52 protein-coding genes (1 of these 52 only partly in view) are annotated in these 56,892 nt (G+C 69.3%); 36 read left to right on the top strand and 16 right to left on the bottom strand.

Features of this window, described 5'->3' with window-relative positions:
• The 8 genes from ABEA67_RS15650 to pta all read left to right on the top strand — a co-directional run.
• Positions 1-1,125, top strand: the 3' portion of a protein-coding gene (locus tag ABEA67_RS15650; protein WP_345466935.1) for a hypothetical protein. The gene continues 549 nt to the left of window position 1, outside the view; 1,125 of the gene's 1,674 nt are visible here — the last part of the coding sequence; its start codon lies beyond the left edge, outside the window; it ends in the stop codon at positions 1,123-1,125.
• A 49-nt stretch (positions 1,126-1,174) separates the two neighbouring features.
• Complete coding sequence (locus tag ABEA67_RS15645) at positions 1,175-3,136, top strand: hypothetical protein (RefSeq protein WP_345466933.1); 1,962 nt, start codon at positions 1,175-1,177, stop codon at positions 3,134-3,136.
• Between the two features lie 12 nt (positions 3,137-3,148).
• Positions 3,149-3,589, top strand: a complete 441-nt coding sequence (gene tsaE / locus ABEA67_RS15640) for a tRNA (adenosine(37)-N6)-threonylcarbamoyltransferase complex ATPase subunit type 1 TsaE (RefSeq protein WP_345466931.1) — start codon at positions 3,149-3,151, stop codon at positions 3,587-3,589.
• A 49-nt stretch (positions 3,590-3,638) separates the two neighbouring features.
• Positions 3,639-7,403, top strand: coding sequence for an eCIS core domain-containing protein (locus ABEA67_RS15635; RefSeq protein WP_345466929.1), 3,765 nt, complete (start codon positions 3,639-3,641; stop codon positions 7,401-7,403).
• Positions 7,400-8,404, top strand: a complete 1,005-nt coding sequence (locus ABEA67_RS15630; protein WP_345466927.1) for a hypothetical protein — start codon at positions 7,400-7,402, stop codon at positions 8,402-8,404. Before ABEA67_RS15635 ends, ABEA67_RS15630 begins: the two co-directional genes overlap by 4 nt.
• Positions 8,401-8,712 carry a hypothetical protein gene (locus ABEA67_RS15625; RefSeq protein WP_345466925.1) on the top strand — a complete coding sequence of 104 codons (312 nt, stop codon included), beginning with the start codon at positions 8,401-8,403 and terminating at the stop codon, positions 8,710-8,712. Before ABEA67_RS15630 ends, ABEA67_RS15625 begins: the two co-directional genes overlap by 4 nt.
• A gap of 44 nt (positions 8,713-8,756) precedes the next feature.
• Entirely contained in the window at positions 8,757-9,953 is a 1,197-nt protein-coding gene (locus ABEA67_RS15620) for an acetate kinase (protein ID WP_345466923.1), read from the top strand.
• A 93-nt stretch (positions 9,954-10,046) separates the two neighbouring features.
• Positions 10,047-12,140 (top strand): phosphate acetyltransferase, encoded by a 2,094-nt coding sequence (gene pta / locus ABEA67_RS15615; RefSeq protein ID WP_345466921.1) that lies wholly within the window; start codon positions 10,047-10,049, stop codon positions 12,138-12,140.
• 96 nt (positions 12,141-12,236) lie between these two features.
• On the opposite strand, the gene ABEA67_RS15610 is transcribed toward pta, so the two are convergent.
• The 4 genes from ABEA67_RS15610 to ddrC all read right to left on the bottom strand — a co-directional run bounded on the left by ABEA67_RS15610 (position 12,237) and on the right by ddrC (position 16,681).
• Positions 12,237-13,661, bottom strand: coding sequence for a class I SAM-dependent methyltransferase (locus ABEA67_RS15610; RefSeq protein ID WP_345466919.1), 1,425 nt, complete (start codon positions 13,659-13,661; stop codon positions 12,237-12,239).
• Between the two features lie 60 nt (positions 13,662-13,721).
• A complete protein-coding gene (locus ABEA67_RS15605; protein WP_345466917.1) occupies positions 13,722-14,825 on the bottom strand; it encodes an LptF/LptG family permease in 1,104 nt (367 codons plus the stop codon).
• The gene (locus ABEA67_RS15600) at positions 14,822-15,877 is read right to left on the bottom strand and encodes an LptF/LptG family permease (RefSeq protein WP_345466915.1); all 1,056 of its coding nucleotides are present in this window, start codon (positions 15,875-15,877) and stop codon (positions 14,822-14,824) included. Before ABEA67_RS15600 ends, ABEA67_RS15605 begins: the two co-directional genes overlap by 4 nt.
• 111 nt (positions 15,878-15,988) lie before the next feature.
• Entirely contained in the window at positions 15,989-16,681 is a 693-nt protein-coding gene (gene ddrC / locus ABEA67_RS15595; RefSeq protein ID WP_345466913.1) for a DNA damage response protein DdrC, read from the bottom strand.
• A 314-nt stretch (positions 16,682-16,995) separates the two neighbouring features.
• Between ddrC and ABEA67_RS15590 the strand changes: the two genes are divergently transcribed.
• Entirely contained in the window at positions 16,996-17,622 is a 627-nt protein-coding gene (locus ABEA67_RS15590) for a uracil-DNA glycosylase (RefSeq protein ID WP_345466909.1), read from the top strand.
• Positions 17,623-17,643: 21 nt separating this feature from the next.
• Here ABEA67_RS15590 and fumC read toward each other — a convergent pair whose 3' ends face one another.
• Together fumC and ABEA67_RS15580 are read right to left on the bottom strand one after the other, a co-directional pair.
• On the bottom strand, positions 17,644-19,053 hold the full coding sequence (gene fumC, locus ABEA67_RS15585) for a class II fumarate hydratase (protein WP_345466906.1): 1,410 nt from the start codon (positions 19,051-19,053) through the stop codon (positions 17,644-17,646).
• Between the two features lie 9 nt (positions 19,054-19,062).
• Positions 19,063-19,248 carry a hypothetical protein gene (locus tag ABEA67_RS15580; RefSeq protein ID WP_345466904.1) on the bottom strand — a complete coding sequence of 62 codons (186 nt, stop codon included), beginning with the start codon at positions 19,246-19,248 and terminating at the stop codon, positions 19,063-19,065.
• Positions 19,249-19,369: 121 nt separating this feature from the next.
• Between ABEA67_RS15580 and ABEA67_RS15575 the strand changes: the two genes are divergently transcribed.
• Positions 19,370-20,401: a YpdA family putative bacillithiol disulfide reductase gene (locus ABEA67_RS15575; protein ID WP_345466973.1), complete on the top strand. Its 1,032-nt coding sequence runs from the start codon at positions 19,370-19,372 to the stop codon at positions 20,399-20,401.
• A gap of 74 nt (positions 20,402-20,475) precedes the next feature.
• Positions 20,476-21,801: a VanW family protein gene (locus ABEA67_RS15570; RefSeq protein WP_345466902.1), complete on the top strand. Its 1,326-nt coding sequence runs from the start codon at positions 20,476-20,478 to the stop codon at positions 21,799-21,801.
• A 57-nt stretch (positions 21,802-21,858) separates the two neighbouring features.
• On the opposite strand, the gene ABEA67_RS15565 is transcribed toward ABEA67_RS15570, so the two are convergent.
• From ABEA67_RS15565 to mnmG, 5 genes are all read right to left on the bottom strand, one after another.
• A complete protein-coding gene (locus tag ABEA67_RS15565; RefSeq protein WP_345466900.1) occupies positions 21,859-22,710 on the bottom strand; it encodes a ParB/RepB/Spo0J family partition protein in 852 nt (283 codons plus the stop codon).
• The gene (locus ABEA67_RS15560) at positions 22,694-23,443 is read right to left on the bottom strand and encodes a ParA family protein (RefSeq protein ID WP_345466898.1); all 750 of its coding nucleotides are present in this window, start codon (positions 23,441-23,443) and stop codon (positions 22,694-22,696) included. The genes ABEA67_RS15565 and ABEA67_RS15560 overlap by 17 nt, the downstream gene beginning before the upstream one ends.
• Positions 23,440-24,192, bottom strand: coding sequence for a 16S rRNA (guanine(527)-N(7))-methyltransferase RsmG (gene rsmG / locus ABEA67_RS15555; RefSeq protein ID WP_345466897.1), 753 nt, complete (start codon positions 24,190-24,192; stop codon positions 23,440-23,442). Before rsmG ends, ABEA67_RS15560 begins: the two co-directional genes overlap by 4 nt.
• Positions 24,189-24,539, bottom strand: coding sequence for a hypothetical protein (locus ABEA67_RS15550; RefSeq protein ID WP_345466894.1), 351 nt, complete (start codon positions 24,537-24,539; stop codon positions 24,189-24,191). Before ABEA67_RS15550 ends, rsmG begins: the two co-directional genes overlap by 4 nt.
• 83 nt (positions 24,540-24,622) lie before the next feature.
• Positions 24,623-26,431 carry a tRNA uridine-5-carboxymethylaminomethyl(34) synthesis enzyme MnmG gene (gene mnmG, locus ABEA67_RS15545; RefSeq protein ID WP_345466892.1) on the bottom strand — a complete coding sequence of 603 codons (1,809 nt, stop codon included), beginning with the start codon at positions 26,429-26,431 and terminating at the stop codon, positions 24,623-24,625.
• Positions 26,432-26,529: 98 nt separating this feature from the next.
• On the opposite strand from mnmG, the gene ABEA67_RS15540 reads away from it, so the two are divergent.
• From ABEA67_RS15540 to ABEA67_RS15495, 10 genes are all read left to right on the top strand, one after another.
• Positions 26,530-28,146 (top strand): aminotransferase class V-fold PLP-dependent enzyme, encoded by a 1,617-nt coding sequence (locus ABEA67_RS15540; protein ID WP_345466890.1) that lies wholly within the window; start codon positions 26,530-26,532, stop codon positions 28,144-28,146.
• Positions 28,147-28,379: 233 nt separating this feature from the next.
• Complete coding sequence (locus ABEA67_RS15535; RefSeq protein ID WP_345466887.1) at positions 28,380-29,504, top strand: thiamine pyrophosphate-dependent dehydrogenase E1 component subunit alpha; 1,125 nt, start codon at positions 28,380-28,382, stop codon at positions 29,502-29,504.
• Entirely contained in the window at positions 29,501-30,520 is a 1,020-nt protein-coding gene (locus ABEA67_RS15530; protein WP_345466885.1) for an alpha-ketoacid dehydrogenase subunit beta, read from the top strand. The genes ABEA67_RS15535 and ABEA67_RS15530 overlap by 4 nt, the downstream gene beginning before the upstream one ends.
• Before the next feature lie 68 nt (positions 30,521-30,588).
• On the top strand, positions 30,589-30,822 hold the full coding sequence (locus ABEA67_RS15525) for a hypothetical protein (RefSeq protein WP_345466884.1): 234 nt from the start codon (positions 30,589-30,591) through the stop codon (positions 30,820-30,822).
• Between the two features lie 42 nt (positions 30,823-30,864).
• Positions 30,865-32,424, top strand: coding sequence for a dihydrolipoamide acetyltransferase family protein (locus tag ABEA67_RS15520; protein ID WP_345466881.1), 1,560 nt, complete (start codon positions 30,865-30,867; stop codon positions 32,422-32,424).
• Between the two features lie 186 nt (positions 32,425-32,610).
• Positions 32,611-33,042, top strand: coding sequence for a hypothetical protein (locus ABEA67_RS15515; RefSeq protein ID WP_345466878.1), 432 nt, complete (start codon positions 32,611-32,613; stop codon positions 33,040-33,042).
• A complete protein-coding gene (locus ABEA67_RS15510) occupies positions 33,043-33,702 on the top strand; it encodes a response regulator transcription factor (RefSeq protein WP_345466875.1) in 660 nt (219 codons plus the stop codon). It abuts the gene before it with no gap.
• A gap of 118 nt (positions 33,703-33,820) precedes the next feature.
• Positions 33,821-35,197, top strand: coding sequence for a sensor histidine kinase (locus ABEA67_RS15505; protein WP_345466873.1), 1,377 nt, complete (start codon positions 33,821-33,823; stop codon positions 35,195-35,197).
• Positions 35,198-35,287: 90 nt separating this feature from the next.
• On the top strand, positions 35,288-36,364 hold the full coding sequence (gene dprA, locus ABEA67_RS15500; RefSeq protein ID WP_345466870.1) for a DNA-processing protein DprA: 1,077 nt from the start codon (positions 35,288-35,290) through the stop codon (positions 36,362-36,364).
• 12 nt (positions 36,365-36,376) lie between these two features.
• On the top strand, positions 36,377-36,652 hold the full coding sequence (locus ABEA67_RS15495) for a hypothetical protein (protein ID WP_345466868.1): 276 nt from the start codon (positions 36,377-36,379) through the stop codon (positions 36,650-36,652).
• Between the two features lie 20 nt (positions 36,653-36,672).
• Here the strand turns inward: ABEA67_RS15495 and ABEA67_RS15490 are convergent, their stop codons facing one another.
• Complete coding sequence (locus ABEA67_RS15490) at positions 36,673-36,960, bottom strand: hypothetical protein (RefSeq protein ID WP_345466866.1); 288 nt, start codon at positions 36,958-36,960, stop codon at positions 36,673-36,675.
• Between the two features lie 33 nt (positions 36,961-36,993).
• Here ABEA67_RS15490 and ABEA67_RS15485 point away from each other — a divergent pair, with 33 nt between their 5' ends.
• The 6 genes from ABEA67_RS15485 to pyk all read left to right on the top strand — a co-directional run bounded on the left by ABEA67_RS15485 (position 36,994) and on the right by pyk (position 44,878).
• Entirely contained in the window at positions 36,994-38,019 is a 1,026-nt protein-coding gene (locus ABEA67_RS15485) for an SDR family oxidoreductase (protein ID WP_345466864.1), read from the top strand.
• A gap of 4 nt (positions 38,020-38,023) precedes the next feature.
• Positions 38,024-38,932, top strand: coding sequence for a mechanosensitive ion channel family protein (locus tag ABEA67_RS15480; protein ID WP_345466862.1), 909 nt, complete (start codon positions 38,024-38,026; stop codon positions 38,930-38,932).
• 81 nt (positions 38,933-39,013) lie between these two features.
• Positions 39,014-40,432, top strand: coding sequence for a chromosomal replication initiator protein DnaA (dnaA, locus tag ABEA67_RS15475; protein WP_345466860.1), 1,419 nt, complete (start codon positions 39,014-39,016; stop codon positions 40,430-40,432).
• 393 nt (positions 40,433-40,825) lie between these two features.
• The gene (dnaN, locus tag ABEA67_RS15470) at positions 40,826-41,908 is read left to right on the top strand and encodes a DNA polymerase III subunit beta (RefSeq protein ID WP_345466858.1); all 1,083 of its coding nucleotides are present in this window, start codon (positions 40,826-40,828) and stop codon (positions 41,906-41,908) included.
• Between the two features lie 161 nt (positions 41,909-42,069).
• Positions 42,070-43,338 carry a phosphopyruvate hydratase gene (eno, locus tag ABEA67_RS15465; protein WP_345466856.1) on the top strand — a complete coding sequence of 423 codons (1,269 nt, stop codon included), beginning with the start codon at positions 42,070-42,072 and terminating at the stop codon, positions 43,336-43,338.
• Between the two features lie 91 nt (positions 43,339-43,429).
• On the top strand, positions 43,430-44,878 hold the full coding sequence (gene pyk / locus ABEA67_RS15460; protein WP_345466854.1) for a pyruvate kinase: 1,449 nt from the start codon (positions 43,430-43,432) through the stop codon (positions 44,876-44,878).
• 256 nt (positions 44,879-45,134) lie between these two features.
• Here pyk and tyrS read toward each other — a convergent pair whose 3' ends face one another.
• Positions 45,135-46,367 carry a tyrosine--tRNA ligase gene (tyrS, locus tag ABEA67_RS15455; RefSeq protein ID WP_345466852.1) on the bottom strand — a complete coding sequence of 411 codons (1,233 nt, stop codon included), beginning with the start codon at positions 46,365-46,367 and terminating at the stop codon, positions 45,135-45,137.
• A gap of 192 nt (positions 46,368-46,559) precedes the next feature.
• Here tyrS and ABEA67_RS15450 point away from each other — a divergent pair, with 192 nt between their 5' ends.
• The 4 genes from ABEA67_RS15450 (at position 46,560) to tkt (ending at position 50,591) form a co-directional block, all read left to right on the top strand.
• Positions 46,560-47,132 (top strand): MOSC domain-containing protein, encoded by a 573-nt coding sequence (locus ABEA67_RS15450; RefSeq protein WP_345466850.1) that lies wholly within the window; start codon positions 46,560-46,562, stop codon positions 47,130-47,132.
• A gap of 15 nt (positions 47,133-47,147) precedes the next feature.
• Positions 47,148-47,720 (top strand): YqhA family protein, encoded by a 573-nt coding sequence (locus ABEA67_RS15445; RefSeq protein WP_345466848.1) that lies wholly within the window; start codon positions 47,148-47,150, stop codon positions 47,718-47,720.
• Positions 47,701-48,375, top strand: coding sequence for a tRNA (adenine(22)-N(1))-methyltransferase TrmK (locus tag ABEA67_RS15440; protein WP_345466845.1), 675 nt, complete (start codon positions 47,701-47,703; stop codon positions 48,373-48,375). Before ABEA67_RS15445 ends, ABEA67_RS15440 begins: the two co-directional genes overlap by 20 nt.
• Before the next feature lie 209 nt (positions 48,376-48,584).
• Positions 48,585-50,591 carry a transketolase gene (gene tkt, locus ABEA67_RS15435; RefSeq protein WP_345466843.1) on the top strand — a complete coding sequence of 669 codons (2,007 nt, stop codon included), beginning with the start codon at positions 48,585-48,587 and terminating at the stop codon, positions 50,589-50,591.
• 69 nt (positions 50,592-50,660) lie between these two features.
• Here tkt and ABEA67_RS15430 read toward each other — a convergent pair whose 3' ends face one another.
• Positions 50,661-51,149, bottom strand: coding sequence for a hypothetical protein (locus ABEA67_RS15430; RefSeq protein WP_345466840.1), 489 nt, complete (start codon positions 51,147-51,149; stop codon positions 50,661-50,663).
• Complete coding sequence (locus ABEA67_RS15425) at positions 51,146-51,415, bottom strand: helix-turn-helix transcriptional regulator (RefSeq protein WP_345466838.1); 270 nt, start codon at positions 51,413-51,415, stop codon at positions 51,146-51,148. Before ABEA67_RS15425 ends, ABEA67_RS15430 begins: the two co-directional genes overlap by 4 nt.
• A gap of 198 nt (positions 51,416-51,613) precedes the next feature.
• Here ABEA67_RS15425 and ABEA67_RS15420 point away from each other — a divergent pair, with 198 nt between their 5' ends.
• On the top strand, positions 51,614-52,486 hold the full coding sequence (locus ABEA67_RS15420; protein ID WP_345466971.1) for an SDR family oxidoreductase: 873 nt from the start codon (positions 51,614-51,616) through the stop codon (positions 52,484-52,486).
• 74 nt (positions 52,487-52,560) lie between these two features.
• Here ABEA67_RS15420 and ahbA read toward each other — a convergent pair whose 3' ends face one another.
• Entirely contained in the window at positions 52,561-53,616 is a 1,056-nt protein-coding gene (gene ahbA / locus ABEA67_RS15415) for a siroheme decarboxylase subunit alpha (protein WP_345466836.1), read from the bottom strand.
• A gap of 147 nt (positions 53,617-53,763) precedes the next feature.
• Between ahbA and ABEA67_RS15410 the strand changes: the two genes are divergently transcribed.
• The 4 genes from ABEA67_RS15410 to ABEA67_RS15395 all read left to right on the top strand — a co-directional run bounded on the left by ABEA67_RS15410 (position 53,764) and on the right by ABEA67_RS15395 (position 56,478).
• A complete protein-coding gene (locus ABEA67_RS15410) occupies positions 53,764-54,057 on the top strand; it encodes an Lrp/AsnC family transcriptional regulator (RefSeq protein ID WP_345466834.1) in 294 nt (97 codons plus the stop codon).
• A gap of 628 nt (positions 54,058-54,685) precedes the next feature.
• Positions 54,686-55,129, top strand: coding sequence for a hypothetical protein (locus ABEA67_RS15405; protein ID WP_345466833.1), 444 nt, complete (start codon positions 54,686-54,688; stop codon positions 55,127-55,129).
• A gap of 95 nt (positions 55,130-55,224) precedes the next feature.
• Positions 55,225-55,953, top strand: coding sequence for a guanylate kinase (gmk, locus tag ABEA67_RS15400; RefSeq protein ID WP_425557210.1), 729 nt, complete (start codon positions 55,225-55,227; stop codon positions 55,951-55,953).
• 3 nt (positions 55,954-55,956) lie between these two features.
• Entirely contained in the window at positions 55,957-56,478 is a 522-nt protein-coding gene (locus ABEA67_RS15395; RefSeq protein ID WP_345466832.1) for a macro domain-containing protein, read from the top strand.
• Positions 56,479-56,892 lie beyond the last annotated feature (414 nt).

Here is a 56,892-nt window from a genome sequence, read left to right as displayed (position 1 = left end):
GCCGCCACCCGGCCCGAGCGCAGCCCGCAGGCCTACGTCAACCTGGCCCGCGCCACCGGCTGGTTCACGGTCGTGCAGGACGCCGGCGCGCGGAACCTGAAGGTCGAGCAGTTCAGCACGGCGCTGGGGCAGCTCACGGCGGGCGACCTCCCGGCGCTGACCACCTCGCTGCGGACCCTGCGGCAGGGCACCGCCACGCTGGCCGGCGCGCTCGCCACGCCGCCTGCCGTTCGGGCCACAGCCCGGCCCAGCGAGCCTGCACCGACCACCTCCAGCACCCCGCCGTCCACCCAGCCTGCCGTCCCCGCCACGAACACGGGACCTGCCGCGGCGACACCAGCCAGCACCACACCAGCTACCACTGCCCCGGCCAGCCCCGCAGCCGCCGCCAGCACCCCCGTTCCTTCCGAACAGGGCCGCGTGGACGCGGTGTATGCGGCGCTGGGCCGGGCGCTCACCGCTACCGGGCACGGCGACCCCGAGACGGGCCGGGCAGAGCTGGGCCGCGCCGCTGGCCTGCTGGGCAGGCTGCCCGCCCCCATCAGCACGGCCGCGGGCTACGACACCTTCCGGCAGCACCTGGCCGCCGCGCAGGAACGGCGGGGGCTGCGGCCCGGCGACGTGCAGGCGCTGCTGGCGGAGTTCGGCGGTGTGGAAGCCAGCGTCACCGGCCAGGGGCACAGCACCGTGGACGCGCTGTCGGCGGGCGTGGCGCGCACCTTCAGCGGGAGCCTGCGCGCCGTGGTGTTCCTGCTGCTGGCGCTGCTGGGGCTGGTGCCGCTGTACCTGCTGAACCTGGCCTTCGGGGGCCGCAATCCCTACTGGCGCGCGATCACCGCCGCGCTGGCGCTGCTGCTGCTGCCGGTCTTTCTGGAAGGCGTCTTCGGCTTCCTGGGCTGGGTGGGCGACCTGAGCGGCGTGGCCTTCCTGCGCGCGGCCCCCAGCCTGACCCTGTGGCAGGGCGTGTACGGGTTGCCCCTGCGCGCGCTGTTCACGGCGCTCGCCATCGGCCTGGCCTCCTACGGCTTCTGGGGCCTGTGCGTGCAGTTCGGCCTGCTGGGCCGCCAGCGCGCCGCCAGCCCCGCCGCCCAGCCCAGCCTGGACTGGGACGAGGAACTGTCATGACTTCCCTTTGCCTCTGTGACCCCTCCGCTGCCGAACCCGGAGCCGGCCTGTGACGGGCGGGCCTCCTTCCGCTGGTGCCGCCCCCGAGGCCCTGTACCGCCTGCCGGTGCGAATGCTGGGCGATCTGGTCTCGCCCCGCGCGCTGGAGCGGATTTTGCAGGACGCGGCGCAGGCCCGCGGCCTCACGCCCGAAACGCTGACCCCCGCCATGCTGGAGGAGATTCTCAAGCGCGAGGTCTTCAAGCGGCTGCAACTCAGCGTGCCCGCCGCCCTCGCCAAGCGCCGGGTGTCGGACGTGATCGCGGCGCTGCTGGAGGCCGGGCCACCCCCCGCCCCCACCCCGGACGGCGGCGAGCAGCAGCAGCTCACCGGGCTGGAGGAGGGCGCGCGGCGCTTTACCCTGTACTTCGACTGGCCCGAGACGCAGCGGCTGCGCGGCGTGCTGGGAGTGGCCCGCCAGCAGCTTCAGGCCGGGCAGGACATCACGCCGCTGCTCCGCGAGGGCCAGGACCTGATCACCCTGATGGAGCGCCGGCTGCAAGAAGGGCTGGTCGCGCAGGCGCAGGACCTGGCCGAGCTTCAGGCCGCCTTCCGGCGCGTGCAGGGCATGGGCGGCAAGGACGTGCGCCGCCTGGAGAGCCTGATCGCGCAGATCGAGGAGGCGCAGGGCCAGGGCGTGCTGCTGCCCGCCGAGGTCGAGCGGGCGCGCAACATCACCTTCACGCTGCGCAAGCTGCTGGAGTCGTCGGTGGTGCAGCCCCTGAGCAGCGGTGAAGTGCCCGTTCCCCTCGACCCGGAGGCGCAGGCGCGGGTGCTGGCGCTGGAACAGGAATACGTGACCCGGCAACTGGCCGACCTGGCGCGCGAGTTCGGGCCGGTGGTGCGCGCCCGCCCCGATCTGGAAGCCCGCATCCGCGCCGTGCGGGGCGAGCATGCCAGCGGTACGGTCAAGGCCGAGACGGTCAACGCCTGGCGCATGGAGCTGGAAAACGCCCGCGACGCCGTGCTGGCGACCCAGCGCGAGGAACTCGCGGGCATCGAGGCCCGGCTGGCCGACCTGCCCGCCAGCCCCGAACTGGAAGAGGCGCGCGTGGCGCTGGACGTGGTCCGGCTGACCCTGGCTGGGGGCGGCCTCGCCACCGACGAGTTGCGCGACCTGCACGGCACCCTTGCCGCGCTGGAGGCGACGCCGGGGGCGGCGGCCCGCCTGCTGGCCGGGCAGCGCGAACTGGCCGAGGTCGAGCGCGCGGCGCGGGATGTGCCGGGGGCCGCAGGGGACCTGGCCCCGCAGCTCGCTGCCGCCCGCGAGGCCCTGGCCCGCGGCGAGAGCGTGGACACCGAGGCCCTGTGGACCGCCCTGGAACGCCGCATGGGCGAGGCGGCCCAGCAGCGTCAGGACTTCGACGCCCGCGCCGACTCCGTCATCCGCGAGTACGACACGGTGCGGCACCTGGCGGGCGAGACCACCCAGAAACTGGGCCGCATGGCCGAGACGCTGCGCGCCCAGCGCCGCCTGGGGCCGATGTCGGCCGACGCCCGCGAACGCTACGCCCAGACCCTCACGGACGCCGAGGCCCTGCTGGCCGAGGCCCACGCCGAGTACCAGGCCGCCCAGGAGGTCACGGCCAGCTTCGGCGCGGACGCCCTCAGCGGCCTGCTGAACGTGTTCGACTTCGGGGGCGGCGCGGGCGGGGACGCGGCTGGCGGGCTGTTCGGCGCGGCGGCCCCGGCCGCCCCCCCCGCAGCATCCGACCTTCCCGACGACACCTGGCGGGTGCAGGGCAGCGAGATCACGGCGGGCCGGGCCGATCCGGCGGTGCTGGGCGTGGCCGCCCTGCTGGCCCAGGCCACGCTGCTGGGCCTCCAGACCGTGCGGCTGGAGGATGGGCGCGTGGCCTGGGCAGCCCGGCAGGACGGCGCGGGGGGCTGGCGGCTGGCGCGCGGCGCGAATGCCGCCGCCCTGGAGGACCGGGTGGGCGGCTGGCTGGCAACGGGCGAGATCCGGCGCTAGCCTGCGGGCAAGATGACCCTGCCTCTCCTCCCCGGTGAGTCCCGCCTGCTGCGCGGCCAGGACGAGCAGCGCGCGCTCGGGGCGGCGCTGGCCCGGGCCTTGCCCGCGGGCGCGGCGCTGTTCCTCGAAGGTGAGCTGGGGGCGGGCAAGACCACGCTGACGCAGGGGCTGGCCCAGGCGCTGGGCTTCGCGGACGCCGTGACCAGCCCCACCTACGCCCTGATGCACGCCTACCCCACCCCGGCGGGCCGCCTCCTGCACGTGGACGCCTACCGGGTGCGCGACGTGGCCGAGCTGTACGAGATGGACCTGGAGGAACTGATGCTGGGCAGCCGCCTGAGCGTCATTGAGTGGGGCGAGGGTCTCTATGCCGACTACCCGCACGCGCCTGTCCTGCGGCTGGAGCATGTGGCGGGCGAGCCGGAGGTGCGGCGGGTGACCCGGTTGCGCTGAACAGCCGGTCTTCCCTGGCTTATGCTGAACGCAGCCCAGGGAGGAACAGATGTTCGAGCCGAAGAACAGGAAGACCACGCAGCCGTCTCCGACATTCGCCCGACCTGCCAGCGTGGTCCGCCTCCAATCGCCCCCCGCGGTCCGGTCCCTCGCCCACGAGGCGCTGGTGCTCGGGCAGCACACCCGCCGCCTGCCCGAGCGGCAACAGCAGGTGGTCCAGCCGGTCTTCCGGGCAACCGAACTGCGCGCGGCCGAGGAGGCGCGGCTGGGAGAGCAGCGCGCCTCGCTGGAGCACCAGGCGGCGGAGCTGGCCCAGGACCTTCCGGAACAGGCGCTGGCGATGGCCCAGCAGCGGCAGCAGGACCACGCCCTGCCCGCACGGCCCCCGCGGCGACCTGCCACGCCCGCCGAATGGGTCACGGTGATGCGCTTTCAGGCCGAGCAGATCGAGAACCGCCGCCTGACGATGGCGGAGTCGGCGCAGTTCAGCTCCCTGCAACGCCAGGTGGCGCAGACTCTGGCCCGGAATTTCCGGGAAGACCGGCAGGCTCCGCAGGAACGGTACGCCCAGTACGCCGGACACCTGGTCAACCTGCAACGGCACCCTATCAGTGGCCAGGTGGCCCAGGTCGCGCTGTCGCTGATGCCGGCGGGCGAGCGCCCCAGCCTGCAACGCGCGGTGGCCGAGGCCCAGCAGCGGGAAGAGGCTGAGCAGACCCAGGACGCGGCGGCCCTGCAACTGTATGCGGTGCAGCGGCAACTGGCGGGGCTGGAGCAGGAGGCGGCGCAGCCCGTCAGCGCGCGCATCCAGGCACGCCGGGGGTCAGGCACGCCCCTCCCGGCGGCGGTCCAGCGCCAGCTTGAGGCGGGGCTGAACCATGACCTCAGTCGCGTGCGCATCCACGACGACGCCGAGGCGGACGAACTGACAAAGGGCGTGAATGCCGTGGCGTTTACCACCGGAGCCGACATCTACTTCCGGCGGGGCACCTTCAACCCGAACACCCGCAGCGGCCTGGAACTGCTGGCGCACGAGGCCACGCACGTCAAGCAGCAGGCGTTGGGGCGGGTAGGGTCGGGGGTGGACCCGGACGCGGGTCTGGAGGCGGAAGCCAGGGAACTGGGCGCGCGGCTGGCGAACCGGCCTGCCGGCCCCCGCTTCGGCACCCATGCGGGGCGTCCTGGACGCCAGCCCGGGGCACGAACTGTCCCATCGGCGGCCCGGCTGGCGGCTCTGTCCCAGACCACCCAGCGGAGTGCCCCCGCCATTCAGCGCTGGCCCAATCCCCTCAAGGTCATTCAGACCGTCAAGGACCGGGCGGTGCAAGCAGTCAGCGGGTCAGCCCAGCGGGTGAAGGAAAACGCCCAGCGGGCCGTGCAGGCCGCCATTCACCAGGCCGAGGCCGCGGCCAGACCGGCCATCCAGGCCGCGCGGCAGATCGCGGCCCAGGTCAAGGCCGACGCCGGGAGGGTCACAGCCGCAGTGCAGCAGAGGGTCCAGGGCGCAGCTCGCGGGGCCGGGACGCTGGTGACACGGGCGGCAACGGGCGTACGGCAAAGGGTCCAGGCCACCACCCGGCAGGTCAAAGCGGGGCTGAAGAACCAAGCCTCTGCCCTGGCAGCCCTCACCGCCCAGACTATTCACCGGGCCGGGCACGCCGTCTCCCAGTCTGGGGTTGCCCGCCTGGCTCGGGCGGCCTCTCACCAGGCCGCGACCTTTGATGTGCGCGGGGCGGCTGCCCAGGCGGCCGAGAAGGTGAAGGCAGCTGCCGACCACCTCCGAACCAGGGCAAGCGCCCTGGGGCAGCGGGCCAGGGCTGACACGCAGGCCCTGTACGAGCAGGCCAAAACTGGCATCAAGAAGGCGGCCGCCGCAGCCCAGCAGCAGGCCACCAGGGGATGGGGTGAACTGGTCAAGAAGGGGCGGGCCACCATGAGCAGCGTCGCTCGCACTGTCCGAGCCATCAAGAATAGCCCCAGGGTGCAAAGGGCCGCCGCTTTCCTGAAGGAGGCCGGGATTCAGGTGGCCAAGGTGGGGACGGCCATCGTCGTGGGTGGTGCCGTGATTGCCGGGGCGGCGGCCCTGACAGCGGCCACCGGCGGTCTGGCCGGTCCCGCCCTGGTCGCGGCCCTCTTCGCCTCGGGAGCGCTGGGCGGAGCCGCTGGGCAGGTCGTGGAAAACGCGCTGCGCGGCAAGAAGTGGAACAAGGACATCTCGGCCAAGAGCCTGCTGACCGACGGCGCTCTGGGCGTGGCCCTTGGCCCAGCGGCCAAACTCGTGGGCGGGCTTGCCCGGGGAGTCGCCCGCCCTGTTCTAAATGTCGGCGGAAAGGCCCTGAAGGCCCTCAGTCCCGCTGCCACCCAGGCGGCGGCATCCCTGGCTCTGGTCGCCAGAGCCAGGGGGGCCGGCGTTGCCGCGACGGTGGCCCGGCCACTCACCCGGGGGCGCAGGCTCACCCAAGTCGCCGCGGGCAGATACGTCAGGCCCGTCCTGTCAGGTGCTGGCCGGAGGCTGAGTCAGAGCGCCCTGGGACGCGGCTTCCACGCCCTCGATGCGAACGTCTCTGCCCATCTCCGCCGGCTGTCGGCATGGCCCGCGCGGGCAGGCCGGGTGGCCGGGAAGGGCTGGAAGGCCATCAAGAACACCGTGGTGGGTGGCGTAAAAGGCTTCGTGAACCGCAGCCCCGCCCTGAAGGCTCTGGGCCAACGGGCAGGTCAGGCACGGAAGTGGACGCGAGGCCAGCTTGAGGAGATGAGGGACGCGCTGGCGGTGGGTGGATTGAGGGTAAAGGCCGGAATGAGCCGGGGGTGGCAGAATCTACGCCGTCAAACCGCAGCCAGCGAACTGGAAGTACGGCGTAGCCTACAGGCCCGCGGCCTTTATGTCTCCCAGGGTTCCCTCACGGGTCGCGTCTTCGATGCCGCCGAGCGCACTCTTGCCAGCATGAAGAATTACGTCTCTCATGTCGGCCATGAGGTCGCTGAGGAGGTTCGGGGGCAGTGGCTGGGGTCGGCCGGACCGATGGGGGCCATGCGGCTGGGGCGCGAAATCGAGAACACGATTGCGGTCAATCCGGCGCTGGCAGCGGGCTGGCGTAAGGAACTCCAGCGCGCCAACCATGGCCTGGTCAGCCATGCCGCGCGCGCCATGCGGAATGAAGCAGCGGCGGCAGGCCAGACCCTTTCCAGGACTGCCGCACGCCGGGCCGCCAGCGCCCGCGTGACCAGGGAGATGGCGGAAGAATACGCGCGGCGGACAGCCAGTGGCAGGTTCATGTCCCAGGTCGTGAAAACGCACCGGCAGCTGATCCAGCCGCGCGTAACGAGCTTCGAGCCGCAGCAGAACTGGCTGGGTCAGCTCCCCCGCGTCTACGGGACGGGCGCAAAACAGATGTGGGCCGACGTGCGGGGCAAGGGCAGCGCCCTGAACGCGGCCTACCGGGGCGGGGGAGCCGCCGGGGCCGCCAGCCTGGCGGGCGGCTGGCTCAGCGAGGAAGTCTTCAAAACTTTCGTGGTCGGGACAGCCTCGGCCTATAAACAGGGCGACACGTTGTTGCCGTCCTCCGGCCAGGCCCGCGCCGGACTGGACAAGGTGAGGGGCGACGTGGGCAAGAACGCCTTTACTGCGGCGACGGGACTGATCCCGGAGATGCTGGGGGGCCGCCTGATGCCCCTCGCCCCGTTCGACCGCGAAGTGAAGACCCTGGCAGCCATCGCGGGATACGGTTCCACGACCGTGACCAATGAATTGGGTTATGAGCCGCCCCAGGAAGAGGCCGCCCAGACGAACAGGCGGGAAGAGGAGAAGCGATGAGCTGGTTGAAGCGCCTATGGACCCGTGAGCCGCCGGAACCGGAAGAGGTGCCGGAGGTCTACGGGAGACCGTGGGAAGTGGTACAGGCCTTCCTGCACGACCCCAAATACGCCGTCACCATCCTGGAAGAACGCGCCGGTTGGGTAAAGTTCATCTATGACGGCCTGACCGCCGAAGCTCTCGATGATCCGGAAGACGACTGGCTCCAGATTCGTTTCCGCTTACCCTTCACGGATGAACAAAAAGCCCGCACCTGGGCTGCCTATCATGGCTGGACGGATTACTGTGCCCGGTTCACCCAGTTCCACTACGATATCGATTTCGAGGAACAGGAATATCTTGCTGATGGCCTTGCTTATATTCACGGGCAGTACAACCAGGTAGAGTGTATCCGTTTGATTTTTAACAGTGCCAAGCTGTTTTATGAAAACAGCAACTGGATAGCCCTTGATAGAAAAAGCGACGTTTACGTTGGTGGGAAACGTCTTCCATCTGTTGCACTGGCACTCTGGACCTGGCTGAGTGGACCTCTCGCTCCTCCTGGTACCAAGCTCGAACACGGGGGCTACAAGGAAGAGACCTACTGGATGGGTTCGGCCCTCTGCAGCGTGATGCAGGAGCAGTGGCTCTACTATGCTCTCCTGCGCTTTGGTGCAGGGGATTACGTCAAGTACATGCAGCAGGACGAAGAGATGCAGCTTCTGCTCTTCAAGCTGCATCTCGATATTCAAAGGAAATACCCGCGCGTGCGCAACTTTGTGGCCCTTACCCAGGACCCGAAGACGAATGGGACACACGAGATGAGCATGGTCATCACCCTGTCACACGGCACGAACGCCGTTCCCATTTTCGAATACTGCCTGAAAGAGGTCTACAACGCCCTGATCGACTACACAGAGTGGTTCCACTTTGACTTCAATCCCCAGACTGCGCCCTGGTTTGACCACAGCGTCAAGAAGCCGCAGCCCGGCATTCAGCCCACTCACAAGGAGACCCCATGACCCCCACCGTCAAGTTCGGCCAGCAGGTGAGCCAGCGCCCCGATTTCGAGATCAACGACCTGCGCTTCGCGTCCGTGCCCCTCTCGCTGGCCGAGGAGCGGCGGCTGGCCGAGGCGGGGAGTGCCCAGGATGAGGAAGACCTGATCGGCGGGCTGCTGGAGACGCTGGCCGCGATTCTGAACCCGCGGGCCAGGGGGGAGGAGGTGGACGCCGACTGGCTACTGCAAAACCTGACGCCCGGCGACCTGGAGGGCATTGTGGAGTATCTGCGGGGCGAGGCCGAACCGGAGACCGCCAGCCAGAGCTGAACCGGTCCGGTAACCCCCGCCCCCGCTTGCGCCAGAATGCCCTCATGTGGACGTTGGTGGTGAACTGCGGGAGCAGCAGTCTGAAATTCGCGCTGCTGAATCCCGACTCGGGCGAGATGCCCCTCGCGGGTCTGGCCGAGCGGCTGGGGTCCGACCTGGCCGCGGTGCGGGTGGACCGGGAGGGCGAACGGGTCTCGGTCCCACTGCCGCACGGCAGCTACCCGGAAGCCTTCGGCGTGCTGCTGGCCGAGCTGGACGCGCTGGGGCTGCGGCGGGAGGTGCGGGCGGTCGGCCACCGGGTCGTGCATGGCGGCGACCGCTTCAGCACACCCGTCCTGATCACGCCGGAGGTGCTGGAGGTCATCCGCGCCTGCGTGCCCCTCGCGCCGCTGCACAATCCGGCGAATCTGGCGGGCATCGAGGCGGCGCAGGCCGCGTTTCCGGACCTGCCGCAGATCGCGGTCTTCGACACGGCCTTTCACCAGACCATGCCCCCGGTCGCCTACCGCTACGCCGTGCCGACGGACTGGTACACCCAGCACGGCGTGCGGCGCTACGGCTTTCACGGCATCAGCCACGAGTACGTGGCGGGCGAGGCGGCGCGGTTGCTGGGGCGCGACCCTTCCGGGCTGAACCTCGTCACGGCGCACCTGGGCAACGGGTGCAGCGTCACCGCCGTGCGGGGCGGGCACAGCGTGGACACCAGCATGGGCCTCACGCCGCTGGAGGGGCTGGTCATGGGCACCCGCAGCGGCGACGTGGACCCCGGTCTGCCCGACTACCTCGCGCGGCAGGCGGGCCTGAGCCTCACCCAGATCACGGCGGCGCTGAACCGGGAAAGCGGGCTGCTGGGGCTGTCCGGCCTCACCAACGACATGCGCGAGCTGGAGGAGGCCGCCGGGCGCGGGAACGAGCAGGCCCGGCTGGCGGTGGAGATTTTCGTCTACCGCCTCGCTAAGACGGTCGCAGGCATGGCGACCGCGCTGGACACGCTGGACGGGCTGGTCTTCACCGGGGGCATCGGGGAAAACAGCTCCGGCGTGCGGGCCGCCACCCTCGCCCGGCTGGGGCTGCTGGGCTTCCGGCTGGACGAGGCGGCGAATGAGCGGGCCGTGCGGGGGCAGGGGGGCCTGATCACCCGGCCGGACAGCGTGCCCGCACTGGTCGTGAACACGAACGAGGAGCTGATGATCGCCCGCGAGACGGCGGAGGTTGTGAAGGTGGTGGGCCGTGGGTTGTAGGTTGGAGGAAAAGCGGCGCTGGAGCCTGAGCTGCCGCCCCTGCCCCCACAGCCCACGGCCTACAACCCACAGCCCCTCCGAAGGAGCCTCCCGATGAAAACCCTCTTCGTCGCGCCCACCCGCAACGGCGTGGGCCTCAGCAGCACCGCGCTGGGGCTGCTGCGCGCGCTGGAGCGCCAGGGCCTCAAGGTGGCCTTCCTGAAGCCCATCGCCCAGACGCACGAAACGGCCCCCGACGACTCGGTGCATTTCGCCCGCACGCTGGCCCACGTGGTCACGCCCGACCCGATTCCGCTCGCCTCCGCCGAGGAGCAGCTCAGCCTGGGGCAGGAGGAGGAGCTGATGGAGGGCGTGATCGCCCTGGCCCGGCAGGCCGCCGCCGGAGTGACGGGCGGCGCGGACGTGCTGATCGCGGAGGGCCTCGCGCTGAACGAGCGCAACGGGTACGCGGGGCCGCTGAACGCCAGCCTCGCGCGCAACCTGGAGGCGGACGTGGTGCTGGTGTCGAGCCTCGCCGGGGTCACACCCGCCACGCTGGCCGACGAGCTGGAAATCGCCGCGCAGGCCTACCGCCGCAGCGACGGCTCGGGGCTGGCCGGGTACGTGCTGAACTTCGCGCCGCTGGAGCTGGACTTCGGGGGCCTGCTGGCCGAGCTGCGCACCCGCAGCCGCGTCCTGGCGAGCGGCGAGCTGCCGCTGCTGGGCGTGATCGCGCAGTCCCCGGCCCTGGCCGCCCCCCGCACGCTGGACGTGGCCCGGCACCTGGGGGCCGAGGTCCTCAACGAGGGCGAGGCCGCGCTGCGCCGCGTGATCAGCACGGTGGTCACGGCGCGCAGCGTGCCCAAGATGGCCGACCTCTTCACCTCCGGCGCGCTGGTCGTGACGCCCGGCGACCGCGAGGACGTGGTGATGGCGGCGGCCCTCTCGCACCTCAGCGGGGTGCCGCTGGCGGGGCTGCTGTTCACGTCCGCGAGTGCCCCGGAGGCGTCGATCGAGCGGCTGTGCCGGGCGGCGCTGACCAGCACGCTGCCGGTGCTGCGGGTGGAGACGAACTCCTACAACACCGCCTCGCGCCTCTCGCGCCTGGATGCCCGCGTGCCGCACGACGACCTGGAACGCATGGAGCGCACCATCGACTTCATCGCGGACCGGCTGGACACCGTGCCGCTCACTCCCCGCCTGCGTGCCCCCACCGGGGACGAACGCCGCCTGCCCCCCAGCGCCTTCCGCTACGAGCTGATCCAGAAGGCCCGCGCCGCAAACAAGCGCATCGTGCTGCCCGAGGGCGACGAACCGCGCACCGTGCGCGCCGCGATTCGCTGCGTGGAAAAGGGCATCGCGCGCCCCGTGCTGCTGGCCCCGCCCGAGAAGGTCCGCCAGGTGGCCGAGGGGCAGGGCCTGACCCTCCCCGACGGGCTGGAAATCATCGACCCCGACAGCGTGCGCGCCAACTACGTCGCGCCGATGGTCGAACTCCGCAAGAGCAAGGGCCTGACCGCCCCGATGGCCGAGGCGCAACTGGAGGACACGGTCGTCCTGGGCACCATGATGCTCGCGCTGGGCGAGGTGGACGGGCTGGTGTCGGGCGCGGTCCACACCACCGCGAACACGGTGCGGCCCGCCCTGCAGCTGATCAAGACGGCCCCCGGCACCGCGCTGGTCTCCTCCATCTTCTTCATGCTGATGCCCGAGCAGGTGCTGGTGTACGGCGACGCCGCCATCAACCCCAACCCCAATGCCGAGGAACTGGCCGACATCGCCATCCAGTCGGCAGACAGCGCGAAGGCCTTCGGTATTCCGCCGAGGGTCGCCATGCTGAGTTACTCGACGGGCGAGAGCGGCGCGGGGGCCGACGTGGAAAAGGTCAAGGTCGCCACCGGGCTGGTGCGCGAGCGCCGCCCCGACCTCCCGGTGGACGGCCCCCTCCAGTACGACGCCGCCTCGGTCCTGAGCGTGGGCCGCCAGAAGGCCCCCAACAGCCCCGTCGCGGGCCGCGCCACCGTCTTCATCTTTCCCGACCTCAACACCGGGAATACCACCTACAAGGCCGTGCAGCGCGCGGCGGGCGTGGTCGCCGTCGGGCCGATGCTCCAGGGGCTGCGAAAGCCCGTGAACGACCTCTCGCGCGGGGCGCTGGTGGACGACATCGTGTATACGATTGCGCTGACGGCGATTCAGGCCACGTAGGGGAGTTAGTGGGAAGTGGTCAGTAGTGAGTGGAAAAAGCGCGGCGGAAGCTCTGGCTTTTGCCTCTGCCCCCACTCACCACTTCCTACTGACCACTCACCGATACACGTCCCCCCGGCTCAGCGGCACCCCCGCTCGCCCGACCCCATCCGGTTTGGCGAGCAGGCTCTGGAAGATGGCGAGGTGGCCGCCCGCGAAGTAGGTCACGCAGGCGGCCAGGTACAGCCGCCACAGGCGCAGGCGTTCCTCGCCGACCAGGGCGCGGGCCTCGTCAGCGTGGGCTTCGAGGTTGCGGGACCAGGCGGCCACCGTCCGGGCGTAGTGTTCGCGCAGGTTCTCCACGTCGCGGACCTCGAAGTGGGCCGCTGAAGCGTGCTGGAGGGTTTCCCAGAGGGGCAGCAGCTCGCCGTCGGGAAAGACGTACTTCTGGTTGAAGTTGCCGGAATACAGCGTGCCCAGCCAGGCCGGGAGGTTCGTCCTGCGGGTGCCCGCCGCGATGGCGTGGTTCATCATCAGGCCGCCGGGTTTGAGGGCCGCGTAGGCCGCGCGGAAGTAGCCCGGCATGTTGCGGCGGCCCACGTGTTCGGCCATGCCCACGCTGCTGATCTTGTCGAAGGTCCCCTCGCCGCTCGCCAGCACGTCGCGGTAGTCGCGCAGCTCCAGCCGGACGAGGTGCCCCAGGCCCGCCGCCTCCACCCGCGCGCGGCCCTCGCGAAGCTGGGCTTCCGAGAGGGTCACCCCCAGCACCTCCACGCCGTAGTGCCCCGCCGCATAGAGGGCGAGGCCGCCCCAGCCACAGCCGATGTCCAGCAGACGCTCGCCTTCCCTCAGACGCAGCTTGCGGCAGATGTGTTCCAGCTTGGCCTCCTGCGCCTGGTCCAGCGTCTCGGCCCCCGTGGGGAAATACCCGCAGGAGTACACCATGCGGCGATCCAGCCACAGCCGGTAGAAGTCGTTGGACACGTCGTAATGGTGGGTGACGGCCTCCCGGTCGCGCTCGCGGGTGTGGCGCTCGCCGTGGAGCTGCGCGGTGACGGGATGGGGCGCGGGACCGGCGCTACGGCGGAGAAGCTGCACGTCCCCCAGCAGCCGCGCCAGCCGTCCCGCCGTGAGGGGCGTGTCAAACGCCTCCGTGAGACCCGCGATCACGCTCACGTCCCCCGCGATCTCGAAGTCGCCGCGCAGGTACGCCTCGCCCAGCGCGAGGTCCAGCGGCAGGCCCAGCATCCGGCCCAGCGAATGCTCGCTGTTCAGGACGAGCCGCGCCCGGGTGGGGGGCGAGGTGGCGGGCAGCACCGTGCCGTCCCAGAGTTGCACGTCAAAGGCGCGTTTCTGCGGGAGCGCGGCCTCCAGCACCTCCAGCGCCGCCGCGCGGAGTTGCGCCGGGGTGGGGACCGCCTGCCGCTGCCGGCGGGCGACCAGGGCCGCCGCTGTGACCCCGGCCGCCGCCGTCCAGGCCATCCGCCGACCCGTTCCGGAAAGAAGGCCCTGGGCCTGACCACCGCGCGAGGAGGCTGACATGGTGCCCGGAGCTTAAGCCGCTCGCCCTAGCCGCCACTTGTGAAGTTGGTTACAGGTTCTTCATCTGCGGCCCGCCCACCACAGCAGCACCAGGCCCGCCAGCACGGCGATCAGGTCGGGCGCGTAGGCGGCCAGGGCGGGGGGCAGCGCGCCGTTCTCGCCCATCACCTTGAAGACGCTCCAGGTGGCGTAGTACGCGAAGCTCAGCAGCAGCGCCCACACCACCCCGAGGTTCTGCCCGCTGCGGAAGGCGAACACGGCCAGGCTGACCACAAAAAAGGCCAGGGCCAGCGCGGCGAGCGGCTCGGCGAACTTGCGGTGCAGCGCCGTGAAGTCGGCGGGGGCGGGAACATGCTGCTGGCGGTAGGCGTTGGTGCGGGCGAGCAGCTCGGGCAGCGGCAGGTAGATGGGCTTGAGGGTGCCCTGCCCGCCGTCGAAGCTGGCCTGCACGTCCTGCACCGGCAGCGTGCCGCGCGTGAAGGTCAGCACCGTGACGGGCCGGGCGTCCTGAAAGGTGACGCGCCGCCCGTCCTCCAGCTCTAGCACGTTGCTGCCGGGCCTGAGGCGGCCGCGCCGGGCGGTGATCACCTCGCGTGGGGGCTGGCCCGTCTGCATGGTCACGATACGCAGGTCGCGCAGCTCGCCGCCCGGCAGCGCCTCGCCCACGCTGATGGCGCGGTTCAGGGCGTCGCGCAGCACCAGGCTCTGCCCGCCCCGCGTCTCGCCCAGGCCAATCACGCGGGGGTTGTCCAGCACAATTTCACGCTGCACGCTCTGGGCCTGCACCTTGGCACGGGTGACGAGCAGCTCGTTCATGCCAAAAGCCAGCAGGGCGATCAGCCCCGCCAGCAGCAGCACGGGCCGGAACAGGCGCGAGGCGGGCACGCCGCTCGCCAGCGCCGCCTTGATCTCGGAGTCGGCGGCCAGCCGCGACAGCCCCAGCAGCGCCGCAAACATCAGCGCGATGGGCAGGCCCTGGGCCAGCGCCTCGGGGATATTCAGGGCGGCCAGCCGCGCGACCAGCAGGGGACTCGCCCCCTTGGCGAGCAGCGGCGCGAAGACCGCCTGAAGCAGGGCCAGCAGCAGCAGCACGATCACGACCGCCAGCGCCCCCGCCAGCGGCGGCAGCACCTCGGCCAGCACGTAACGCTCGAACCGCTTCACCGCAGTCTCCAGGCCAGCCCCGCGGCCAGCAGCAGAAACACGGCGTTCGGCAGCCACGCCGCCAGCGTGACCGGCAGCGCCCCCACCCGCGCGAGCTGCGGCACCGTGACCCACAGGCCGTAGAACAGCCCCACGAACGCCACCACCGCCGCGAACGCCGCCGCCCGGTTGCGCAGCAGCAGCCCCAGTGCCCCCGCCGCCAGCGCGAACACCAGCGGCGTGAGGGGGTCGGAAACGCGCCGGGCGAGTTCAAAGGCGTCGGCGCGCGTCTCCTCGGGCGTGCGGCGTCCGGCGGCCAGCCGCGCCCGGAGCTGCGGCGTGCTCACCTGCTCGCCGGGCGGCTGCGGCGGCTCCAGCGTGTCGGTCTGGGGAAACACCAGCGCGCCGCTCACCTGCTGCGGGTCCTCGCCGGGGCGGGTCACCCAGGCGTCCTGCACCGTCCAGATTCGCTGCCGGGTGTCCCAGGTGCCCGACTGGGCCGTGACCGTCTCGTTGCCGCGCTGAATCAGCACGCCGTCGAGCCGCGCCACATTTCCGCCCGCGTCATTGGTCACACGCCCCGCATAAAACAGCGCCCCGGACGGCGCGTAGGTGTAGTTCGTCTGGCTGGGGGGCGGCGGCACCTGGCCGTAGATGTTGAACCAGGCCCGGTCCCAGTGACTCAGCCCGGCGGGCACCACGTATCCGGTGTTGACAAACGCCAGCAGCCCCACCAGCACGAACGGCAGCGCCAGCGGCCACACCAGGCTCAGGGGCCGTACCCCCGCCGCGAACATCGCCTTGAGTTCGCTGTCTCCCTGAAGCCGCCCGAAGGCCAGCAGCACGGCAAACGGCACCGCCAGCACCAGCGAGCGGTTGAGCTGGTTGGGCGCGATGGCCCCAAAGGCCCCCAGCGCCTGCCCCAGCGACGCGTGGTACAGCAGCAGGTAGCTCACGGTGGTGCTCAGCGCGTCCGTGAGTTGCAGAATCAGAAACAGCACCAGGCCTGCCGCATACCAGCGCAGCACCTCGCGCAGCACGTAGCGGTTCAGCGTGAAGGGCACGCGCGGCATTCTAGCGGGACCGGATGAGGAGAGGCAGAAGGCCCATGGCGGATGGCCGATGGCAAAAAAAGGGCCGGAGCATTCGCCCCAGCCCCCGCGGCCTTGCGCCTTCCGCCTCTCTTACCCCGCCTGCGCCGGGCTGTCCCACAGCAGGCGTTCCCGCCGCGCGACTTCCTCGTGCAGGCGCAGGATGGCCGCGTTGCCCTGGGCACCCCGCTCGCTGATGGCGCGGGCGGTCGCGGTGTCGAGGTAGGCGAGGCGCAGCAGTTCGTCGGTGCGCAGGCCGTCGCGGGTCTGCTTCACCCCGCGCTCGCGGCGGATGGTGGCGGAGTCGGTGCCCAGCACGCTACGGTTGCTGATGCTGCCCAGTTGCCCGTACACCGGCCCCTCGCCGCCATGCCGGGCGACGGTGCCCATCAGTTCGCGGCGGGCATCGGTGCTTTCCAGCCGTGCCCCCAGCCAGCGCCGCGCCTCGGGGTCGGCACTCCGCTCGGCAATCTCGGCGGCCAGCCGCACGTCGCCGGTAAGCACGCGGGCCAGCAGCGTCTGCGCCCGCTTGCGCCAGCGCCGCGCCCCCGGTGTATCGAGCGTAAAGGCCAGCCGGGCAAACTCCGCCGGGTCGAGGGTGGCTTCCGGGCCGACGCCAAAGTCGCGTTCGGGGCTGTGCAGGTCGTGTTCGGCGGCAAAGCCCGACCAGTCGGAGGGCATGGACACACCGAGGGCCAGGAGGGCGGTGGAGGCGTGCAGCAACCCGTCCGCGCTGGCGGGCAGGCGCTGCGTCCCAAATTCCAGAGTGACAGGAGCGGTCTTCATGCGTATATCTTAGCATAGTTTACGCTAAAAACATAATAGACTGGAGACGCTGGCCTTGCTGTAGTTCCTGTGTCAGCCGGGCTTTTTACCTTTCTCAAAAGTCCAGCAGCCTCCAGGGTAGGGTCAAAAACGGGAGCTGCTGGGAACGCCTCGAAACAGCAATAAAAAAGCCGCCTTCTTCGGCGGTGATAAGAACAAGATAGCCTGGGATGCAGGCGAAGTCAAATTATGCAGGCGAGTCCATGTGGCTCCAGGCAGACAACGCTCCCCGAAAGCGGATGGGGCAGCGCCGGGAGACAGGCCACAATGCAGCGATGGAGACGCGCGCCCTGAAATCGGAGGAGGTCCAGAAGGCCCGGTTGGACCAGAGGTTTGCCCCCCACGTCGCCCCCCTCAACCGCTGGGCGGAGGAGCAATCTGTGGGCGGACGCTGGCTGCCCTACTTCGACCCGGCGGACGGCGGCAGGGAGGCGCGGGTGCTGCTGCTGCTCGAATCGCCCGGTCCGGTCGTGAGCCGCACGCGCTTCGTCTCGATGGACAATCCCGACGGCACGGCGGAAAACATGCGCTGCCTGATCCACCTCTCGGGCCTGCGCCGCTCTGACGTGGCCCTCTGGAACGCCGTGCCCTGGCAGATGAGCGAGGGCGGCGTGGTAACGCCCCGGCCAGCGCAGTACGCGGAGGCCGCGCCGCTGACCCGGCAGGTGCTTGAGCAGATGCCACGACTGGGAGTGGTCGTGCTGGTGGGGCGACATGCCCAGCAGGCCTGGTCCCTCGCCGGCTCTTCCCTGCCCACCCTCGCCTGCCCGCACCCCAGCCCGCAGAACTTCGTCTCGCGGCGAGGTTCGGCCGTGCTGGCCCTGGAAATGCTCGTTCAGGCGCGCCAGTTGAGCCGTGGACCAGTCCCAGCAGAAGGGGCCACTCCCTCTCCCAAGGAGTAGCCCCTTCCCTTCCCGCTTATCTCAGCTATGGGTCATGTCCAGCGGCACGACCCACTGGTTGAACTCGTCCTCGGTAACGTAGCCCAGCGCGAGGGCCGCTTCCTTGAGGCTGGTGCCTTCCTTGTGGGCCTTTTTGGCGATAGCGGCGGCCTTGTCGTAGCCGATGTGCTTGTTCAGGGCCGTTACCTGCATCAAGTTCTTGTCGAGGTTTTCCCTGATCTTGGCCTCGTTCGGCTCGATGCCTGCGGCGCAGTTGTCGTTGAAGGCGAGGCTGGCGTCGCTGATGAGGCGGATGCTTTCCAGCACGGCGTGGACCATCACCGGCTTGAACACGTTGAGCTGGAAGTTGCCCTGCGTCCCCGCGAAGGCGACGGTGGCGTCGTTGCCGAACACGCGGGTGGCGACCATCGTCATGGCCTCGCTCTGGGTGGGGTTCACCTTGCCGGGCATGATGCTGGAGCCGGGTTCGTTCTCGGGAATGGTGATTTCCCCGATGCCGTTGCGGGGGCCGGAGGCCAGCCAGCGCACGTCGTTCGCCATCTTCATCAGCGCGCCCGCGAGCGTCCGCAGGGCCGCCGAGGTCTGTACCAGCGCGTCGTGGGCGGAGAGGGCCGCGAACTTGTTCTCCGCACTGCGGAAGGGGAAGCCGGTCTCGGCCTCGTATTTCTTCGCGGCGAGGTCCCCGAACTGGGGGTGGGCGTTCAGGCCGGTACCGACCGCCGTGCCGCCGATGGCGAGGTCGTAGAGGCCCTGCTCGGCGTGCCTGACCTCGGCCAGCGCGTAGTCGAGCTGCGCCACCCAGCCGCCGATTTCCTGGCCCAGCGTGATGGGCGTGGCGTCTTGCAGGTGCGTGCGGCCGACCTTCACCAGGTCCCTGTACTGCTCGGCCTTCTGCGCCAGCGTGTCCCGCAACTTGCCGACGCTGCCGTACAGCCGCTCGTTCAGTTCCAGCACCACCGCGATGTGCATGGCCGTCGGGAAGGTGTCGTTGCTGCTCTGGCCGCGGTTCACGTGGTCGTTGGGATGCACCGGCGACTTGCTGCCCATCTCGCCGCCCGCGAGTTCAATCGCGCGGTTGGATATCACCTCGTTGGCGTTCATGTTGCTCTGGGTGCCCGAGCCGGTCTGGAACACCACCAGCGGGAAATGCTCGTCCAGTTTCCCGGCGATCACCTCGTCGGCGGCCCGCACGATCAGGTCCGCGATGTCCTGCGGGAGTTCGCCCAGTTCGGCGTTTGCCTGCGCCGCGCCCTTTTTCAGAATGCCGAGGGCGCGGATGACCGGTCGGCCCCACACGAAGGTGTCGCGGCCAATCGGGAAGTTGTGGATGGAGCGCTCGGTCTGCGCGCCCCAGTAGCGGCTGGCGTCCACATCCAGCGTGCCCATCGTGTCGGATTCCTTGCGGGTCTGCCCCTGAGCCGTCTGCGTCATACCCCGAGTTTAATCGGCGGCGGCGGTCACTTCCTGGGGAACGCCCGGATGGGCTGTCCCCCGTTCGGCGCGGACCACGCCCACCCAGGCCAGCGTCCCCAGCGCCATCATCCCCGCCGAGAGGGCAAACCACAGCGTCACGGGCAGCCGGTCCACCAGCGGCGACACGGCGGCCAGGGCCAGCGGTATTCCCAACCCGAATACACCATTGGCCTGATGCTGGTGCGCGGCGGCGTGGACTGATGGTGGTGCCTGAACAGCTCACCGTCTCGCCCGCGCGTCCGTGCCACACTTTTCCCCTATGAGTCCTGCCCCCATGAGTGAGATGTACGACGTGGCGATTGTCGGCGCTGGCCCGGTCGGGCTGGCCGCCGCCATCGCCTGCAAGCGCGCCGGGCTGAGTTACGTGGTGCTGGAGAAGGGCTGCGTGGTGAACGCTATCTTCGAGTACCCCACCTACATGAGCTTCTTCACCACTGCGCCCGAACTCGAAATCGGCAATCACCCGATGGTCACGGGCCACGACAAGCCCGACCGCCGCGACGCGCTGATGTACTACCGCCTGGTCACGCAGCGCGAGGACCTGAACGTGCGCCTGTACACCGAGGTCAAGCGTGTCCATGCTGCCCCGGCAGGCTTCACCCTGGAAGTGGAGGCGCAGGACGGCACGCCGGGCGTGGTGGAGGCCCGGCGGGTGGTGGTGGCCACCGGCTACTACGACAACCCCCTCCACTTGGGCATCCCCGGTGAGCACTCCGAGAACGTCAGCCACTACTACACCGAGGCGCATCCCTTCCTGGGCCTGAACGTGACGGTCATCGGCGCGGGCAACAGCGCCGCCGACGCCGCGCTGGACCTGTGGCGCGGCGGGGCGAACGTGACGATGGTGGTCCGCGCGCCGGAACTGAAGTCCACCATCAAGTACTGGGTGCGCCCCGACCTGGAAAACCGCATCAAGGAAGGCAGCATCCACGCGCACTTCAATTCGCAGGTGGTGGAGATTCACCCCGAACACGTGCTGGTGCAGCGGGCGGACGGCATGACCTCCCGGCTGCCGACGCATTTCACCTTTGCGTTGACGGGCTACCGCCCCGACCTCTCCTTCCTGGCGGGGCTGGACCTGGCGCAGCAGGCCGACGAATGCCTGGTGCTGGACGAGCATTACCAGAGCACGGTGCCGGGCCTCTTCGTGGTGGGGTCGGCGGGCTTCGCGGGCAAGACGAATCAGGTGTTTATCGAGAACGGGCGGCACCACGCGCTGCTGGCGGTGGCGGAAATCGAGCGGCAACTGGCGGGGCAGGCGGCAGAGGCGCGGGACCTGGCTCCCCTCCCCTCCCCTGCCGGATGAAGTACCGTCACGTCCCGGCTCGTGACCTTTCGGGCTGTCACCTTTCAGAAAGGGGCGCGTGGGATACTGCCCCCATGGCCCCGACCCGCCCCCGAACCGCCCGCGCCCGTCTCGCTCATGGGGGAGCTGCCCTGCTCGTGAGCGCGTTGCTGGGCAGTGCGTTCGCGCAGGTGGAGATTCCCGCCCTGCCCGTCACGCCCGCACCCACGCCGGAGCTGGTGCCCACCCCTGCGGCTCCGGTCAGCCCGGATACGGCAACACCAGCGCCCGTCACCCCGCCCCCTGCACCCGCCACACCGCGCCCCCCCGCCCGCACTGCGCCGCTCCTGATCGTGGTGCAGGCCACCTCTCCCGCGCTGGTGAACGGCAAGAAGACCACCGTGCCCTTCACGCGCGTGCTGACGCTGCCGGTGGACCGGGTGGCGCAGCTCCGGGCGCGCGGCGTGATCACCCAGAGCCTGGACGCCGACCTGAAGGCGTTTCTGGCGAGCCTGCCACGCCAGGGACAGGACGCCCGTTTCGAGAACCTGGACGGCGACTGGGCCGTCGTGCAGCGCAACGGCCTGAAGGTGGACGAGGCCCAGACCCGCGCCAACGTCCTGGCCGCGCTGCAAGACCCGCAGGGCGTGAAGGCGAACGTGGCCCTGACCGGGCAGGTGGCCCCGAAGCGTACGCTGGACTTCTTCGCCTCGCGGGGCATCACGGCGCACCTGGGCACCGGCGAGACGAACTATTACGGCAGCAGCGCCGCCCGCATGACCAACATCCATGTCGGGACACGCAATTTTCAGGACCGGCTGGTCGAGGGCGGAGTCGTGTCCTTTAACCAGATGATCGGCCCGGTCAGCACCCGCGCGGGGTACGTGACCGGCCTGGTCATCGCCGGGGAGCGCACCGCCGACGGTGTGGGCGGCGGCATCTGCCAGGTCAGCACCACGGTGTTCCGGGCGCTGTATGCCGCCGGGCTGCCGATCAGGGAGCGGCAGAACCATTCCTACCAGGTGCACTACTACGACCCGCAGGGGCTGGACGCCACCATCTACCAGCCCAAGCTGGACCTGAAATTCGCCAACGACACCGGCGGCGCGCTGTGGTTCCAGGCCGACTGGGACGACCGGGAATCCCGCCTCACGATCAACGTGTTCGGCAAGGCGCGCGACTTCACGGTGGAGGTCGGTTCGCCGCGCACCCTCAGCAGCACGCCTGCTCCCGCCGACCGCCTGATCCGCGACGCCAGCCTCCGCGCCGGGCAGCGCAAGCAGGTGGACTGGGCCGCGCCCGGAGCCGTGATCGAGGTCACGCGCAAGTTCATCCGCAGCGGCCAGACCTTCAAGCAGGACACCCTGAAAAGCACCTACCGGCCCTGGCCGAACATCTTCCTGGTCGGCACCCGGCGCTGACGCCGGAGCAGAAAGGGGGGGAGGGCGGCGCGGCTCTCCCCCCCTCTGCCCTGCCGGCTATTCCTCCCCGGCGTAGCCCAGCAGCTCCAGAATCCGGTCGAGTTCCTCGCGGGAGGCGTAGTTCAGTTCGACGCGCCCCTTGTCCTCGCCCGTGATGCGGACCTTGGTGCCGGTGCGGCGGCTGAGGTCGAGTTCGACCTGTCGGTAGGCACGGGGCGGGTTCACGGGGATGGGGCCAGCCGCAGTCGTGCGGGCCGCGCGGCTCAGGGCCTCGGCCTCGCGGACGCTCAGGCGGCGGGTGCGAATCTCGCCCAGTGCCCAGGCCCGGTCGCCCTCCGGCTGCGCGAGGATGGCGCGCGCGTGTCCGGCGCTGATCTCGCCCCCCTCCAGCGCCCGCAGCGCGGCCTCCGGCAGGGTCAGCAACCGCAGCGCGTTGGAGATGGTGGAGCGGCCCTTGCCGACCGCCTGCGCCACCCCCTCCTGGTTGAGGCCCTGCTCCAGCAGCGCCTGATACGCCCGCGCCTCTTCCAGCGGCCCCAAGTCCTCACGCTGGAGGTTCTCGATGATGGCGATTTCCAGCGCCTCGCGGTCGCCCAGGTCGCGGATCAGCGCCGGGACCTCGGTCAGCCCGGCCAGTTGCGAGGCCCGCCAGCGCCGCTCGCCCGCCACGATCTCGAAGTTCTCGCCGCGCGGGCGCACCAGCAGCGGTTGCAGCACGCCCTTCTCGCGGATGCTCTGGGCGAGTTCGGCCAGCGCCTCCGGCTCGAAGACCTGCCGGGGCTGGTAGGCCGCCTGCACGATGCGGTCTATCCGCACGGGCTGCACGGCCAGGGCCGCCGGAGCCTCGGCCGTCTGCGGCCGGCTGAGCAGGGCGTCCAGGCCGCGCCCGAGGCTAGATTTTTTCGACACGCTGCATCACCTCCTCGCTGAGGCGCTTGTAGGCCGCCGCGCCGCTCGACAGGGGCGCGAAGGCGTTGATGGGCTTGGCGAAGCTGGGGGCCTCCGAGAGCCGGACGTTGCGCGGCACCACCGACCAGAACACCAGTTCCCCGAAGTGCTGGCGCACCATCGTCTCGACCTCCTGCGCGAGGTTGGTCCGGCCGTCGAACATGGTGATGGCGACCCCCAGCACCTTGAGCCGGGGGTTCAGCCCGCCCTGCACCCGCTCCACGGTTTCCATCAGGCCGGCCAGGCCCTCCAGCGCGTAATACTCGGCCTGAAGGGGAATCAGCAGCGCGTCGGCGGCGGCCAGCACATTCACCGTCAGCGGTCCCAGGCTGGGCGGCGCGTCGATGATGGCGAGGTCGTAGCCCTGCACACTTGCCAGCAGTCGGGCCAGGGCGTCGGGGTCCTCGGCCAGCTCGACGCCCGCCCCGGCCAGATCGGGGGTGGCGGGCAGCACATCCAGGCCCGGCTGGGAGGTGGGCTGCACGAACTCGGCCACCCGGCCCGGCTCGCCCAGGGCCTCGTACAGCCCCTGCGTGGCCCCGCGCAGGCCCAGGCCGCTGGTCGCGTTGCCCTGGGGGTCCATATCTAGCAGCAGCACCCGCCGCCCCCCCGCCGCGAGGTAGGCGGACAGGTTGATGGCGGTGGTCGTCTTCCCCACCCCGCCCTTCTGATTCACGACTCCGAGGGTCTTCACGTCGCCTGCCAGAATAACGGCTTGCGGTTCGGCACACCCTCCCGGCGCGGATAACGCTCGGGCGTCGGCCCCGTCTTCTCGATCACCACCAGGGTCCGTGCGTCGCCCGTCAGGGGCAGCGTGAAGGGGTCCACCGCCCGCACCTCGCCGCCCACCTCGGCGGCGGCGCGGGTTCCGGCCTCCAGCTCCTCAGGCGTGATGGGGCCTTTCTGGGCCACCAGCAGGCCACCCTCCCGCAGGAACGGCAGGGCGAGTTCGGCCAGAATCGGCAGCGCCGCGACCGCCCGCGTCACCACCCGGCCATACCGCCCACGCTGCTCCGGGTCCCGGCCCAGCGTCTCGGCGCGGCCGACCAGCGGGTGAACCCGCGCCAGCCCCAGCGCCTGCGCCGTCCGTTCCACGAACTCCACCTTCTTGCGGGTGGCGTCCAGCGGCACGGTGGGAAGGTCGGGGCGCATGATCGCGAGCGGAAGTGCCGGGAAGCCCGCGCCAGTGCCCAGGTCCAGCACTGGACCCGCCGCCTCCGGCCCGGCCCCGTCCAGCCAGCCGCCGCGCAGGCAGGTCAGCGAGTCCACGAAGTGCTTCAGCACGATGTCGCGCTCCTCGCGCAGGGCGGTCAGGTTCATCTGGGCGGAGGCTTCCGTCAGCAGCAGCAGCAGATGGGCGAAACGCTCCACCTGCTCGGGCGTCAGCGCCAGTCCCAGTGCGGCGGCCCCGTCCAGCAGCAGCGTCTGTCCTTCCGGCGTCACAGGCCGTACTTCGCTTTCATCGCCTGGTACCGCTCATAAACGTGTTCATCGATGTCCTCCAGCGGCAGGGCGTCCAGCAGCGGCACCAGCCGCTCCCGCAACACGTCCCCCCGCACCATCCACTGAAAATAACTGCGGCCCCCGTGATGATAGGGACCGTAGAGCCGCGAACCGGGGCACCACTCCAAGAGCCGCCCGAACAGCCGCTCGTGCCGCAGGTGCATTCTGACCGTGACCTGGGGTTGTTTGCCGTCCCCCCCGAAATGGCCCTCCCCGATCAGGACGCCCAGAAAGACGCCGGTTTCAAATGTCGCTGCCGCCAACCCCGCCTCCTGTTTCACCGTCAAGTTTCCCGTGAAACCGGGGAGGCGTCAAGCGAGGATGGCGGGCAGAAGCTGACCCACTGCCCGCCGCTTCGCTTGTTTCACTGTCAGGTTTCCCGTGAAACGTCACCATTGCGGCGCAGATGCACCAACAGGGCGCTGATATCGGCATGACGCACGCCCGGCACACGCGCCGCCTGCTCCACCGTGCCCGGTTTCACGCGGTCGAGCTTCTCACGGGCCTCGTTGGACAGGGCGGCAATCTGCCGGAAGTCCACCCCGCTGAGGCTGAGGGCACGGGCGCGGCCCTCGGCGGCGAGCTGGCGTTCGGCGCGTTCGATGTACCCCGCGTACTTCACGCGGATGGCGACGGCCTCGCGCTCCCCTGCGGAAAGGTGGGGCAACTGAATACCCAGCGCCTCCACGTCCTCCAGCGTGAACTCGGGGCGGCGCAGCCAGGCGTCACCGGGCTGGCCCTGAATGCGCTGGGTTTCCAGAGCACGCACGCCCTCCGCGACCCGCGCATACTTCGCCTGGACGGCCTCACGGGTCGCCCCGTCTACCAGTCCCAGCTCAAGGCCAAGCCCAGTAAGGCGTTCGTCGGCGTTGTCCTGGCGCACGATCAGGCGATGTTCGACGCGGCTGGTCATCATGCGGTACGGCTCGTCGCTGCCCTTGAATACCAGGTCATCCAGCAGCACGCCCAGGTAGCCCGTTTCACGTGAAATCTGAAGCTCGGACAGGTCCAGGGCACGGCGGGCGGCAGCCGTTCCGGCCACCAGACCCTGAGCGGCCGCCTCCTCGTAGCCACTGGTGCCGTTGATCTGACCCGCTGTGAAGACGCCCGGCAGCAGGCGGGATTCCAGGTTCAGGGTGAGTTCGGTGGAATCCACCACGTCGTATTCGACGGCGTAGGCGTAGCGCTGGATGACGGCGGCCTCGAAGCCGGGCAGGGTCCGCACCAGCCGGTCTTGCAGGGCGGGCGGCAGGCTGGAGCTGAAGCCCTGGAGGTACACCTCGCTGGTCTGCACACCATCCGGCTCCACGAACAGCAGGTGCCGGTCATGGTGGGCAAAGCGCACCACCTTGTCCTCGATGCTGGGGCAGTAGCGCGGCCCCAGACCCTCAATGTCCCCGGCGTACATCGGGGACTCGTGGAGGTTCTCCTGAATCAGCCCGTGCGTCTCGGCGGTGGTGTGGGTCTGCCAGGTGGGCGACTCGGCCGCGCGGGGGCCGGGGCGGCCGGTAAAGCCGCGCGGCTGCGGGTCGGCGGGAATCTCCAATAGGTCGTCAAAGCGGACGGAATCGGCCCGGACACGCGGCGGGGTGCCGGTCTTGTAGCGTTTGAGGACGTGTCCGGCGCGGGCCAGGGGTTCGCTCAGGAAGCGGGAGGGCGGTTCGCCCTGGCGGCCCTCGGGGCGGGAATGGCGGCCGTACCAGGTCACGCCGCGCATGAAGGTGCCCGCCGCAATTACCACGCTGCGGGCATGCAGGCGGCGGCCGTCGGTCGTCACGACCCACCAGCCGCCGCGCCCATCGGCCTCCAGATCGGCCGCCTCGCCGCGCACGACATCTATCTCCGGGTGTCCCAGCAGCACGTCCTGGGCGCGTTCGGCGTAGGCGTCGCGTTCGTTCTGCACGCGCAGGGACTGCACGGCCGGTCCCTTGCTGGCGTTCAGCACGCGGGTATGAATCGCGGTGTCGTCGGCCAGACGGCCCATCAAGCCGCCCAGCGCCTGCACCTCGAACACGAGCTGGCTCTTGCCGGGGCCGCCCACCGCCGGGTTGCAGGGCATCCGGCCCACCGTGGCGGGATTGCCCACCAGCAGGGCCGTCCGGGCAAACTTCGCGGCGGCCCAGGCAGCCTCCAGGCCTGCGTGCCCCCCGCCGATCACGATTACATTCCAGCCGCTCATAGCAGGGGGAAGTGTACCAGTGGGGGAAAGGCCGCTTTCCGTCCCGAATTACGGTACCGCGCTGGGCAGAAAGGTCACGGGCCGGTTAAGCTCCCTTCATGGACACTGCCCCGATGGACTTTGAGACACTGCGGGCCGACCTGATAGGCACGGACGCGGTGATTCGCACTCCGTTCGGGCGCAGGCGCGTCACCTACGCGGATTACGTCGCCTCGGGGCGGGCACTGCGCAGCGTGGAGGAGCGCATCGGGCGGCTGGCCCTGCCGCTGTACGCCAACACCCACACTGAGGACAGCGCGACCGGGGCACACTCGACCCACCTCAGCCACCAGGCGGCGGAGTACGTGAAGGCCCAGCTCGGCGGGGACGCGAGCTGCAAGCTGGTGTTCTGCGGGTCGGGCAGCACCGCCGCCGTGCGCCGGATACAGGACATCCTGGGCCTGACCGTGCCGCACGCGCACCGGGAAACTGTGCTGGCGGCGCTGCCCGAACGCGACCGCCCGGTGGTCTTTGTCGGCCCCTACGAGCATCACAGCAACGAGGTGAGCTGGCGCGAAACCATCGCCGAGGTGGTGGAGGTGCCGCTGTGCCCGCGCGGCAACCTGGACCTGGACGCGCTGGTGCAGCTCCTGAAAGCCCCCGCCTACGCGGGCCGCCCCAAGATCGGCTCGTTCAGCGCCGCGAGCAACGTGACCGGGCTGCTGACCGACACCCGCAGCGTGGCCCGCGTGCTGCACGCGCACGGGGCCTTTGCCTTCTTCGACTTCGCGGCGAGTGGGCCTTATGTCCAGATCGACATGAAGCCGGGCAAGCCCGACGGCTACGACGCCGTGTTCCTGAGTCCGCACAAGTTTGTGGGCGGACCGGGGACGCCGGGCCTGCTGTGCTTCCAGGCGCACCTCTACCAGCTGGCGGTGCCCAGCGTGCCGGGAGGCGGCACCGTGCGCTATGTCAGCCGCACCGACCACAGCTACGTGGACGATATCGAGGCGCGGGAGGACGCCGGAACGCCCGCCATCCTGGGCAAGCTGCGAACGGCCCTCGCGTTTCACGTGAAAGAGGCGCTGGGGGTGGCCCGCCTCACCGCCCGCGAGCATGAGCTGTTCGCCCGTGCCCTGGCACGGCTACAGCCCAACCCGCGGGTGCACCTGCTCGGCAACCCGGACGCCCCCCGGCTGGCCTTCCTGTCCTTCCTGATTCGCGCGGGGGAGGAGGGCACGTACCTGCATCCCCGATTGGTCGTGCGCCTGCTCAACGACCTGTTCGGCATCCAGGCGCGGGGTGGCTGTGCCTGTGCCGGTCCCTACGGCCACGCGCTGCTGAACATCGACGACGCGCGCAGCGCCCGCTACCAGCAGTGCATCCTGGGGGACCTCGACGGCCTGAAGCCCGGCTGGACCCGCCTGAACCTGGCTCCCTGGGCCACCGATGAGGAGGTGGACTTTCTGCTGTCGGCCATCGAGTTCGTCGCGGCGTTCGGCGAGCGCTTTCTGCCGCTCTACACCCTGGACTGGCGCAGCGGCGCGTGGACGCATCCGCAGGACCAGGCCCCGCCCGACCTCTTCGGCAGCCACTTTCCCGAACGGGAGGCCGGGCCGATACCCTACGCGGCCTACCTGGCCGAGGCCCAGGACCTCGCCGCCTCGCTCCCGGCAGGGGAGGGGAGAGCGCTGCCCGAGAATGTGCCCCCCGACCTGGTGTTTTTCGCCTATTAGGACAGCGCTCCGTTCGGCCCGGCAGGGTTGCCGAACTTTGCTGGGCACCGCCCTGGACGCCTCTGCCCCCGCACGTCCCGCGGCCGGGGACAGGGGCAGGGGAGGCACAGGACCGCCCCGAGCGGGCAAGCGGCTAGAATGCCTAACGAGCGTTAGCTAGACACGTGGTGACTAGAGAAAAAAGGGAGAGGCTGCCAGCGGGTGGCGTCTGCCCCGACGCTCAGGAGGACCCAATGATTCAGCCGTTCACGTCTGACCCGCTGCGGTGGGTCGCAGAAGACGGCCAGCCAATCCGGGAACTGCCCGCGCGCTTCACCCCTGAGGTGTTGCGTGACCTGCACCGCGAGATGGTGCGGGCGCGGGAGTTCGACAAGAAACTCGTCACCCTGCTGCGCCAGGGCCGCACGACCTTTTACGCGCAGGCCAGCGGCATGGAGGCCACCCAGGTAGGCCTGGCCCGGTCCATCCGGGTCGGGCATGACTGGGTGTGGCCGTACTACCGCGACCACGCGCTGGGGCTGGCGATGGGCGTGCCCATGCTCGACCTGGTCAGCCAGTGCCTGGGCACCAACTCGGACCTGTGCCGGGGCCGCCAGATGCCGCACCACTTCGGGGCGACGCGGCAGAACTTCGTGTCGATCAGCTCCTCCATCGCCTCACAGGTGCCGCCCGCCGCGGGCAACGCGATGGCGCAGAAGTACCTGGGCACCGACGAGCTGACGGTCTGCACCTTCGGGGACGGCGCGACCAGCGAGGGCGACTGGCACGCGGGCATGAACATGGCGGGGGCTTACGGCGCACCCTGCCTCTTCGTCTGCGAGAACAACCAGTGGGCCATCAGCACCAACCTCCGGGCGCAGACCGCCAGCGAGAGCATTCACATCAAGGCCAAGGCGTACGGGATGCCCGGCTACTACGTGGACGGCAACGACATCGTGGCGGTGATGGAGGTGCTGTCGCACGTGGCGCAGGACGTCCGGTCGGGCAAAGGCCCGGCGCTGGTGGAGTGCCTGACCTACCGCGTCGGCTCGCACTCCAACGCGGACGCCGACGCCGAGAAGAACTACCGCACGCGCGAGGAAGTGAACGCCTGGCTGGCCCGCGACCCGATTGTGCGGGTGGAGCGGCTGCTGGAGCATCTGGGCGCACCTGTGAGCGCCGAGGAACGCGCCGACCTGATCACGGCCACCCACCGCGAGGTGGACGAGGCCGTGCTGGCCGCCGAGGCGACCGGGCAGCCCGACTGGCGCATCGTCTTCGAGGACGTGTACGCCGATACGCCGGTGCATCTGCGCGAGCAGGCCGCGTTCCTGCGTGAAGAACAGACGGCGCTGACGGACGGGGCGGTGCGGGCATGACGGCCACCCAACCCAAACCGGCGGCCAGCAGCGCGGGGGAAACGCGCGTCCTCACCCTGATCCAGGCCATCACCGAGGCGATGGCCGAGGAACTCGCCCGCGACGAGCGGGTGGTCGTGTTCGGGGAGGATGTGGGTGCGCGCGGCGGCGTGTTCCTGGCGACCGCCGGGTTGCAGGAACAGTTCGGCCAGAAGCGTGTGTTCGATACGCCCCTGTCGGAGGCCAGCATCGTGGGGGCGGCGGTCGGCATGGCCGTGCGGGGTCTGCGGCCCATCGCGGAGATCCAGTTCGCGGACTACATGGGGCCAGGCTTCGACCAGATCATCAGCCAGGCGGCCAAGATCCGCTACCGCAGCGGCGGGCAGTTCACCGCGCCGCTGGTGATTCGCACCCCCTCGGGCGGCGGCGTGAAGGGCGGGCACCACCACTCACAGAGTCCGGAAAGCTACTTCGCCCACACGCCGGGCCTCAAGGTCGTGATGCCCAGCACCCCCTACGACGCCAAGGGCCTGCTCAAGGCCGCGGTGCGCGGGGGCGACCCGGTGATCTACTTCGAACCCAAGCGGCTCTACCGTGCGGCGAAGGGCGAGGTGCCCGCGGGCGACTACACCGTCGAGATCGGCCAGGGGGCGGTGCGCCGCGAGGGCAGCGACCTCACGATCATCGGGTACGGCGGCGTGATGCCCGACGCGGAAAAGGCCGCCCAGGCCCTCGCCGCCGAGGGCGTACACGCCGAGGTGATCGACCTGCGCTCGCTGGTCCCCTGGGACCGCGACCTGGTGCTGACCAGCGTGTCCAAGACGGGCCGCGCCGTGCTGGTCAGCGAGGCCCCGCGCACCTCCAACTTCATGGGCGAGGTGGCCTACGTGATCCAGGAGCAGCTGTTCGACCAGCTTCTCGCGCCGGTGATGCAGGTGGCGGGCTTTGACACGCCGTATCCCTACGTGCAGGACAAGGTGTACCTGCCGGGCGCGAACCGCATCGCGGCGGCGTGCGTGCGGGTGCTGAACTACTGAGTCCTGAGCCGTTTTCCGTACCGCTGGCCTCGGCGGGACGCGGCCCGGCCCGCCATACTGTCCCCTGCATGAAGCCTGACCTTCCGCGCCCCCTGATCAGCATTCTCGGCCTGGCCCTGGGCTTCGGGCTGTATGCCCTGGCCGGACGTGCCCCGGAGCCGTGGCCGGGCGTGCTGATCGGCGGGATGTTCGTGGCACTGGGCATCGTGGCCTGGTTCCACGGGCGGGGCCAGCGCTGGATTCAGGGGCTGGGCGTCCTGCTGCTGCTCTACGGGGTGGTGCGGATGCTGCTGCTTCACTGAAGGCTTTACCCCAAAAAACTTCCCAAGAAACCGAGGTTCCGAATGAAAGAAGTGCTGCTGCCCGAACTGGCCGAGAGCGTGGTCGAGGGCGAGATCCTGAAGTGGCTGGTGCAGGAGGGCGAGACGGTGGCCCTGGAACAGCCCCTGTGCGAGGTCATGACCGACAAGGTGACCGTGGAACTTCCCAGCCCCGTTGCGGGCGTGCTGTACCAGCGGCTCGCGCAGGAGGGGGACGTGGTCGCGGTTCACGCCGCCATCGCCCTGATCGCCGAACCCGGCGAGGCGGCGGGCGGGGCCGGCGTCCACAACGCGGCGGCCAGCACCGCCCCCAGCGCCACCCAGGCCATTCAGGAAACGGGCGAGAACCCCACGACCACCGACGCCGACCTGCCCACCCAGGCCGCCGAGGAACGCGAGCAGGTCGGCGGGGAGGCGGGTGGCAGCATCGTGGAGGCCGGACACGTGGCCGCCAAGAGCGACGACGACGCCAGCCTCTTCAAGGCCTTCGCCTCCGACGAGACGGTGAAGCTCGAAGGGCTGGGGAGCCGCAGCGGCAGCGGCGCGCCGGGCACCTACACGGGGGGCACCGGCAGCATCCTGAACCGGCCCCAGACGCCGGCGGGCCGCACCGACGGCCGCGTGCTGGCCGTGCCCGCCGCCCGCCAGCTCGCCCGCGAACTCGGCGTGGACCTCGCGCAGGTGCCGGGCAGTGGCCCCAACGGGCGCGTGCGCGTGCAGGACGTGACGGCGCATACGCAGAGCCAGAGCACTGCCCCGGCCCAGGCCGCGGCCCCCGCACCCCAGCCTGCCGCCGCCCCGTCCGCTCCCGCCGCTAAGGGGGCCGGGGGGATGCCCGTCGCCCCGGTGCAGTACCGCACGCCGAAGGGCTACGAGCATCTGGAAGACCGCGTGCCGCTGCGGGGGATGCGCCGCGCCATCTCCAACCAGATGCAGGCCAGCCACCTCTACACCGTCCGCACGCTGACGGTGGACGAGGTGAACATGACCCGCCTGGTCGAGTTCCGGGGCCGCGTGAAGGACGAGGCGCAGGCCGCGGGCGTGAAGCTCAGCTACCTGCCCTTCATCTTCAAGGCGGTGGCGGTCGCGCTGCGCAAGTACCCCAGCCTCAACTCCTCCTTCGACGAGGCGACGGGCGAGATCGTCATGAAGCGCTACTTCAACATCGGTATGGCGGTCGCCACCGACGCGGGCCTGACGGTGCCGGTGCTGCGCGACGTGAACCAGAAGAGCATCTTCGAGCTGGCCGGGCAGGTCACCGACCTCGCGGGCCGCGCCCAGGCGGGCAAGCTCACGCCCGACGAGCTGGCGGGCAGCACCTTCAGCGTCACCAACATCGGCTCCATCGGCGCGCTGTTCTCGTTCCCGATCATCAACGTGCCCGACGCGGCCATCCTGGGCGTCCACTCCATCGTGAAGCGCCCCATCGTAAACGAGCGTGACGAGATCGTGATCGCCCACATGATGTACCTCTCGCTCAGCTTCGACCACCGCCTGGTCGACGGGGCCGAGGCCGCCCGCTTCTGCAAGGAAGTGATCCGGCTGCTGGAGAACCCCGACCGGCTGATGCTGGAAGCGATGTAGCAGCGACCAGCGGCCAGCCGCCAGCAAGAGATCCAAAGCTGGCGGCTGGCCGCTTTGTTTTCTAAAGCATAAACCTCTGCTCAAGGGCGGGTCATGGGGGCGTCAGGTTGGGCCGGTAGGCTGGCTTCTCATAGAGGCGCGCCCCGACTTCTGCCGCGCGCCCGAGGATTGGATACAGTGACCCCGATGACCCGCATCTTCACGCTCGCCCTGACGCTGCTCGCGCTCGCCTCCCCGGCGCAGGCGCTGAAGCTGATCGTCTGGGACCGTGACCTCCAGACCAAGCTGGGGTACGGCGAGACCAGCGGGGACCGGATGAAGGTTCAGCTCGTCAAGGACTACAGCGGCCCGGTGGTCGTGCTGTTTTCCCGTGAGGAGGACGAGAAGGCCCGCGCGCTTTACCCCACGCTGCAAACCCGTTACGACGGCACGCTCCGCGCCGGACAGCTGACGCTGGACGTCCAGAACACCCCCGTGACCCTCGCCAAGTTCCTGAACGGCCTGAAACTGAACCTGGTGCTGCAACCCACCGGGCAGGTGTTCTTGCTGCCGGGCCTGAGAAGCACGGCCGACAAGGCACCGACCCCCAACGACCCGCCTGACCAAGGAGGCCGCTGAATGCTCGCACAGATTCTCGTGGTGGAGGACGATCCCCACCTCGGACCGCTGCTCAAGGAATACCTGTCGGCCGATTATCAGGTCCAGCACGCCGCGACCCTCAAGGACGCGCAGGCATGGCTGGGCACGCACTCGCCCCAGCTGATCCTGCTCGATCTGAACCTACCCGACGGCGACGGCCTCGATCTGGTGCAGGCGCTGCGGCAGTATTCCAGCACGCCGGTGCTGGTGCTGTCGGCGCGCAGCGGGGTGCAGGAGCGGGTGGCGGGCCTGAACGCGGGCGCGGACGACTACCTGACCAAGCCCTTCGCCATGCCCGAACTCGACGCGCGCATCACGGCCCTGCTGCGCCGCACCGCTGCCGGGACGGGCGTCAACTTGGGCAACACCAGCCTCAGCACCAGCAGCCTGCTGCTCACCGTGAACGACAAGAACGTGAACCTCACCGAACACGAGGCGCGCATTCTGGAGCTGATGATGCGCACGCCCGAACGGGTCTTCTCGCGCGCCGACATCGAGTCGCACCTGTACGGCTGGGAGACACCCAACAGCAACAGCGTGGAGGTCCGGATTTCGCAGCTCCGCAAGAAGCTGGAGCACGCGGCCAGCGACCTGAGAATCCGCACCATCCGCAACGTCGGCTACGTCCTGCAAACCTGAGCGCCCCCTCGAACGACACCCAAACGGACGAGACCCAGACCATGCTGCCCTCCCACGCGCCCCCCGTGCCTGCCCGCTCGCCCGGCAGCCGGGGGGCGTGCTGCGGCGGGAGGACGCCGTGACCCGCCCGGCTTCCCGGCATACGGCCCCCCTGCACACCGCCCGCGTGGCGTGGCGGCACAGCCTGCGCTTCCGGCTGGCGCTGGTCTACACGCTGGTGGCCCTGGCCCTGGTCAGCATGATCGGCCTGGGCGTGATGACGCTGCTGCTCCGGAGCATGGACCAGCAGTTCCAGACCCGGCTGGACGAACGGGCGGACACGCTGGCCGAGGCGTTCCTGACGGGCGGGCAGGGGCTGGGCAAGTCACCGGGCGGCACCGGCACCTACACCATGATCATCGACGAGGACGGGCAGGTGCAGGCGGCCACCCCCAGCCTGCGGCAGTACGACAAAGCGCCCTTTCCCTTCGGCGGGCAGGCGGTGGTGGAGCTGAACGGCTCCCCGGCGCGCACGGCGACCCGCAAGCTGGGGGACTTCGGGACGCTGTGGGTGGCCCTGCCGGAAGACGCCCTGCTGGACGCCCGCCAGAGCGCCACCCGCGCGCTGCTGCTGGCCCTGCTGGTCACGCCCGCGCTGATGCTGCTGGTGGGCTGGTGGGTGGGCAAGCGGGCGCTGGCCGACCTGGAGGGGGCCGCCGACCTGGCCGACCGCATCGACCCCACCCGCAGCGTCGCCACCCTGCCCCTGCCGGGGCGCGAGGACGAGGTTCACCGCCTGCTGGCGGCCCTCAACCGCCTGCTGGTCCGCATCGAGGCCGTGCAGGCCCGCGAGAAGCAACTGCTGGGGCAGATCGTGCACGAGCTGGGCGCGCCGCTGACGGTCCTCAAGGCCAGCCTGTCGCGCGCCGCCGAGCGCACCGGCGACCCCGAGGTGACGCGCGCCGCCCTGGTCACCGACGAGCTGACCTTTACCACCCAGGACCTGATGCAACTCGCCCGCGGGCAACTGGAAATGAAGGTCGCCTGGCACTTCATTCCCGCCGCCACCCTGCGCGGGCGGCTGGACCGGCTGGTGCCGGGCACGGGCTTCGCGGGCGACTGGGGCGGCATGCTGCTGTGCGACCCCGACCGGCTGACCCAGGCGCTGCGCAACCTGCTCGCCAATGCCCGCCGCGCCGCCGGGCCGGAGGGCACCGTCACCCTGACGCTGACCGAGACGCCCGACCACGTGACCTTTAGGGTGCAGGACAGCGGCCCCGGCCTGCCCCCCGAACTGGGCGAGCGCATCTTCGAGCCGTTTATCAGCGGCAGCGGCAGCAGTGGCTTGGGCCTGAGCGTGTCGCGCCAGATCGCCGTGCTGCACGGCGGTACCCTGACAGGCGGGAACGCACCGGGCGGCGGTGCCCAGTTCGTCCTGACGCTCCCCGGCGTGGCCCTGGGCGACGACGAGGAGGAAGGGGTGGAGGAGGCGGAAACGCCTGTGCGGGTTTCGTAACGATGCCACCAGGCGTCCACGGGTGAAACGTGGGTGCTCCACGCCCACTTTCGAACCTGTGCCGGACCGCCGACTCGCTATCCTGCCCGCGTGACCACCACGACCGCACAGGCGGAACTGCACGCGCTGCTCACCCTGCGATTCACGCCCGGCCTGGGACCCCGGCGCATCGAGAACCTGCGGCGGCACTTCGGCAGCACGGGCGCGGCCCTGGGCGCACCCCTGACGGCACTGCGGGGCGTGCCCGGCCTGGAGGCCCGGTCGGTGGCAGGCATCGGCACCGCCAAGCCGCGCGAGCAGGCGGAGGCCGAGCTGGTCAAGGCGCGGCAGGAGGGCGTGATGCTGCTGGGCCGTGGTCTGGAGGGCTACCCCCCTGCCCTGGAAGCCCTGGACGACCCCCCGCCGGTCCTGTGGGTGAGGGGCGACCTCCCCGACTTTCCGGTCGTGCCACGGGCCGTGGGCATCGTGGGGACGCGCGGGGCCAGTCCCCATGCCCTGAGCCTGACGCGGGCGCTGGCCGCCGACCTCGCGCGGGCCGGGGTGGTGGTGGTCAGCGGCCTGGCGCGGGGCGTGGACACCGCCGCGCACGAGGCGAGCGTGGACGCGGGCGGCCTCAGCGTGGGGGTGCTGGGCAGCGCCGTGAACGTCATCTACCCCGGTGAAAACACCGGCCTCGCACGCCGCCTCACCCTGGTCAGCGAGTACCCGCTGGGAACCGGCCCCGCCCAGCACCACTTCCCGACACGCAACCGCCTGATCGCGGCCCTGTCGGCAGGCACGCTGGTCGTGGAGGGGGAGCTGAGAAGCGGCTCGCTGATCACCGCCACCCACGCCCTGGAATGTGGCCGCACCGTCTTCGCCGTGCCGGGCCGCGCCGGGGACCCCCGCGCCGCCGGGCCGCACCGCCTGCTGCGCGAGGGGGCCGTGCTGACCGAGACGGCCCAGGACATCCTGAACGAGCTGAACTGGGGGGAGGCTCCCGCCGCCCCGGCCCCCGACCTTCCGCCCGAGCAGGCCCGCGTCTACGCCGCCCTCACCACCCCCGCCACCCTCGACGACCTGCAAGGGGCCAGCGGCCTCGCGCTGCCCGACCTCCAGACCGCGCTGGTGATGCTGCAACTCCTGGGCCTGGCCGAGGAAGTGGGCGGACGCTGGGCGCGGCGGTAGGGGAGGGGAGAGGTGCTGCCCACCGACGCCGAAGCCCGCGTGCTGACCGCCCTGCGCGAGGGGGCCGAACTCGTCCGGCATGTCCGGCAGACCGGGCGCGGCCCCTACTACACCCTGGCGGGCCGGCGGCTGAGCATGGTGACCCTCAAGGAACTGGAGGGCCGCCGGCTGGTGGCGCTGGAGGGCGGAAGCGGGCAGGCCAGGGCGGCCTACACCCTCACACCGGCGGGAGAGGCGGCCCTGGCGGCGTGGGAAGCAGAACGCCGGGGCCGTCTCCGGCTCCCCTGACGCGCCATGGGGGAGGGGAGTCAGGTGTGCTGCGGCCCGTAGTCCTTTTCCACGTCCACGCGCGGCGGTCCGGGCAGCGTGACCCCTTCCCGCGCCTCCTCCAGCAGTTCCAGCAACAGCACCCGCAGCCCCACCGTCAACGCTCCGCCCTCCCCGGCCACGCCGTCCGAGCGGGGATCGAGCGTCAGGGTCCAGCCCCCGCCCGGCCACTCCACCCGCGTGGTCAGGCCCTCCCCCCGGCCCAGCATGGCGACCTCCAGATCGTCGAGGCGGACGCGGACCCGGCCGGACGTGAAACGCACCTTCATGCGGCCCAGTCTAGGGCCGTGGGATGCTGCGGCATGACAGAGCCAGAGATGACCGGGACAGAGACGACCGGGACAGAACTGCACGTGCTGGTCCTGGGCGGCACGCAGTTCGTCGGCAGGCACATCGTGGAGGCGCTTCTCGCGGCGGGGCACCGGGTCAGCGTGCTGACGCGCGGGCGCACGCTGGACGAGCTGCCAGAGACGGTGGAACGCCTGAAGGGGGACCGCGACGAGGGTCAGGCGGGCCTAACGGCGCTCTCGGGCCGCACCTGGGACGCCTGCGTGGACGTGAGCGGCTACACGCCCCGGCAGGTGCGCGCGAGTGCCGAGCGGCTGCGGGACTCCGTGCAGCGGTATGTCTTTATCAGCACCGGCAGCGTCTACGCCGAGCAGCACCGCCACCCCATCCGCGAGGACGACCCCCTGCTGCCCGCCGCCGCCGAGGACCTGACCGAGGTCACGGGTGAGACGTATGGTCCCCTCAAGGTCACCTGCGAGCGCATCGTGGAGGAGGTCTACGGCGAGCGGGCCACCATCCTGCGCCCCCAGATCGTGGCCGGGCCGTACGACCCCACCGGGCGCTACACGTCCTGGATTGACCGGGTGGCGGCGGGCGGAGCATTCCTGGCCCCCGGCGACGGCACGGACTTCGTGCAGGTGATCGACGCCCGCGACCTCGCCCACTTCACCGTGACCGTGCTGGAGGAGGATGTGCCGGGGATATTCAACCTGGCCGGGCCGCGCCTGAGCTGGCGTGAGTTTCTGGACACGGCGCGGGAAGCGACCGGCGCGGATGCCCGCCCCGTCTGGGTGGACGCGGCGACGCTGGAGGCGCAGGACGTGGGCTGGCGCGAGTTGCCCGTCTGGCTGCCCGCAGACAGCGAGCAGGGCGGCCTGATGGACATGGACAACGGGCGGGCGCGGGCGGCAGGCCTGACGCTCCGGGACCCCCTCACCACCGCACGCGAGACCCGAGGCTGGAGCGCGGGCACACCCCAGAAGACCTTTCTGACCCGCGAGCGGGAGGCGGAGGTGCTGGCCGCGCAGGAAGAGCAGTGACGCCATGAACCCCGGCCTGAGCCTGGTGTGGGAGCGGACGGTCAACATCGCGCGCAGTCTCGTCGCGGCGCTGCCGAACGTGCTGCTGGCACTCTTCATCTTCGGGCTGTTCTGGCTGCTGTCGCGGGGACTGGTGGCCCTGCTGGGGCGGGTGCTGCGGCGCGCCGGGCAACCGCCCAGCGTGGGGCGGGCGCTGGGGCAGGTGCTGAACATCGTGGTGCTGACCGTGGGCGTGCTGGTGGCCGCCACGATCATCTTTCCCACCCTGAATGCCGCCACGCTCTTCAGCACGCTGGGGTTCGGCAGCGTCGCCATCGGCTTCGCCTTCAAGGACATCTTCCAGAACCTGCTGGCGGGCCTCCTGATCCTGCTCACGCGGCCCTTTCAGATTGGGGACCAGATCATCAGCGGCACGACCGAGGGCACCGTGGAGGATATCCAGGTCCGGGCCACCGTCGTCCGCACCTACGACAACCGCAAGGTGGTGATTCCCAACAGCGACCTCTACACGGGGCGCGTGATCGTGAACACCGCCTTCGACCAGCGGAGCGTGAGTGTGCCCCTGACGCTGCCCTACGGCACCGACCTGGAAAAGGCAAGGGGACTGCTGGTCGAGGCGGCGCGGGGCGTGGAAGGCCTGGCCCAGAACCCGCCCCCCAGCGTGGCCGTGACGGACCTCACCTCCGGTGGCGTGGCGGTGAGCCTGCGCTACTGGGTGGACCCGCCCCACCGCCGCGACGTGACCGCCTCGACCGACCAGGTGCTGACCGCGGTCCAGGCCCGGCTGAGCGAGGCGGGCGTGAACCTCAGCCCCCCGCAGGGCGTGGCCGTGACCCTGGACCCCGCGGGGCCGCTGCGCGTGCAGGTGGAGGGGCCGGAAGGTGCGGGGCCGGAGGGGCCGGAGCGCGAGTGAAGCTCCCGTCTCTCTCCCGCCTGCCCAGAGAGAAGGGGAGGGGCCAGTGGTATGCTGGCCGCGCAAGACTGAGCGGCCCGCATGAAGGGGGAGGTGCGCCTTATCACGCAGGAAATCTGGGCGGACGTGCTGGGGTACGTCCGCAAAAACATCTCGGAAGTCGAGTATCACACCTGGTTCGCGCCGGTGAAGAATCTGGGCGTGCAGGACGGGGCGCTGGTGCTCGGCGTGCGGAACTCCTTCGCGCAGGAGTGGTTCCGCAAACATTATCTGGAGCTGCTGGAAGACGCCCTGCGCGAGCTGGGGGCGCAGAACCCGCAGGTGAGCTTTCAGGTGCTGCCCGCCGCGCAGGATGCCCTGCTGCTGCCCAGCGACCCGCCGCCGGCGGCCTCACCCCCCGGCAGGCCCACCGGCCGGCCTCCGCTGGGGCAGCCCATCTCCCCGGTGCCCGGCGAGAACCGCAAGTCCCTGAATCCCAAGTACACCTTCGAGAACTTCGTGGTGGGGCCGAACAACAACCTCGCGCACGCGGCGGCGCTCGCGGTGGCCGAGTCGCCGGGCCGGGCGTACAATCCGCTGTTCATCTACGGGGACGTGGGCCTGGGCAAGACGCACCTGATGCACGCGGTGGGGCACTACATCATGGAGCGCTTCCCCGACAAGCGCATCGAGTACGTCTCTACCGAGTCCTTTACCAACGAGCTGATCAACGCCATCCGCGACGACAAGACCACCCAGTTCCGCAACCGCTACCGCTCGGTCGACCTGCTGCTGGTCGACGATATCCAGTTCCTGGCGGGCAAGGAGCGCACGCAGGAGGAGTTCTTCCACACCTTCAACGCGCTCTACGAGAACCACAAACAGATCATCCTGAGTTCGGACCGGCCCCCCAAGGACATCCAGACACTCGAAGGCCGCCTGCGCAGCCGCTTCGAATGGGGACTCATCACCGATATCCAGTCGCCCGAGTTCGAGACGCGGGTGGCGATCCTCAAGATGAACGCCGAACACAACCGCATCGACATCCCGCAGGAGGTGCTGGAGCTGATCGCGCGGCAGGTCACCAGCAACATCCGCGAGCTGGAGGGGGCGCTGATGCGGGTGGTGGCCTTTGCCAGCCTGAACAGTGTGCCCTTTTCGCGCGCGGTGGCCGCCAAGGCCCTCAGCAACGTGTTCGCGCCGCAGGAAGTCAAGCTGGAGATGGGCGAGGTGCTGCGCGCAACTGCCGGCCATTTCGGCCTGCCGCCAGAAGTGATTCGCGGGGCCGGCCGCGCCCGCGACGTGGTGGTGCCCCGTCAGGTCGCCATGTACCTGATCCGCGAGCTGACGGAACACTCGCTCCCGGAAATCGGCCAGTTCTTCGGCCGCGACCACTCGACCGTGATGCATGCCGTGTCAAAGGTGACCGAGCAGATGGGCAAGGAGCCGGAACTGACGGCCTCGGTTGATGCCCTGCGACGACAACTTCAGGATGTGGAAGATGAGGAAAAACATGCGTAACCTCATCTCCCTTTTCGCTGATGGCAAAATAAGTTCCAAAATCTGTTCCAAAACCGCGTGCCAAGTTTCACTATCTGTGGATAAGGTTGTGGAAAACCCCGAAAACCTGTGGATAACTCGCCATTTTCTGTGGATAAAATTGTGGAAAAATACCCCAGTTATCCACAGGCGGCTGGGCCTGTGGATAAGTACCCCAGTTATCCACAGGTTATCCACAGGTTTTGACGGTTATCCACAGGGTGCATGTGGATAACTTTTCCGCACCTGGCGCGGCCCGAGGCCACTTATCCACAGTTTCCACAGGCCCTACTACTACTACTACTATCTTTTTAATTTAATAGAAACAGTTAAAAGATAGGACCGCATCCCCGAGAGGGACCAGAGAGGAAGATCATGAGAGCGCATGTCACCAAGAAAACCCTGAGCGAAGGTCTGGGCCTTCTGGAACGTGTCATTCCCAGCCGCAGCAGCAACCCCCTGCTCACCGCCCTGAAGGTGGAGGCCAGTGATGCGGGCCTGACCCTCAGCGGGACCAACCTCGAAATCGACCTGTCGTGCTTCGTGCCGGCGGAAGTGCAGGAGCCAGCCAGCTTCGTGGTGCCCGCCCACCTGTTCGCGCAGATTGTGCGGAATCTGGGCGGGGAACTGGTGGAACTGGAAATCACCGCCCAAGAACTCTCGGTGCGGGCGGGCGGCAGCGATTTCAAGCTCCAGACGGGGGACCTGGAAGCGTACCCGCCGCTCTCCTTCCCCGCCCATGCCGACGTCAGCCTCGACGCGGCAGAGCTGGCCCGCGCCTTCAGCAGCGTGCGCTACGCGGCGAGCAACGAGGCGTTTCAGGCGGTCTTCCGAGGCATCAAGCTCGAGCACCGGCCCGAAGCGGCGCGCGTGGTCGCCTCGGACGGCTACCGGGTCGCCATCCGGGACTTTCCGGCCAGCGGCGACGGCCGGAATCTGATCGTTCCCGCCCGCAGCGCCGACGAGCTGATCCGCGTGCTGCGCGACGGCGAGGCCCGCTTCACCTACGGCGAGGGGCTGCTGAGCGTGACCACCGACCGCGTCCGTATGAACCTCAAGCTGCTCGACGGCGAGTTTCCCGACTACGAGCGCGTGATTCCGCGCGACATCAAGCTCCAGGTCACGCTGCCAGCCACCGCGCTCAAGGAGGCTGTAAACCGCGTGGCCGTGCTGGCCGACAAGAACGCCAACAACCGCGTCGAGTTCCTGGTGTCGGAAGGCAAGCTGCGCCTGGCAGCCGAGGGCGACTACGGGCGCGCGCAGGACACGCTGGACGTGGTGCAGGGCGGCTCCGAGCCGGCGATGAGCCTCGCCTTCAACGCCCGGCACGTCCTCGATGCCCTGGGGCCGATCGAGGGGGACGCCGAGCTGCTGTTCTCCGGCTCCACCAGCCCCGCCATCTTCCGCGCGAGCGGGGGGGGCGGCTACATGGCGGTCATGGTCACGCTGCGCGTTTAAGGGGCCTCTGGAGGGCGGCGCGGGCCATCTGTGGGTCCTGGTGTGTCCCGGCTTAGACCGGGTGCACCCACATCTGACACGGGGCGCTTATAGTGTCCGGGCTACACCTACTCCCCCAACCGTGAACTGGGGCGTGGGGCTGAATTCTGGGAGGCTGAAGCATGAACATCGAAAAAGTCACCGCTCGTGAAGTGCTGGACTCGCGTGGGAATCCGACCGTCGAGGCGGAAGTCTTCCTCGACAGCGGGTTCTCGGGCCGCGCCATCGTGCCCAGCGGGGCCAGCACCGGCACCCATGAGGCGCTCGAACTGCGCGACGGGGACGGACGGTACGGCGGCAAGGGCGTCCTGAAGGCCGTCCAGAACGTGAACGAGGCCCTCGGCCCCGCCGTGGTGGGCCTGGACGCCTCCGACCAGGGCGCAGTGGACGCGGCGATGCTCGAACTCGACGGCACGCCCAACAAGGGCCGCCTGGGCGGGAACGCGATCCTGGCGGTCAGCCTCGCCACCGCCCGCGCCGCCGCGAACGAGCTGGACGTGCCCCTCTACCGCTACCTGGGCGGCAGCAACGCCAAGACGCTGCCCGTGCCGATGATGAACGTGATCAACGGCGGCGCGCACGCCGACAACAACGTGGACTTCCAGGAGTTCATGGTGATGCCGGTGGGTGCCCCCACCTTCCGCGAGGCGCTGCGCTACGGCGCGGAAACCTTCCACGCGCTGAAAAAGGTCCTCTCGGGCCGCGGCTACAACACCAACGTGGGCGACGAGGGCGGCTTTGCCCCCGACCTTAAGAGCAATGAGGAGGCGCTGGAAGTCCTGCTGGAGGCCATCCAGAAGGCCGGGTACGAGCCGGGCAAGGACATCGCCATCGCCCTCGATCCCGCCGTGACCGAGCTGTACAAGGGCGGCCAGTACCACCTGGAAAGCGAGGGCCGCACCCTCTCCACCGCCGAGATGATCGACTTCTGGGCCGACTGGACCTCCCGTTATCCCATCGTGAGCATCGAGGACGGCCTGGCGGAAGACGACTGGGATGGCTGGCAGCAGCTCACCCAGCGCCTGGGGGACCGCGTGCAACTCGTCGGTGACGACCTGTTCGTGACCAACCCCGAGCGCCTCGCCCGCGGCATCGAGACGGGCGTGGGCAACGCGATCCTGGTCAAGGTGAACCAGATCGGCACCCTGACCGAGTCGATGGATGCCATCGAACTCGCCAAGCGCAGCCGCTACGGCACCGTCATCAGCCACCGCTCGGGCGAATCCGAGGACGCCTTCATCGCCGACCTTGCCGTCGCCACCAACGCCGGGCAGATCAAGACCGGCAGCGCCAGCCGCTCCGACCGCATCGCCAAGTACAACCAGCTCCTGCGCATCGAGGACCAGCTCGGCGAGCAGGCGGTGTACCTGGGCCGCCGGGCGCTGAGGTAAAGGAAGCTCTCAGCCGTTAGCCATCAGCGGTCAGCAAAACCTGAAGGCTGACGGCTGAGCGCTGAAAGCTTCTCTGGAAGGGATTCCAACCATGAAACACTTTGACAGAGCAACCAAGATCGTCGCCACCATCGGCCCGGCGAGCCGGGATCCGCAGACGTTGGGGCGGATGATCGACGCGGGGCTGAACGTGGTCCGGATGAACTTCAGCCACGGGGAACCGGAAGATCACCGCCAGACGGTGCAGATGGTGCGGGAACTCGCGGCGCGCAAGGGCGTGACCATCGGTATCCTGCAAGACCTCCAGGGGCCGAAGATCCGGGTGGGCCGCTTCCGGGAGGGCGCGGTCACGCTGGAAACCGGGCAGAAGTTCACCATCACGATGGACGACGTGGAGGGCGACGAGACCCGCGTGGGCAGCACCTACAAGGGTCTGGCGCTGGACGTGCATCCCGGCATGATCCTGCTGCTCGACGACGGCAACCTGGCGCTCAGGGTGGAGCAGGTGCGCGGCCAGGACATCCTGACCACCGTCGTGATCGGCGGCGTGCTGAAGAACAACAAGGGCATCAACGTGCCCCAGGCCGACCTGGCCGTGCCCGCGCTGTCCGACAAGGACGTGAACGACATGGAGTTCGGGGCGCAGCTCGGCGTGGATTGGGTGGCGCTGTCGTTCGTGCGCTCGCGCGACGACCTGCTGCTGGCCCGGCACTACCTCGCGCGCTTCGGCAGCCGCGCGAAGCTGATGGCGAAGATCGAGAAGCCGCAGGCCGTGGACCGCTTCGGCGACATCCTCAAGGAGGTGGACGGCATCATGGTGGCGCGCGGCGACCTGGGGGTGGAGATGCGCCCCGAGCAGGTGCCCACCATCCAGAAGCGCCTGATTCGCCTGTGCCGCGAGGCCGGGAAGCCAGTGATCACCGCCACGCAGATGCTGGAGAGCATGATCAACCTGCCCCGCCCCACCCGCGCCGAGGCCTCCGACGTCGCCAACGCGATCTACGACGGCACCGACGCCGTGATGCTCAGCGCCGAGTCGGCGGCGGGGCACTACCCGGTCGAGGCGGTCGCCATGATGGACCGCATCGCCCGCGAGGCCGAGGGCAGCGAGCACTACAAGCTGCTTCAGCAGCAGGCGGTGATCGAGACCGAACTCGCGCAGGATTCCATAGCCTTTGCCGCCTGCTCCATCGGGGAGAAGCTGGAAGCCTCCGCCATCGTGACCTTTACCAGCACCGGAGGCGCGGCGACGCGGGTGGCGAAGTACCGCCCGCCCCTCGCCATTCTGGCCCTGACCCCCAACGAGCAGACCCGCAACCAGCTCGCCCTCTCCTGGGGCGTCGTGCCGCTGCTTAGCGAGGACCCGCACGACACCGACGACATGGTCCGCATCGCCAACGACGAGCTGAAGAAAAGCGGCCTCGCGGACGTGACCGACCGCTACGTGATCACCGCTGGCGTGCCCTTCGGTGTACGCGGCACCACCAACATGCTGCGTGTCGAACGGCTGCGTGAGGAAGACCTGAGCGAACGGGTTTAAATCTTCACCCGGCCTTCAAAAGAAACAGCTCCCGGTTCTCATACGGGGGCTGTTTCGTTTTTTATCCACAGGGAGCGGGTTTTTCCACACCCTCTGTGTGGATAACTTTTGGACCACGGGCCATGAGCGGTGGGTCAGGATGTTATCCACAGCACTCGGGGTTGTCCACAGTAGTCTGTGCAAAACTTTCCCGCCTCGCGGCCCTGCTGGAAGTGGCTGACAGGTCCATGAAGGCCCCGTGAAGGAGCCGGGAGGGTCAGGACCCCAGAACCAGCCGCGCGAAGCGGTCCTTGCCCTTCTGAATGACCGCGCCGCCCTCCCGCGCCAGGTCTTCCTGGCCCAGGGTGCCCTGCGCCTCGGTGTACGTCTCGCCGTTCAGTCGCAGGCCCCGGTTCTGGATCAGCTTGCGGGCCGCGCCGTTGCTGGGTTCCAGGCCCGCCAGCACGATCAGCCGCGCCATGCTGACGCCGTTCTCACCCAGCTCCTCCCGGGAAACCGTGACGGTGGGGAGATTCTCGGGGATGCCGCCTTTCGCCACCGACCGGAAGCGCTCCTCGGCGGCGTCCAGGTCCGCTTCGGGGTGCAGCCAGGCGACCACCTCGCGGGCGAGTTCGCGGTGCGCGGCGACCGGGTGCCCGGCCAGCAGTTCCTGAATCCGGTCCTGCGGCAGGTCGGTCAGCAGGGTGAAGTAGTTGGGCAGCAGGGGGTCGGGCACCTTCATCAGCCCCGCGAACATCACGTCCGGGGCGTCGGTCAGGCCGATGTAGTTGTCCAGGCTCTTGGACATCTTCTCGGTGCCGTCCAGGCCGACCAGCAGCGGCAGCGTCATCACCACCTGGGGTTCCTGGCCGTAGTCGCGTTGCAGCGCCCGGCCCACCAGGTTGTTGAACAGTTGGTCGGTGCCGCCCAGCTCGACATCGGCGTGGAGCGCCACGCTGTCGTAGCCCTGGGTGATGGGGTAGAGCAGCTCGTGCAGGCTGATGGGCGTCCCGGCACTCAGCCGCTTGGTAAAGTCGTCGCGTTCCAAAATGCGGGCCACGGTGTATTTGCTGGCGAGGCGGATCACGTCGGCGTAGCCCATCGGCTCCAGCCACTCGCCGTTGAAGCGGATTTCCAGCAGCTCCGGGTCATCGCGCAAGATCAGCTTGCACTGCTCCAGGTAGCTCTGGGCGTTGGCACGGGTTTGCTCCAGCGTCAGCGGCGGGCGCGTCTTGGACTTGCCGCTGGGGTCGCCGATCATCGCAGTGAAGTCGCCGATAACGAGGATAACTTTGTGCCCCAAGTCCTGAAACTGCCGCATCTTCATCAGGGGTACGGCGTGCCCCAGGTGCAGGTCCGGGCGGGTGGGGTCGGCGCCGAGCTTGACGCGCAGCGGTTTACCCTTCTCCAGCTTGCGGCGCAGGTCGTCCTCGGTCACGAGGTCCACCACGCCGCGCCTCAGGATGGCGAGCTGTTCTTCGACGGGCAGGTTCCGGCGGATGTCGTTCATGGGCACTCCCAAAGGAAAGGGCGGCGCACTCGCTGTTCGCAAAGTACGCCGCCTCGGGGTTGGATTTCAGGCTATGACTGACCCTCCCACCTAGCGGCGGGGTCGATATGCACGTCGGGTCAGACGCCTCATGGGGTGCAGTGTAGCAGGGCGGCCAGCTTCTGGTCACGGGCTTCCGGTAGCCTGCTTTCCGTGAAGACCATGCACGAGTTGCGGACCACCTTTCCCCGCGCGGGCCGCCTGGAGTGGATCGGGCTGCGCGAGGCCCGCCGTGCCCCCGTCCGCCCCGTGCCGGAAGCGGAGGTGCATCCGCTGGTGGGCTTGATCGGGGACCACGGCAAGGTGGCCCCGCCCCGGCTGCGCGCCCTGACCGGCGAGCCGGGCGAGGTAGTCGCACCGGGCGCAGCCCAGCCCATTCCCGGTGGCCCCGGACGGCGGCAGGTCACGCTGCTCCAGGCCGAGCATCTGCCCGTGATCGCGGCGCTGGCCGGGCTGGAGGAGGTCCGGCCCGAGGCGCTGCGCCGCAACCTCCTGATCGGCGGCATTCCGCTGCTGGCCCTCAAGAACGCCCGTTTCCGGGTGGGCGAGGTGGTGCTGGAGGGCACCGGGGAATGCCACCCCTGCTCCCGGATGGAGGAGACGCTGGGCGAGGGCGGCTACAACGCGGTACGCGGGCACGGCGGCCTGACGGCGCGGGTGATTTCCGGCGGCATCATCCGGGTGGGCGACCCGGTCGTGTTTCTGGAAGCGGGCGCGGCGGGCTGACCGTATGCTGGGCGGGTGAGCCGTCCCCTGCCGCCTCCCCGCCCGTCCGCCTCGCGCACGCTCGCGCGGGCCTTTGGGTTCACGCGGCTGATCGTGGAACTGGGGGTGCTGAGTTCCTTCGCCTTCAGCCTGGTGCTGTTTATCGCCGCCATCGGGCAGGCGTACCGCACCATCGGGGACGCCTTCCGGCACCTGGGCGAGGAAGGCACCACCAAGCACCTTCTGATCGCCGCCGTCGAGCAGGCCGACACGCTGCTGGTGGGGGTGGCGCTCCTGATCATCAGCCTGGGCCTCCAGGCCCTCTTTATCGGGCAGCTTCGCAACGTGCCCGCTTGGCTGCACGTCCACAGCTTCGACGACCTCAAGCAGAAGCTGATCGGCGTGGTGATCACGGCGCTGGCGGTCAATTTCTTCGCGGTGGCGCTGGAATGGACCGGCGGCACCGAGATTCTGGCCTACGGGACCGCCGTCGCCGCCGTGATTCTGGCGGTAGGGGCCTACAGCGTGGTGCTGCGCGGCCAGACTCCAGATGACCAGTCTCCGGAGCAGGTGGAGGAGGGGAGGCCCGATGAAGACCCCCACCCTTGACGCCCGCCTGGAAGCCGTGCTGGACCTGATTCGTGCCGGGGTTCACGCCGATATCGGCTCCGACCACGCGCACCTGCCCATCCGGCTCGTGCGGGAGGGGCGGGTGACGCGCGGGGTGGTGGTGGAGCTGAACCCCGGTCCCCTCGCGCTGGCCCGGCGCAACGTGGCCCGAGCGCGGCTGGAAGACCGGCTGGAGGTCCGCGAGGGCGACGGCTTCGCGCCCCTGGCCCCCGGCGAGGTGGACAGCGCCAGCCTGACCGGGATGGGCGCGGGCACGATGGCGGGCATCCTGCGCCGGGCGGGGGAAAGGTTGCCGCCCGCGCTGGTCGTGCAGCCCAACGACTCACCCCGGCCCCTGCGCGTCTGGGCACGCGAACACGGCTACCACCTGACGCACGAGCGTCTGATTCCGGGCTACTGGCCCTATCCGGTGCTGCGGCTGGAGCGCCGGAACGGCCCCGACCCGGCCTACGCGGGCCTGCCCCCGGACGCCGCCCTGCGCTACGGCCCCCACCTGCTGCGCGAGGGTCCGGCACTGCTGCGGGGGCAGGTGCGCGCGGACCTCACCCGCCTGGCCCCGCTCGCCGCGCCGGGCCGCACGGCCCAGACCGAGCTGGAGGCGGCGCGGGCGGCCTGGGCGGTGCTGGAGCCGTAGGGCAGCGGGCGCAAAGGGGAGTGTGGGAGCGCTGATTCCGCACGGGAGGCGTTGGGCTTCCTGACGCCTGGCTGCTGGAAGCTGGCGGCTGGCCGCCTCCCCACGCTTGTCTCCGGGCAGCGGCCTTCCCAGTCCCTGCTCCGCAAGCTCTGTCCCCGCTCAAGACCGGCCCGCCCCGTCCCTCACGCCTGGCCGGTACACTGGCCCCCATGAGTGCCGAACAACAGGGGCAGCCGCAGGGGCAACAGAATGTCGATCAACTGAGCGTCAACACCATCCGGACGCTCGCCATTGACGCGGTGCAGCGGGCCAACAGCGGGCACCCCGGCGCGCCGCTGGGCATGGCCCCGATGGGCTACGTGCTGTGGCAGAAGTTCCTGCACCACAACCCGCAGAATCCCGAGTGGCCGGGCCGCGACCGCTTCGTGCTGTCGGCGGGGCACGCCAGCATGTTGATCTACTCGCTGCTGCACCTGACCGGCTACGACATGCCGCTCGAAGACCTCAAGAACTTCCGCCAGTGGGGCAGCAAGACCCCCGGCCACCCCGAGTTCTTCCACACCAAGGGCCTCGACGCCACCACCGGTCCGTTGGGACAGGGCGCGGCGATGACGGTCGGCATGGCGATGGCCGAGCATCACCTCGCCGCGTGCTACAACCGCGAGGGCTTTCCCATCTTCGACAACTACGTGTACTCGATCCTGGGTGACGGCGACCTCCAGGAGGGTGTGAACCACGAGGCCGCGTCGCTGGCGGGGCACCTCAAGCTGGGCAAGCTGATCTGGCTGCACGACGACAACCAGGTGCAGCTCGACACCGCCACCTTCGAGGCCGTGAACGAGGACACCGCCGAGCGCTACCGCGCCTACGGCTGGGAAGTGCTGCGCGTGCAGGACGGCAACAACCTCACCGAGATCGAGAACGCGATCCGGCAGGCCCGGACCAACCTGGACCAGCCCACCCTGATCCAGATTCGCACCGTGATCGGCTTCGGCAGCCCCCGCGCGGGCACCAGCAAGGCGCACGGTGAACCGCTGGGCGAGGAGGGCGTGCAGGAAACCAAGGCCGCCCTGGGCTGGGACTACCCGCCCTTCACGGTGCCCGACGAGGTGCGGGCCAACATGGACGCCCGTGAGCGCGGCGCGCAGCAGGAGGCCGAGTGGCAGGCCCTGATGGACCGCTACCGCGCCGAATACCCCGAGCTGGGGGCCGAGGTGGACGCCCTACTGGCGCGCGAGCTGCCCGCCAACCTGGCCGAAGTCCTGCCCTCCTACGAGGTGGGCGGCAAGCCCATTGCCACCCGCAACGCGAGCGGCGAGGTGATCAACGCGCTGGCGAAGGTCGTGCCCGGCCTGATGGGCGGCAGCGCGGACCTCTCGGGCAGCACCAAGACCACCATCAAGGACGGCGGCGTGCTGGAACCCGGCCACTACCAGGGCCGCAACGTGTATTTCGGCGTGCGCGAGTTCGGCATGGCCGCCGCCGCCAACGGCCTCTCGCTGTACGGCGGGCTGCGCCCGCTGGTGGGCACCTTCCTGGTGTTCGCGGACTACCTCAAGCCCGCCTTCCGCCTCTCGGCGATCCAGATGCAGCCCGTCACCTACGTCCTGACGCACGATTCCATCGGCCTGGGCGAGGACGGCCCCACCCACCAGCCCATCGAGCAGCTCGCCATGCTGCGCGCGGTGCCGGGTGCCCACGTGATCCGCCCCGCCGATGCTAACGAGACGGCGGCGGCCTGGCAGATGGCGCTGGAATACGGCAAGGGGCCGACGGCGCTGGCCCTCTCCCGCCAGGACCTCCCGGTGCTGCCGCGCAACCACGCGGGCGTGAGGAAGGGGGCCTACGTCGTCCGCGACGCGGAGGGCGCACAGGTGATCCTGATCGCCACCGGCTCGGAAGTCAGCCTGGCCCTCGACGCCGCCGAGGCCCTGGCCGGGGAAGGCGTCCAGGCGCGCGTCGTCTCGATGCCCTGCATGGAAGTCTTCCGCGAGCAGGACGCCAGCTACAAGGCCAGCGTGCTGACGCCCGGCGTGAAGCGTGTCGCCATCGAGGCTGCCAGCAAGCAGCCCTGGTACGAGTGGGTCGGCACGGACGGCGCGGTGATCGGCATGGACACCTTCGGCGCGTCGGCCCCCGCCAAGGTGCTGTTCGAGAAGTTCGGGTTCAGCGTGCCGAACGTGGTGAAGGTGGTCCGGGGCGTGCTGGAGGGCTGACCGGCCATCACCATCAAACAGAAGCGTCCACGTCCCGCAGAGGGGGTGGACGCTTTCTGCTGGCCGGAATCAGGCGTCGACGTCGGGTTCGTTCAGGGCAGCGACGATGCGGGGCAGGGTGTCGAAGAGGCTGGTCACCACGATGATGAACAGCACGGCGGCCACCTCCACGTTGGCCCCGGCGAAGGGATTGAGCGCCGGAACGCTGCGGATCAGCCCGCCGCCGAGCAGCAGCGCCGCGAAGCTCGCCCACAGTAGCGGTCCGGAGACGGCGTAGGCCCGCGCGATAAAGGCGTTGCGGGCGTGGGTTTCGTACTCGTCGAGGGGCGTGCCCTTGCGAAAGAGGCGGTTCCAGACCCAGACCTGGGAGGTGAGGCCGTGCAGGCCATAGGCGATGACGGGCAGCAGCAGCAGCGGCCAGACGCTGGTCCAGCGCTCCGTGTCCAGGCTGGGCAGGAACAGTTGCGCCAGCAGCACGCTTACGCCTAGCAGGGCCGCCAGGACGCGGCGGGAGGTCAGCGAACGGCGGCGACTGTAGGCACGGCTCATCAGGGTCATGCGGGTTCCTTTCGGCCGTACACCTGCGCGCTGAGCGGCGGGAGCGGCGTGAGAGAGAAGATCGCCTCGACGGGCAGGTCGAACACCTGCGCGATCTTCAGCGCGAGTTCCAGGCTGGGACCGTAGTCGCCCCGCTCGATAAAGCCCACCGACTGCGGGTTGATTCCGGTGGCGGCGGCCAGGTCCGCCCGGCTAAGGTTCCGCTCGGCACGCAGGGCCGCCAGCCGGTTGTAGAGTTTCGCCTCCTCACCTCGTTGCCTGACCATAGCTGGATATTATGTATACATAACAAACGTGTCAAGAGGTGGCCTGCCGAACTCGGCCTTTACCCCTCCTAAAAGATGTGTCCTGTGTGGCCTTGCGCGCCAGTCCCCCGTGTGACAGTGCGCCGCATGGCAGACCCGCAAAAGGACCAGAAGCCGCCGCAGCGGCCCGCCCAAGACCCATCCACGCAGGACCGGCCCATGAGCGCCGCCACCGAGGACTTTCCCCAGAAGACTTCCGGCGAGCAGCAGGGGCAGGAGCCGGGCCACCAGTCGGAGATGGGTCAGAAGCCCATCACCATCCGCGACGACTACCGGGGCAGAGGCAAGCTCCAGGGCAAGGTGGCCCTGATCAGCGGCGGCGACAGCGGCATCGGCCGCGCGGTGGCGGTGCATTTCGCCCGCGAGGGAGCCGATGTCGCCATCATCTACCTCGACGAGCACGAGGATGCCCAGAAGACGGTGGCGCTGGTGGAGGGTGAGGGCCGCCGGGCGCTTGCCATCGCGGGCGACATAGGTGATGTGCAGTTCACGCAGCAAGCCGTGCAGCAGGTGGTGCAGCAGCTCGGCAAGCTCGACATTCTGGTGAACAACGCCGCCGAGCAGCACCCGCAGAAAAGCATCACCGACATCACGCCCGAGCAACTGGAGCGCACCTTCCGCACCAACATCTTCGGCATGTTCTACCTGACGCAGGCCGCGCTGCCGCACCTGCAAAAGGGCGCGACCATCGTCAACACGACCAGCGTCACGGCCTACCAGGGCAGCCCCCAACTGCTGGATTACGCCAGCACCAAGGGCGCGATTGTCGCCTTTACCCGCAGCCTCAGCCAGAACCTGGCCGAGCAGGGCATCCGCGTGAACGCCGTGGCCCCCGGCCCCATCTGGACCCCGCTGATTCCCAGCACGATGGACCAGCAGAAGGTCGAGAGCTTCGGCCAGGACGTGCCCCTGAAACGCCCCGGCCAGCCCGCCGAGGTCGCGCCCTCCTACGTCTTCCTGGCCTCCGAGGACAGCAGCTACATGAGCGGACAGGTGCTGCACCCGAACGGCGGCGAGGTGGTGAACGGGTAGCTTTTAGCCATCAGCAATCAGCCGTCAGCAAGAGCAATTCTGCTGACGGCTGATTGTTGAAAGCTGACGGCTTCTTATGCCTCCGTGCTCAGGTTCTCCCGCGCCCACTCGTAGAACTCCGGCTTGTAGAACTCCAGCCGGATTTTCTTGTATTCCTTGGTCGAGTACAGGATGGCGTGGGGAGTCCCCTGGGCCACTTCCTGCTCGATGGCGGCAATCTTGCCGAAGGCTTCTTCCTTGCTGCGGCCGTGGACCATCGTGAAGATGGTGTAGGGCCACTCGGGGTAGGTGGGGCGCAGGTAGCAGTGGCTGACGGCCTTGAACTCGGCCATCTGGCGGCCGACCTCGGCCACGTCCTCCTGTGGCACTGCCCAGACGCCCATCGCGTTGAAGGTGAAGCCCGCCTTCTGGTGGCGGAAGACGGCGGAGACGCGGCGCAGGGCACCGGCCTCCTTCATTTTCTGGGCGTGCGCGGCCAGCTCGTCGATGCTCAGGCCCAGCGCGGTGCAGGCGTCCGCGTAGGGTTCCTCGGTCACGGGCAGGTCCTTCTGGAACTCCAGCACGAAGGCGCGGTCAAGGTCGGTCACCTCGTAGCCCACGTTGCGGTCGGCGTTGGTGTACTGGGGCCTCGCCTTGGCGTTCCAGTCCTCCTTGCCGCTCATGTCGAACTCAACGCCAATCTTGAACAGGTGCAGCGTGGGCATCAGCCGCGTGACCCGCGCGCCGCTCTGCTCGTGCAGCTTCTGCACATGCGCTTCGAGGTCGCTCTCGGGCGGCACAGCGATGGTGTACCACAGGTTGAAGTCGTGGTTGCGCTTGTAGTTGTGGCTGACGCCGGGGTGCCGGTTGACGACTTCCGCGCCCGCGTCGAGCTGTTCCTCGTCGTACACCGCCGCGACCAGGCTGGACTTATAGCCCAGGGTGCGTGTGTCGAAGATGGCGCTGACCTGGCGCAGCACGCCCTCTTCCTTCACCTCGCGCAGGATGTCCAGGGCCTCGGCTTCCGTCAGGCCGACCTCCTCGGCCAGCACGCGATAGGGCCGCTGCACGATGGGAATGTCCTTCTGGATGCGGTTGAGCAGTTGCTCGCGCGGCGTCACCGACGGGGGGGTGGGAGCGGTGGCGGTCATGCCCCCACGATACGCCCCGGCTGAGCGGCAGAACGTCCCCGAACGAACGGTCAGGGGAAGCCCTCAGCTCTCAGTGGTCAGCTTTCAGCAAAAGCTCTCCTGGCTGACGGCTGAAAGCTGACTGCTCCTATAGGCCACAATGCGGTCATGGTGACTGCAATCGTGATGGTCCAGGCAGAGAGGCAGCGCATTCAGGAAACCGCCGAGGCGCTGGCCGGGGTGCCCGGTGTGCGTGAGGTCTACAGCGTGACGGGCGAGTGGGACATCGTGGCCGTGCTGAAACTCGACCGCTACGACGACCTCGACGACGTGGTGACCGGGCATCTGCGGAAGGTGGAGGGGATCATGCGGACCCAGACCATGCTGGCCTTCCGCACCTACAGCGAGGCGCTGCTCGATCAGGGCTTCGGTGTGGGCCTGGACGAGAGCCAACCCGAGTGAACCTGCTCCCGCCTCGCGCTGCCCAATTCGCCGTACCGGGCTGAGGCATAGCCAACCGACACGGGCCTGTCACCTGACCCCTGGTTTCGTCACGCTTTGATCCTGCCACCTTTCATCAAAGGTGCGATTCGTTGCCAGGGACAGGAAGTATGATTCAGACCCTGCATGAGGCGTGATAATCGGGACCATCCCTGAGCATGAAACAGCGAGACGAGGTATCTGGACTGCGCGTTTTTCATGCGAGGGTCCGGCAATGTTTTGCTGAAAATAGCGAAAGACGGAGGGGTGGATTCTGCCCCTTTGTTCTCAAGGTAGGGGAATCGCAAAGTCCCCCGCGGATTCAAAACGTCTGGTCAAGTGGGGAGGGCAGAGAGTTGTTCCGGCCTGTTTATCACCAGAACGAACAGAGACGGCCTCCGCTCACCGAACCAATAAAAGGTGGGCCGAGGTGAGTTACCACCCTGACAGTTGTCCTGCTCCTCCATGTTTCTTCGGGCAAACAAGGACGGGGCCTTTTACGGCCAAGACACCTTTCGGGCAGTCACGTACACCTGCTGGAATCAAAGAGGGGGTGTTGTCTTTACAGCGGGGGCCGCGGGAGCTTATGTTCTGGAGAGGAGGCACGACCATGACTTACAAGAAACTCAGCGAGCAGATGCACGAACTCGGCAACCCCCAGCGCAGTGACGCCTTTGTCAAGATGTTCCGCGAGGCGGTGCGTGAGGGCAAGTTCGATGCGACTTATCTGCCCGAACGCTTCACGATGCCCAAGCAATTCAGCCGCCGGGGTGAAGAGGGCAACTACCAGCGCGACACCAAGGACATGCTGTTCGAGGTGACGCCCGCGTTCGAGAAGTGGTTCGAGCAGACCAACACTGAACTCGCGGCCCCCTCGCGCCGGAGCGGCTCGCCCAAGCCCACCGCCGAGAACATCGAGGCCGGGCTGGTGGATTTCAAGGCGCTGGCCGAGGAAACGCGCCGCAAGATGCAGGCCAGCTACCAGAAGGGCCAGGCCCTGGGCCAGAGCCGCGCCCGCACCACCAAGAGCAAGACCACCAAGAGCAGGAAATAAGAGCAGGGAATAACAGACGCCAGGCGGGGCGGTTGCGAGGGTGTTTCCCCTTGCACCTGCCCCGCCTGGCGCTGCCTGGCCGTATGCTGCCTGTCATGATGGTTGCTCCACCCGACGCTGAACCGCAGACCACCCCGACCTCCTCCACGCCCCGCCGGGGCCTCCTGATCGTGATGACGGGCGCGTCCGGCGTGGGCAAGGGCACGCTGCGCGAGCGCTGGCTGGCCGGGCAGGACGTGTTCTACTCGACCTCCTGGACCACCCGTGAGGCCAGAGAGGGCGAACGCGACGGCGTGGATTACGTGTTCGTGACGCCGGAGGCCTTTCTGGACAAGGCGCGGCAGGGCGGCTTCCTGGAACACGCGCAATTCGTGGGCAACCACTACGGCACGCCCATCGAACCCATCGAGGCCGCGCTCGCACGCGGGCAGGACGTGGTGCTGGAAATCGAGGTCGAGGGCGCGATGCAGGTTAAGCACCGCATGGGCGAGGAGGCGGTGCTGGTGTTTATCATGCCGCCCAGCCTCACCGAACTGCGCCGCCGCCTGACCGGACGCGCCACCGAGACGCCCGAGCGCATCGAGAAACGCCTCGCCCGCGCCCGTGACGAGATCAGGGAGGCCCATGCCTTCCGCTATGTGGTGGTCAACGACGACCTGGGCCGCGCCGTGCGCGAACTCCAGGCCGTGCAGCAGGCCGAACGCGCCCGCCAGCTTCCCGAGGCCGAGTGGACGCCCGAAGACCGGGAAGCGGTCCGCCTGGCCGGGACCGTCCGCAGCAGCGCCCTGACCTCCGATGACCTGGCGCGCGTGGTGGAGAGCTAATCTATGCCCCTGGAACTGGTGCAGGGCGACATCGGCGCGGAGCGGACCTGCGCGGTCGTGACGGCGGCCAACAAGGAACTCGCGGGCGGGGGCGGCGTGGACGCCGTGATTCACCGGGCGGCGGGGCCGGAGTTGCTGCGGGCCATCCGCGCCATCGGGGGCACACCCACCGGGACCGCGGTCATCACCCCGGCCTTCCGGCTGGCGGGCCAGGGCGTGCGCTTCGTCATTCATGCGGTCGGCCCGGTCTGGCACGGGGGCGGACGCGGCGAGGCGGCGGCGCTGGCCGGGGCCTACCGCGAGAGCCTGCGCCTGGCCGTGGAAAACGGCTGCACTTCGGTGGCCCTGCCCGCCATCAGCACGGGCGTCTACGGTTACCCGAAAGAGGAGGCCGCCACAGTCGCCCTGCAAACCATCCGCGACTTCCTGATCACCCATCCCAGCCTGACGGTGCGCGTCGTGCTGTACGACGGCGGCACCCTGAACGTATTCCGCCGAGCGCTGGCCAGGCTGGAAGCGGACTGATACGGGATTAAGTTGATTCGCTGACAGCAAGATAGCTTGCCTGCCCCCTCTCCCCCTGCGGGAGAGGGCTGGGGAGAGGGGGCGACCGGGCAGCTTGCACGCTTCCCGGATGCCAGGGACTCATTTTAATCCCGTATGAGGCAGGGGGCCGGGCGTCCACTGCGATCGGGATTCAGGGTCATGAAGGCTGGACCCTTCCTCCCCGGAAGAAGTGAGCCGCCCGCCGTTCGAGCGCCCCGAGGCCCTTCCTTGACCGCCTTTAGGCCCCAGAAGCCACCATCACTCGCCTGGTCGAGGGTTCAGGGTAATGACGCGTTGTAGCGGTGGATGAAGAGCCAGAGGAGGGTTTCGAGGTTGGCCTGTTTGCGACAGAAGGAGAGACTTTTGCGCACCAGGTGGGCCAATCTCAGACGT

The sequence above is a fragment of the Deinococcus carri genome, from assembly GCF_039545055.1.
Taxonomy (GTDB): Bacteria; Deinococcota; Deinococci; order Deinococcales; family Deinococcaceae; genus Deinococcus; species Deinococcus carri.
This window is presented reverse-complemented; position numbering and strand designations above follow the sequence as displayed.

Coding starts and splice junctions, on each gene's coding strand:
- eno (WP_345466856.1), top strand. CDS start 42,070: ATGAACATCGAAAAAGTCACCGCTCGTGAAGTGCTGGACTCGCGTGGG.
- tkt (WP_345466843.1), top strand. CDS start 48,585: ATGAGTGCCGAACAACAGGGGCAGCCGCAGGGGCAACAGAATGTCGAT.
- ABEA67_RS15395 (WP_345466832.1), top strand. CDS start 55,957: ATGCCCCTGGAACTGGTGCAGGGCGACATCGGCGCGGAGCGGACCTGC.
- fumC (WP_345466906.1), bottom strand. CDS start 19,053: ATGACGCAGACGGCTCAGGGGCAGACCCGCAAGGAATCCGACACGATG.
- ABEA67_RS15610 (WP_345466919.1), bottom strand. CDS start 13,661: ATGTCAGCCTCCTCGCGCGGTGGTCAGGCCCAGGGCCTTCTTTCCGGA.
- ABEA67_RS15535 (WP_345466887.1), top strand. CDS start 28,380: ATGATTCAGCCGTTCACGTCTGACCCGCTGCGGTGGGTCGCAGAAGAC.
- ABEA67_RS15405 (WP_345466833.1), top strand. CDS start 54,686: ATGACTTACAAGAAACTCAGCGAGCAGATGCACGAACTCGGCAACCCC.
- tyrS (WP_345466852.1), bottom strand. CDS start 46,367: ATGAACGACATCCGCCGGAACCTGCCCGTCGAAGAACAGCTCGCCATC.
- ABEA67_RS15540 (WP_345466890.1), top strand. CDS start 26,530: ATGGACACTGCCCCGATGGACTTTGAGACACTGCGGGCCGACCTGATA.
- ABEA67_RS15620 (WP_345466923.1), top strand. CDS start 8,757: ATGTGGACGTTGGTGGTGAACTGCGGGAGCAGCAGTCTGAAATTCGCG.
- ABEA67_RS15510 (WP_345466875.1), top strand. CDS start 33,043: ATGCTCGCACAGATTCTCGTGGTGGAGGACGATCCCCACCTCGGACCG.
- dnaA (WP_345466860.1), top strand. CDS start 39,014: ATGAAGGGGGAGGTGCGCCTTATCACGCAGGAAATCTGGGCGGACGTG.
- ddrC (WP_345466913.1), bottom strand. CDS start 16,681: ATGAAGACCGCTCCTGTCACTCTGGAATTTGGGACGCAGCGCCTGCCC.
- ABEA67_RS15410 (WP_345466834.1), top strand. CDS start 53,764: ATGGTGACTGCAATCGTGATGGTCCAGGCAGAGAGGCAGCGCATTCAG.
- ABEA67_RS15600 (WP_345466915.1), bottom strand. CDS start 15,877: ATGCCGCGCGTGCCCTTCACGCTGAACCGCTACGTGCTGCGCGAGGTG.
- mnmG (WP_345466892.1), bottom strand. CDS start 26,431: ATGAGCGGCTGGAATGTAATCGTGATCGGCGGGGGGCACGCAGGCCTG.
- gmk (WP_425557210.1), top strand. CDS start 55,225: ATGATGGTTGCTCCACCCGACGCTGAACCGCAGACCACCCCGACCTCC.
- ABEA67_RS15590 (WP_345466909.1), top strand. CDS start 16,996: ATGGAGACGCGCGCCCTGAAATCGGAGGAGGTCCAGAAGGCCCGGTTG.
- ABEA67_RS15530 (WP_345466885.1), top strand. CDS start 29,501: ATGACGGCCACCCAACCCAAACCGGCGGCCAGCAGCGCGGGGGAAACG.
- dnaN (WP_345466858.1), top strand. CDS start 40,826: ATGAGAGCGCATGTCACCAAGAAAACCCTGAGCGAAGGTCTGGGCCTT.
- ABEA67_RS15485 (WP_345466864.1), top strand. CDS start 36,994: ATGACAGAGCCAGAGATGACCGGGACAGAGACGACCGGGACAGAACTG.
- ABEA67_RS15625 (WP_345466925.1), top strand. CDS start 8,401: ATGACCCCCACCGTCAAGTTCGGCCAGCAGGTGAGCCAGCGCCCCGAT.
- ABEA67_RS15425 (WP_345466838.1), bottom strand. CDS start 51,415: ATGGTCAGGCAACGAGGTGAGGAGGCGAAACTCTACAACCGGCTGGCG.
- ABEA67_RS15525 (WP_345466884.1), top strand. CDS start 30,589: ATGAAGCCTGACCTTCCGCGCCCCCTGATCAGCATTCTCGGCCTGGCC.
- ahbA (WP_345466836.1), bottom strand. CDS start 53,616: ATGACCGCCACCGCTCCCACCCCCCCGTCGGTGACGCCGCGCGAGCAA.
- ABEA67_RS15420 (WP_345466971.1), top strand. CDS start 51,614: ATGAGCGCCGCCACCGAGGACTTTCCCCAGAAGACTTCCGGCGAGCAG.
- ABEA67_RS15630 (WP_345466927.1), top strand. CDS start 7,400: ATGAGCTGGTTGAAGCGCCTATGGACCCGTGAGCCGCCGGAACCGGAA.
- ABEA67_RS15570 (WP_345466902.1), top strand. CDS start 20,476: ATGGCCCCGACCCGCCCCCGAACCGCCCGCGCCCGTCTCGCTCATGGG.
- ABEA67_RS15490 (WP_345466866.1), bottom strand. CDS start 36,960: ATGAAGGTGCGTTTCACGTCCGGCCGGGTCCGCGTCCGCCTCGACGAT.
- ABEA67_RS15575 (WP_345466973.1), top strand. CDS start 19,370: ATGAGTGAGATGTACGACGTGGCGATTGTCGGCGCTGGCCCGGTCGGG.
- ABEA67_RS15635 (WP_345466929.1), top strand. CDS start 3,639: ATGTTCGAGCCGAAGAACAGGAAGACCACGCAGCCGTCTCCGACATTC.
- pyk (WP_345466854.1), top strand. CDS start 43,430: ATGAAACACTTTGACAGAGCAACCAAGATCGTCGCCACCATCGGCCCG.
- ABEA67_RS15480 (WP_345466862.1), top strand. CDS start 38,024: ATGAACCCCGGCCTGAGCCTGGTGTGGGAGCGGACGGTCAACATCGCG.
- ABEA67_RS15440 (WP_345466845.1), top strand. CDS start 47,701: ATGAAGACCCCCACCCTTGACGCCCGCCTGGAAGCCGTGCTGGACCTG.
- ABEA67_RS15520 (WP_345466881.1), top strand. CDS start 30,865: ATGAAAGAAGTGCTGCTGCCCGAACTGGCCGAGAGCGTGGTCGAGGGC.
- ABEA67_RS15430 (WP_345466840.1), bottom strand. CDS start 51,149: ATGACCCTGATGAGCCGTGCCTACAGTCGCCGCCGTTCGCTGACCTCC.
- ABEA67_RS15515 (WP_345466878.1), top strand. CDS start 32,611: ATGACCCGCATCTTCACGCTCGCCCTGACGCTGCTCGCGCTCGCCTCC.
- tsaE (WP_345466931.1), top strand. CDS start 3,149: ATGACCCTGCCTCTCCTCCCCGGTGAGTCCCGCCTGCTGCGCGGCCAG.
- pta (WP_345466921.1), top strand. CDS start 10,047: ATGAAAACCCTCTTCGTCGCGCCCACCCGCAACGGCGTGGGCCTCAGC.